49 protein-coding genes, 1 tRNA gene, 1 other RNA gene and 2 pseudogenes (1 of these 53 running past the window's edge) are annotated in these 56,624 nt (G+C 72.5%); 36 read left to right on the top strand and 17 right to left on the bottom strand.

All coding sequences use genetic code 11. From position 1 onward, the window contains the following. Positions 1-71: 71 nt before the first annotated feature. The 3 genes from lysS to MLV88_RS08605 all read right to left on the bottom strand — a co-directional run bounded on the left by lysS (position 72) and on the right by MLV88_RS08605 (position 4,582). A complete protein-coding gene (gene lysS, locus MLV88_RS08595) occupies positions 72-1,634 on the bottom strand; it encodes a lysine--tRNA ligase (RefSeq protein ID WP_242357023.1) in 1,563 nt (520 codons plus the stop codon). 125 nt (positions 1,635-1,759) lie between these two features. Beyond that, positions 1,760-3,358, bottom strand: a complete 1,599-nt coding sequence (locus MLV88_RS08600; protein ID WP_242341507.1) for a glycoside hydrolase family 57 protein — start codon at positions 3,356-3,358, stop codon at positions 1,760-1,762. After that, positions 3,359-4,582, bottom strand: a complete 1,224-nt coding sequence (locus MLV88_RS08605; protein ID WP_243337289.1) for a DUF4912 domain-containing protein — start codon at positions 4,580-4,582, stop codon at positions 3,359-3,361. Between the two features lie 160 nt (positions 4,583-4,742). Here MLV88_RS08605 and MLV88_RS08610 point away from each other — a divergent pair, with 160 nt between their 5' ends. The 5 genes from MLV88_RS08610 to MLV88_RS08630 all read left to right on the top strand — a co-directional run bounded on the left by MLV88_RS08610 (position 4,743) and on the right by MLV88_RS08630 (position 11,287). Beyond that, positions 4,743-6,683, top strand: a complete 1,941-nt coding sequence (locus MLV88_RS08610; protein ID WP_277956894.1) for a serine/threonine-protein kinase — start codon at positions 4,743-4,745, stop codon at positions 6,681-6,683. Between the two features lie 85 nt (positions 6,684-6,768). Then, a complete protein-coding gene (locus tag MLV88_RS08615; protein WP_242355192.1) occupies positions 6,769-8,193 on the top strand; it encodes a BamA/TamA family outer membrane protein in 1,425 nt (474 codons plus the stop codon). Between the two features lie 29 nt (positions 8,194-8,222). After that, positions 8,223-8,876 carry a hypothetical protein gene (locus MLV88_RS08620; RefSeq protein ID WP_242338014.1) on the top strand — a complete coding sequence of 218 codons (654 nt, stop codon included), beginning with the start codon at positions 8,223-8,225 and terminating at the stop codon, positions 8,874-8,876. Continuing rightward, positions 8,873-10,399, top strand: coding sequence for a sensor histidine kinase (locus tag MLV88_RS08625; RefSeq protein WP_242338012.1), 1,527 nt, complete (start codon positions 8,873-8,875; stop codon positions 10,397-10,399). The genes MLV88_RS08620 and MLV88_RS08625 overlap by 4 nt, the downstream gene beginning before the upstream one ends. A 123-nt stretch (positions 10,400-10,522) precedes the next feature. Next, the gene (locus MLV88_RS08630; RefSeq protein ID WP_243337291.1) at positions 10,523-11,287 is read left to right on the top strand and encodes an SDR family oxidoreductase; all 765 of its coding nucleotides are present in this window, start codon (positions 10,523-10,525) and stop codon (positions 11,285-11,287) included. A gap of 70 nt (positions 11,288-11,357) precedes the next feature. Here the strand turns inward: MLV88_RS08630 and MLV88_RS08635 are convergent, their stop codons facing one another. Both MLV88_RS08635 and MLV88_RS08640 read right to left on the bottom strand, forming a co-directional pair. Then, a complete protein-coding gene (locus tag MLV88_RS08635) occupies positions 11,358-12,257 on the bottom strand; it encodes an RNA polymerase factor sigma-32 (protein WP_242338008.1) in 900 nt (299 codons plus the stop codon). A gap of 339 nt (positions 12,258-12,596) precedes the next feature. Further along, on the bottom strand, positions 12,597-13,712 hold the full coding sequence (locus tag MLV88_RS08640; RefSeq protein ID WP_242338006.1) for a glycosyltransferase family 4 protein: 1,116 nt from the start codon (positions 13,710-13,712) through the stop codon (positions 12,597-12,599). A 241-nt stretch (positions 13,713-13,953) separates the two neighbouring features. On the opposite strand from MLV88_RS08640, the gene glgX reads away from it, so the two are divergent. From glgX to MLV88_RS08685, 9 genes are all read left to right on the top strand, one after another. Continuing rightward, entirely contained in the window at positions 13,954-16,089 is a 2,136-nt protein-coding gene (gene glgX, locus MLV88_RS08645) for a glycogen debranching protein GlgX (protein WP_243337293.1), read from the top strand. A gap of 79 nt (positions 16,090-16,168) precedes the next feature. Then, positions 16,169-17,593, top strand: a complete 1,425-nt coding sequence (locus MLV88_RS08650) for a sigma-54-dependent transcriptional regulator (protein ID WP_242355196.1) — start codon at positions 16,169-16,171, stop codon at positions 17,591-17,593. Further along, positions 17,590-20,646 (top strand): bifunctional [glutamate--ammonia ligase]-adenylyl-L-tyrosine phosphorylase/[glutamate--ammonia-ligase] adenylyltransferase, encoded by a 3,057-nt coding sequence (gene glnE / locus MLV88_RS08655; RefSeq protein WP_242371306.1) that lies wholly within the window; start codon positions 17,590-17,592, stop codon positions 20,644-20,646. The genes MLV88_RS08650 and glnE overlap by 4 nt, the downstream gene beginning before the upstream one ends. Positions 20,647-20,714: 68 nt before the next feature. Continuing rightward, the gene (locus MLV88_RS08660; RefSeq protein ID WP_242355200.1) at positions 20,715-22,142 is read left to right on the top strand and encodes a patatin-like phospholipase family protein; all 1,428 of its coding nucleotides are present in this window, start codon (positions 20,715-20,717) and stop codon (positions 22,140-22,142) included. 98 nt (positions 22,143-22,240) lie between these two features. Beyond that, entirely contained in the window at positions 22,241-23,155 is a 915-nt protein-coding gene (locus tag MLV88_RS08665) for a branched-chain amino acid transaminase (RefSeq protein WP_242337996.1), read from the top strand. 419 nt (positions 23,156-23,574) lie between these two features. Then, the gene (locus MLV88_RS08670) at positions 23,575-24,336 is read left to right on the top strand and encodes a Fic family protein (protein ID WP_242337994.1); all 762 of its coding nucleotides are present in this window, start codon (positions 23,575-23,577) and stop codon (positions 24,334-24,336) included. 232 nt (positions 24,337-24,568) lie between these two features. Then, positions 24,569-25,399: a deoxyribonuclease IV gene (locus MLV88_RS08675; protein ID WP_242371308.1), complete on the top strand. Its 831-nt coding sequence runs from the start codon at positions 24,569-24,571 to the stop codon at positions 25,397-25,399. Further along, positions 25,396-26,523, top strand: a complete 1,128-nt coding sequence (locus MLV88_RS08680; protein WP_242355204.1) for a DHH family phosphoesterase — start codon at positions 25,396-25,398, stop codon at positions 26,521-26,523. The genes MLV88_RS08675 and MLV88_RS08680 overlap by 4 nt, the downstream gene beginning before the upstream one ends. Next, positions 26,520-27,662, top strand: a complete 1,143-nt coding sequence (locus MLV88_RS08685; RefSeq protein ID WP_242355206.1) for a cysteine desulfurase family protein — start codon at positions 26,520-26,522, stop codon at positions 27,660-27,662. Before MLV88_RS08680 ends, MLV88_RS08685 begins: the two co-directional genes overlap by 4 nt. Positions 27,663-27,743: 81 nt before the next feature. Here the strand turns inward: MLV88_RS08685 and MLV88_RS08690 are convergent, their stop codons facing one another. Next, positions 27,744-28,655 carry a serine/threonine-protein kinase gene (locus MLV88_RS08690; RefSeq protein WP_242355208.1) on the bottom strand — a complete coding sequence of 304 codons (912 nt, stop codon included), beginning with the start codon at positions 28,653-28,655 and terminating at the stop codon, positions 27,744-27,746. Between the two features lie 193 nt (positions 28,656-28,848). On the opposite strand from MLV88_RS08690, the gene ssrS reads away from it, so the two are divergent. The 4 genes from ssrS (at position 28,849) to tyrS (ending at position 31,751) form a co-directional block, all read left to right on the top strand. Beyond that, positions 28,849-29,042: non-coding RNA, 6S RNA (gene ssrS / locus MLV88_RS08695), on the top strand. Positions 29,043-29,046: 4 nt separating this feature from the next. Then, entirely contained in the window at positions 29,047-29,667 is a 621-nt protein-coding gene (locus MLV88_RS08700; protein WP_242355210.1) for a 5-formyltetrahydrofolate cyclo-ligase, read from the top strand. 35 nt (positions 29,668-29,702) lie between these two features. After that, positions 29,703-30,497: a TIGR00282 family metallophosphoesterase gene (locus MLV88_RS08705; protein WP_242338020.1), complete on the top strand. Its 795-nt coding sequence runs from the start codon at positions 29,703-29,705 to the stop codon at positions 30,495-30,497. 3 nt (positions 30,498-30,500) lie between these two features. Further along, complete coding sequence (gene tyrS / locus MLV88_RS08710) at positions 30,501-31,751, top strand: tyrosine--tRNA ligase (RefSeq protein WP_242360303.1); 1,251 nt, start codon at positions 30,501-30,503, stop codon at positions 31,749-31,751. A 319-nt stretch (positions 31,752-32,070) separates the two neighbouring features. Here the strand turns inward: tyrS and MLV88_RS08715 are convergent. Next, positions 32,071-32,667 (bottom strand): annotated as a pseudogene (locus MLV88_RS08715) (SAM-dependent methyltransferase); the annotation flags it as partial. 68 nt (positions 32,668-32,735) lie between these two features. Between MLV88_RS08715 and MLV88_RS08720 the strand changes: the two are divergent. From MLV88_RS08720 to MLV88_RS08740, 5 genes are all read left to right on the top strand, one after another. Continuing rightward, complete coding sequence (locus MLV88_RS08720; protein ID WP_242355216.1) at positions 32,736-33,116, top strand: hypothetical protein; 381 nt, start codon at positions 32,736-32,738, stop codon at positions 33,114-33,116. Positions 33,117-33,256: 140 nt separating this feature from the next. After that, positions 33,257-33,445 carry a YfhL family 4Fe-4S dicluster ferredoxin gene (locus MLV88_RS08725; RefSeq protein ID WP_242337976.1) on the top strand — a complete coding sequence of 63 codons (189 nt, stop codon included), beginning with the start codon at positions 33,257-33,259 and terminating at the stop codon, positions 33,443-33,445. A gap of 150 nt (positions 33,446-33,595) precedes the next feature. Further along, positions 33,596-33,931, top strand: a complete 336-nt coding sequence (locus MLV88_RS08730; protein ID WP_308197060.1) for a YfhL family 4Fe-4S dicluster ferredoxin — start codon at positions 33,596-33,598, stop codon at positions 33,929-33,931. Between the two features lie 91 nt (positions 33,932-34,022). Beyond that, entirely contained in the window at positions 34,023-35,675 is a 1,653-nt protein-coding gene (locus MLV88_RS08735) for a thiamine pyrophosphate-binding protein (protein WP_242355218.1), read from the top strand. Between the two features lie 67 nt (positions 35,676-35,742). Continuing rightward, a complete protein-coding gene (locus tag MLV88_RS08740; protein WP_242337971.1) occupies positions 35,743-36,300 on the top strand; it encodes a hydrolase in 558 nt (185 codons plus the stop codon). A 126-nt stretch (positions 36,301-36,426) separates the two neighbouring features. On the opposite strand, the gene MLV88_RS08745 is transcribed toward MLV88_RS08740, so the two are convergent. Beyond that, positions 36,427-37,023 (bottom strand): histidine kinase, encoded by a 597-nt coding sequence (locus MLV88_RS08745; RefSeq protein WP_242360304.1) that lies wholly within the window; start codon positions 37,021-37,023, stop codon positions 36,427-36,429. Positions 37,024-37,511: 488 nt separating this feature from the next. Here MLV88_RS08745 and MLV88_RS08750 point away from each other — a divergent pair, with 488 nt between their 5' ends. Together MLV88_RS08750 and MLV88_RS08755 are read left to right on the top strand one after the other, a co-directional pair. Then, positions 37,512-38,006 carry a flavin reductase family protein gene (locus MLV88_RS08750; RefSeq protein ID WP_242360305.1) on the top strand — a complete coding sequence of 165 codons (495 nt, stop codon included), beginning with the start codon at positions 37,512-37,514 and terminating at the stop codon, positions 38,004-38,006. A gap of 216 nt (positions 38,007-38,222) precedes the next feature. Further along, positions 38,223-38,296 (top strand) — tRNA-Pro (locus MLV88_RS08755). Between the two features lie 360 nt (positions 38,297-38,656). On the opposite strand, the gene MLV88_RS08760 is transcribed toward MLV88_RS08755, so the two are convergent. After that, positions 38,657-39,166, bottom strand: a complete 510-nt coding sequence (locus MLV88_RS08760; RefSeq protein WP_242360306.1) for a putative zinc-binding protein — start codon at positions 39,164-39,166, stop codon at positions 38,657-38,659. Between the two features lie 591 nt (positions 39,167-39,757). Between MLV88_RS08760 and MLV88_RS08765 the strand changes: the two genes are divergently transcribed. After that, a complete protein-coding gene (locus MLV88_RS08765; RefSeq protein WP_242360307.1) occupies positions 39,758-40,153 on the top strand; it encodes a hypothetical protein in 396 nt (131 codons plus the stop codon). Between the two features lie 51 nt (positions 40,154-40,204). Next, positions 40,205-40,759 carry a hypothetical protein gene (locus tag MLV88_RS08770; RefSeq protein ID WP_242360308.1) on the top strand — a complete coding sequence of 185 codons (555 nt, stop codon included), beginning with the start codon at positions 40,205-40,207 and terminating at the stop codon, positions 40,757-40,759. Positions 40,760-41,545: 786 nt separating this feature from the next. Here the strand turns inward: MLV88_RS08770 and MLV88_RS08775 are convergent. Then, on the bottom strand, positions 41,546-41,911 hold the full coding sequence (locus tag MLV88_RS08775) for an OsmC family protein (RefSeq protein ID WP_242360309.1): 366 nt from the start codon (positions 41,909-41,911) through the stop codon (positions 41,546-41,548). A 100-nt stretch (positions 41,912-42,011) separates the two neighbouring features. Here MLV88_RS08775 and MLV88_RS08780 point away from each other — a divergent pair. From MLV88_RS08780 to MLV88_RS08800, 5 genes and pseudogenes are all read left to right on the top strand, one after another. Then, positions 42,012-42,131, top strand: a pseudogene (locus MLV88_RS08780) (transposase domain-containing protein); the annotation flags it as partial. Positions 42,132-42,191: 60 nt separating this feature from the next. Next, entirely contained in the window at positions 42,192-42,407 is a 216-nt protein-coding gene (locus MLV88_RS08785; RefSeq protein ID WP_242360310.1) for a hypothetical protein, read from the top strand. Positions 42,408-42,880: 473 nt separating this feature from the next. Next, complete coding sequence (locus tag MLV88_RS08790; RefSeq protein WP_242360311.1) at positions 42,881-43,387, top strand: DUF4395 family protein; 507 nt, start codon at positions 42,881-42,883, stop codon at positions 43,385-43,387. A 2-nt stretch (positions 43,388-43,389) separates the two neighbouring features. Beyond that, positions 43,390-43,809, top strand: coding sequence for a thioredoxin family protein (locus MLV88_RS08795; protein ID WP_242360312.1), 420 nt, complete (start codon positions 43,390-43,392; stop codon positions 43,807-43,809). A 261-nt stretch (positions 43,810-44,070) separates the two neighbouring features. Then, positions 44,071-45,006 carry a hypothetical protein gene (locus tag MLV88_RS08800; RefSeq protein WP_243337296.1) on the top strand — a complete coding sequence of 312 codons (936 nt, stop codon included), beginning with the start codon at positions 44,071-44,073 and terminating at the stop codon, positions 45,004-45,006. A gap of 48 nt (positions 45,007-45,054) precedes the next feature. Here MLV88_RS08800 and MLV88_RS08805 read toward each other — a convergent pair whose 3' ends face one another. Together MLV88_RS08805 and MLV88_RS08810 are read right to left on the bottom strand one after the other, a co-directional pair. Beyond that, a complete protein-coding gene (locus MLV88_RS08805) occupies positions 45,055-45,741 on the bottom strand; it encodes a Crp/Fnr family transcriptional regulator (protein WP_242360314.1) in 687 nt (228 codons plus the stop codon). Between the two features lie 152 nt (positions 45,742-45,893). Further along, the gene (locus tag MLV88_RS08810; RefSeq protein WP_243337298.1) at positions 45,894-49,733 is read right to left on the bottom strand and encodes a translocation/assembly module TamB domain-containing protein; all 3,840 of its coding nucleotides are present in this window, start codon (positions 49,731-49,733) and stop codon (positions 45,894-45,896) included. An 81-nt stretch (positions 49,734-49,814) separates the two neighbouring features. Between MLV88_RS08810 and MLV88_RS08815 the strand changes: the two genes are divergently transcribed. Both MLV88_RS08815 and MLV88_RS08820 read left to right on the top strand, forming a co-directional pair. Beyond that, positions 49,815-50,072, top strand: coding sequence for a hypothetical protein (locus tag MLV88_RS08815; protein ID WP_243337300.1), 258 nt, complete (start codon positions 49,815-49,817; stop codon positions 50,070-50,072). 29 nt (positions 50,073-50,101) lie between these two features. Continuing rightward, positions 50,102-50,485: a hypothetical protein gene (locus tag MLV88_RS08820; RefSeq protein ID WP_243337302.1), complete on the top strand. Its 384-nt coding sequence runs from the start codon at positions 50,102-50,104 to the stop codon at positions 50,483-50,485. Between the two features lie 120 nt (positions 50,486-50,605). On the opposite strand, the gene MLV88_RS08825 is transcribed toward MLV88_RS08820, so the two are convergent. Beyond that, positions 50,606-52,633, bottom strand: coding sequence for an autotransporter assembly complex protein TamA (locus tag MLV88_RS08825; RefSeq protein ID WP_242336694.1), 2,028 nt, complete (start codon positions 52,631-52,633; stop codon positions 50,606-50,608). Positions 52,634-52,831: 198 nt separating this feature from the next. Between MLV88_RS08825 and MLV88_RS08830 the strand changes: the two genes are divergently transcribed. Then, positions 52,832-54,094 (top strand): M20 family metallopeptidase, encoded by a 1,263-nt coding sequence (locus MLV88_RS08830; protein ID WP_243337311.1) that lies wholly within the window; start codon positions 52,832-52,834, stop codon positions 54,092-54,094. A gap of 49 nt (positions 54,095-54,143) precedes the next feature. Here MLV88_RS08830 and tesB read toward each other — a convergent pair whose 3' ends face one another. The 4 genes from tesB to MLV88_RS08850 form a co-directional block, all read right to left on the bottom strand. Beyond that, a complete protein-coding gene (gene tesB / locus MLV88_RS08835) occupies positions 54,144-55,025 on the bottom strand; it encodes an acyl-CoA thioesterase II (RefSeq protein WP_243337313.1) in 882 nt (293 codons plus the stop codon). Between the two features lie 62 nt (positions 55,026-55,087). Continuing rightward, entirely contained in the window at positions 55,088-55,516 is a 429-nt protein-coding gene (locus MLV88_RS08840; protein ID WP_243337315.1) for a GFA family protein, read from the bottom strand. Positions 55,517-55,546: 30 nt separating this feature from the next. Continuing rightward, positions 55,547-55,741: a hypothetical protein gene (locus MLV88_RS08845; protein WP_242336702.1), complete on the bottom strand. Its 195-nt coding sequence runs from the start codon at positions 55,739-55,741 to the stop codon at positions 55,547-55,549. A 189-nt stretch (positions 55,742-55,930) separates the two neighbouring features. Beyond that, complete coding sequence (locus MLV88_RS08850) at positions 55,931-56,230, bottom strand: AtpZ/AtpI family protein (protein ID WP_243337318.1); 300 nt, start codon at positions 56,228-56,230, stop codon at positions 55,931-55,933. Between the two features lie 255 nt (positions 56,231-56,485). Here MLV88_RS08850 and MLV88_RS08855 point away from each other — a divergent pair, with 255 nt between their 5' ends. Then, positions 56,486-56,624: the 5' end (the start) of a chemotaxis protein CheB gene (locus MLV88_RS08855; RefSeq protein WP_243337320.1), read on the top strand. Its footprint extends 3,596 nt past the window's final position; only the first 139 of its 3,735 coding nucleotides appear in the window; its start codon is at positions 56,486-56,488; its stop codon lies beyond the right edge, outside the window.

Raw genomic sequence — 56,624 nt, forward strand, 5'->3', positions numbered from 1 at the left:
CGCCGCCCTCGGCGGACCTCGGGGGCCCGCCGCCGGCGGCCACGCGCTCGTGCATCCGCTCCTCGCTCACGTCAGTCCCGGGTCTTGAGCAGCGGGAACAGGATGACGTCGCGGATCGAGGCGGAGTCGGTGAGGATCATCGTCACCCGATCGATCCCGATGCCCTCGCCCGCGGTCGGCGGCATGCCGTGCTCGAGGGCGCGCACGAAGTCCTCGTCGTACGGCATCGCCTCCTCGTCGCCCGAGGCGCGCGCCTTCACCTGCGCCTCGAAGCGCGCGCGCTGGTCGGCAGGATCGTTGAGCTCGGAGAAGGCGTTCGCGCACTCCATGCCGCCCGCGAACAGCTCGAAGCGGTCGACGAGGCGCGGATCGGCGTCGCGCCTGCGCGAGAGCGGGCTCGTCTCGAGGGGGAAGTCGACCACGAACGCGGGCCGGTCCTTCGGGAGCTGGGGCTCGCCGAACACCTCGAAGGCCGCGGCGATCGCCTCGCCCGGGGACCGCTTCGCGGCCTGCTCGAGCTTCCAGGCGTCCTCCGACTCGTTCTCGCGCGCCGCCGCGCGCGCGAGCGCCTCGGCGAGCCCGCGGCCGGCGAGCGCGTCCTCGACCGAGAGCCCGAGGGCACGGGCGCCCACCTCGACGAGCGAGACGCGGGGGTACGGCGGGGTGAAGTCGATGGGCTGCCCCTGGAACGTCACCACCGGCGCGCCGGCGACCTCGAGGGCGAGCGCGTGGAAGAGCGCCTCGGTGAGCTTCATGAGGTCTTCCGCGGTCGCGTACGCCTCGTAGAACTCGATCGTGGTGAACTCGGGGTTGTGGCGGCGGTCGATCCCCTCGTTCCGCCAGATGCGGCCGATCTCGTAGACGCGATCGAAGCCGCCCACCACGAGCCGCTTCAGGTGCAGCTCGGTCGCGATGCGGAGCTTGAGGGAGAGGTCGAGCGCGTTGTGGTGCGTCTCGAACGGCCGGGCCGCCGCGCCGCCCGCCTCCTCCGGCTTGTGCAGGGTCGGCGTCTCGACCTCGAGGTAGCCGCGCCCGTCGAGGAAGCGCCGGATGGTCGAGACCGTCCGGGCGCGCTTCACGAAGGTGTCGCGCACGCCGGGGGTGGCGATGAGATCGAGGTAGCGCTGCCGGTAGCGCTGCTCGACGTCGCTGAGCCCGTGCCACTTCTCGGGCAGCGGCCGCATCGACTTCGTGAGGATGGTGAAGGCGGTCGCCTCGAGCGTGAGCTCGCCGGTCTTGGTGCGCGTGGCGGCGCCCTGGGCGGCGACGATGTCGCCGATGTCGAGGAGCTTGTAGATCTCGAAGTCCCGCTCGGAGACCCGATCCTTCTTGATCCACACCTGGAGCTCGCCGGCGGCGTCGCGGATCTTGAGGAAGGCGGCCTTGCCGAAGGGGCGGACCGCGAGGACGCGCCCGGCGATCGACCAGGCGCCGGGGTCCTTCGCGATCTCGTCGGCCGGCGCGTCGCCGTACCTGTCGCGCAGGTCCTTCGAGAGGTGCTCCGGGCGGTGCCCGTTGCCGTAGGGGTTCACGCCGAGGGCGCGCAGCGCCTCGGCCTTCTTCGCGCGATGCGCGAGGATCTCGCGCTCGGTCGCGCCGAGGTCGTCGCCGCGGGGGGGGTTGGGATCTCGCATGTCTCGGTTTCGACGGGGAAAAGCGTGCGGCGAGGCTAGTCGGGCTCGCCCGCCCCGTCAACGCGAGAACATCCGCGCGCCGCGCGGCGGATCGAGCGGGCGGCCAGCCGAACCGGCTCGCGCTCCTACCGCGGTGCGTACAAGCGGTAGTCGATCTCCGGGAAGATGTTGTCCTTCGTCTCGGCGTGGGCGAGCCACTCCGGGTCGATCTGCCCGGCCCGGAGCTGGTCATGCAGCCGCGTGAACCGGAGCACGTGCTCCTTCGTCCGGCGGATGGCGTAGTCCACCATCGTCCCGGTCTTCATGATGAAGGCCCAGTCCGAGGACTGGGCGAGGAGCAGCTCCCGCGCGGCCTGGTCGAGGGCGCGCCGCTCGAGGTCGCTCGGCTCCCGGTAGTCGCGGGCGAGCGCGATCATGCGCTCCGCCGCCTTGTGCAGGTGGCGGTAGATCCAGTCGTTCGAGCCGTCGAGCCAGACGCCGGCGTAGCCGCCCGCGCCCCAGGAGCAGAGCGGCGGCGTCGCGAGCTGCTGCTCGGGGTTCTCCCGGAGGTAGTCGCCGGGCGTGGCGAGCTTGAAGATGCGCTGGTCGAAGGCGATCTTCCGGATGAGGAAGTCGATGAAGAGCGGCCCCTCGTACCACCAGTGGCCGTAGAGCTCCGCGTCGTACGGCGAGACGACGATCGGCCTCACCCCGTCCATGCGCGAGGCGAGGTGCTCGATCTGCCGCTCGCGGTTGTACATGAAGTTGCCCGCGTGCTGCGCCGCCCGCTCCCGCGCGCGCGCCGGGTCGTAGGGCTCCTTGTGCGCGGTCTTGCCCGTGATGCGGAAGTACTTGATGCCGACGTTCTTCCGCTGCCCGGTCGGCTGGATGTACGGCTTCACGTACTCGTACTCGAGGTCCCACCCGACGTCGCGGTAGAACTCCCGGTAGTCCGGGTCGCCCGGGTAGCCGGACTCGGAGCTCCACACCTGCATCGACGACTCGGCGTCCCGCCCGAACGCGGCCGGCCCGGTGGGCGTGAAGATCGGCGCGTAGACGCCGTAGCGCGGCCGCGGCGTCGCGTCGGTGATGCCGTGCGTGTCGACGAAGAAGTAGCGGATGTTCTCCTCGGCGAGGAACGCGTCCGCGCCGGGGAAGTAGCCGCACTCCGGCAGCCAGATGCCCACCGGATCCTTGCCGAAGTGGCGGCGGTGGTGGCGCGCGGCGACCGCGATCTGCGCGCGCACCGCCTCCGGGTACGGCTGCATGAGCGGCAGGAAGCCGTGGGTCGCGCCGCAGGTGACGATCTCGAGCCGCCCCGCCTCCTCGAGGCGGCGGAACGCGCCCACGAGGTCCCGGCGGTAGCGGTCGTTGAAGAGCTGGCGCAGCTCGCGGAACTCGCGCTGGTGGTGGAGGGCGAGGCCGTGGAAGGTGCCGTCGTTGCGGGTGCGGTGGACCTCCTTGTCCGCGAGCTCGCAGAGCGTGTCGAGCCGCCGCGCGTAGCGGGACATGAGCAGCTCGTCCCGGAGCATCGCGACGAGCGGCGGCGTCATGGTCATCGAGATGCGGAACGGGATCCCCTCGTCCGTCGCGCGGTCGAAGACCCTCAGGAGCGGCAGGTACGTCTCGCTGATCGCCTCGTAGAGCCAGTCCTCCTCGAGGAACTCGTCGTACTCCGGGTGGCGGACGAACGGGAGGTGCGCGTGGAGGTGGAGGGCGACGTAGCCGAGGACGTCCTGGGCCATCTAGGCGCCCTCCCCGGCTCCGAACCCTCCGAACGGCGAGGTCGGCGACGACACGCCCGGAGAGGTCGGCCGTCCGCCCACGCCGCCCGCGCTGCCTCCGGTGCGGGCGGCGAAGCGCGACCAGTCGCTGAGGCGCGCGAGGAGCGCCCGCGCCTCCTCCGAGAACGGTCCGCCCGCGTGGCCGGGGCCGAGGAGCCGCCCGAGCGGGATCTCCCACGGGATGCGGATGAAGCGGTCGTCGATCACCGGCGAGGGGCCGAGCGGCGGCAGCATCATCTCGTTCGAGCCGCGTCCGAGCTGCCGGTCCTGCCCGCCGCGATCGACGGCGTGGATCTCGGCCCGGTACACGCGGCCGGGCTCGAGGTCGTGCACGTAGAAGCCGGTCGCCTCGAGCGCGAAGTCCAGCGTGCGCACCGGCTCCCAGCCGCCGCCGCTCCGCGCGAAGATCCGGAGCTCCGCCCGCGGGTGGTCGAGCCCGGCGAACGCCCCCTGCGCGGTGCCCTGCGAGAAGTCCCAGTAGAGGAAGAGCGTCCGCGGATCGCGCGGGAGCGCGACGAACGCGTCGTCCCCGTAGCCCCAGGGCAGCTCGCCGAGGTTCTCCTCGTACGGCGCGCCCCCCGCGCCCTCGGGGGCGCCCTCGCCCTCCTCGACGGCGCGGAAAGCCTCCGGCGCGTCCGAGGTCGTCTCGGTCATGGGGCGCGGGGCCTCGCGCACCGCCTCCTCCCCGCGCACCCGCGCGACGAAGTAGCCCTCCGGGTCCGGCGCGGCCTCGCCCGGCTTGCCGTTGCCCACCTTCTTGCGGCGCGCCCGCGCCGCCGAGACGCTCGCCGCGACCCCGGCCACCGCGCCGGCCGCCGCGCCCGCCACCGCCGCAGCCACCTTGGCCGCCCGGCGCGTGCGGGGCGCCTTGGCGGCCTCGCGGACGCCCTCCGCGACCTCGGCCGCCGCCGACTTGCCCGCCCGCGCGGCGGCCCGGGCGCCTGCGCCGGCCGCCTTGCCCGCCTCCTTCGCGGCGCGGACGGCCTTGCCCGTCGCCGACGCGGCGCGGCTCGCGGCGGTGCGGGCCTTGCCGCGCGCGGTCTTCACCGCGCGGCCCGTCTTCTTCTCCGCGGCCTCGAGCGCCGCGACCAGCTCGCCCTTGGTCTTCCTGGACTGGCCCGGACCCAGCACCTTCCGGGCGAGCTCGCGCAAGCTCTCGACGGTCATCTTCCTGAAGTCGGCCATGGCAGTGTTCGAGAGAAATCCGGGTTGGCCGCGGTCCGCAAGGGGTTTCCCGGGTCGGCAGCGCGCGGGCGGCGGCGTTCGCGTCGCGTGTCCCCCCTGCGCGGGGCTGGGCCGGCCGTCCGCCTCTGCTACGCTCGAATCTCGCAACGGTGGGGGCCTCATGCACCGTCGGGCAACGTCGACCACGAGGGGACTCGAGCCGTGCGCGAGGTGCGGCGGCGCGCACCCCGCGGATGCGTCCTGCTCGTCTCCCCTGCCGACGCTCGCCTTCGGCGGTGGATCCGGCCCGGCGCGGGCGCCCGCGGCGCAGGTCGCGGCGGTCGATCCGCTCCTGGGGACGCAGGTTGGCAGCTTTAGGATCTCGAGGCTCCTCGGCCGCGGCGGGATGGGCACCGTGTACCTCGCCGAGCATCCCGTGATCGGCAGCCGCGTCGCGGTGAAGTTCCTGCACGAGGCGATGTCGGCGGACGCGCAGGTCGTCTCGCGCTTCTACGACGAGGCGCGGGCGGTGAACCTCATCGGGCACGAGAACATCGTCGGCATCTACGACCTCTCGGTGCTCCCGCCGGGTCGCTTCTACTACGTGATGGAGCTCCTCGACGGCGAGACGCTCGCCGAGCGGGTCCGCGGAGGTCCGCTCGACCCCGCGACCGCCCTCGACGTCCTCCTGCAGCTCTGCGACGCGCTCCAGTGCGCGCACGAGCGGGGCGTCGTCCACCGCGACCTGAAGCCCGAGAACGTCTTCCTCGTGAACCGCCGCGGCCGCCGGAACTTCGTCAAGCTCGTCGACTTCGGCATCGCGAAGCTGCGCGGCGCCCGCGTCGCCGGCCGCACCGAGGCGGGGTTGATCGTCGGGACCCCCGAGTACATGGCGCCCGAGCAGTGCGAGGACGGTCCGATCGACGCGCGGACGGACGTCTATGCGCTGGGCGTCATCGCCTTCGAGCTCGCCACCGGGCGTCTCCCCTTCGCGGGGAGGAGCCTCGCGGCGCTCCTCCTCGCGCACCTCGAGGCGGTCCCCCCCCGCCCATCCGAGCTCGCCCCGGTCGCCCCGGCGCTCGAGCGGGCCATCCTCCGCGCCCTCGAGAAGGACCCCGATGCTCGCTTCGCGGACATGGCCACGTTCGCCGCCGCGCTCCGCGAGGCGCGCGCGGAGCTCCCGGCTCGCACGCCCTCCCCGGCTCCCGCCGCGGGCGCGGCACCGGTCCCGCGCGGTGCGGACGCCGCCCGGGAGGCCGCCGTCGAGGCGGAGGTGTGCGCCGGAGGCGCCCCCCCGGTGCGCCTCGCCGTCCGCGAGCTCACCCGGAGCGGCGCCTTCCTCCGCGGCGACGCGGCGCTCCCGCCGCTCCTCTCGCGGCTCCGGCTCACCCTCGCGCACCCCTCGCTGCGCGCGCCGCTCGGGCTGTCCGCCGAGGTGGTGCGCCACGTGTCCGCCGCCGAGGCCGCCGCCTGGCGGATGGACCCCGGCTTCGCGGTGCAGTTCGTGGACCTCGCGCCCGCGGACCGCGCCGCGCTCGCGACGCTCGCCGACACCCAGCGCCGCGCGACCCCGCCGCCGGCGGCGGGTCCCACGGGGGAGCCGCTCCTGCGCGCCCTCGAGGCCCGCGCCTCCGCGAGCCACTACGCGTTCCTCGCCGTGCCGCTCGACGCGGAGTTCGCCGACGTGCGGCGCGCCGCCCGGGGGCTGCGGGAGTCGCTCGAGGCGCTCCGGCTCCGGCCGCTCGCGGCCGATCACCCGGCCCGGGCGACCGCGCTCCTCGTACGCCTCGAGGCGGCGCAGGCGGCGCTCGCGACCCCCGCGGCCCGCCTCGCCCACGACGCCGAGCGCGGCAACGCCCTCGGCGTCTCGCGCTGCCTCGCCGCGGGCGTCCCCCGCGCCCTGCTCGAGTCGCGGCGGGCGGAGCTCCTCCGGGCGGCGCCCGCGCGCGGCGCCGAGGCGAGCCGCCAGCGCGCGCGCGCCGAGGTCGCCCGCAAGCTCGGGAACGCGGCCGCCGCCCTCGCAGCGTACGAGGCCGCGCTCGCGGCGGATCCACTCGACGTGGAGACCCTCGAGGCCTGCCTCGCCCTCCGCCGCGGGCCGAATGGCCCCGCCGCCCGCTGAGGGAGGCCCCCGCCGCGGGCTGAATAGACGATCCGAGCGCAGCGTCCAGGTCAGCGGGCCGCTCTTCGCCTACAATCGCCCGCCGATGACCGCGCTCGTCCCCGCCCTGCTGGCGCTCGCCCTCGGGCAGGCCGCCGCTGCCCCGGCCGCGCCGGAGCCCCCGCCGATCGCCGCCCCGGCGGTCGACGCGCCCGAGCCCGACCTCTCGCCCCTCCCGCGGCGCTACACCATCGAGCGGGTGGTCGTCTCCGGGCTGCACCACGCGCGCGAGCCGGAGGTGCGCCGCCACCTGCTCGTCACGGAGGGCGACCTGCTCGACGAGGAGCGCGTGCTCCTGTCGCGGCTGCGGCTCCTCCAGCTCGGCTGGTTCTCCAAGGTCGAGACGCGGGTCGAGCGCGGGAGCGAGCGCGGCCTCGTGGTGCTCGTGGTCGAGGTGGTCGAGCGGAACACGCTCCTCGTCACGGATCTCGTCCTGGGGTCGACGGGGCCGCAGCCCATCTACGGCGGCCTCGGCCTCTCGCAGCAGAACTTCCTCGGCCGGGGCTTCGGCCTCTCGGGCGCGTTCGTCTACGGCGGCTCGCCCGCGGGCCGGCCGCAGGATCCCGGCCGCTTCGCGGTGCGAGGCAGCTTCTTCGCGCCCGACCTGCCGCTCGCCCGCCGCGGGGCGCGGGGCGAGCGCGGCCTCGTCCTCGGCGCGACCGTCCTCTTCGTGCGCGGGGAGGAGCTCGCCTGCGGCGACCCGGACTGCGACGCCTTCTCGGACGACTTCGGCGCGGCGCCGCGGCTCCGCTACCAGCGCGCCTCGTTCGAGGGCACCATCGGCATCCGCCCCGGCGCCTTCGAGCGGCTCCTCGCGAGCTACCGGTACGAGGCCCTCCGGGAGCTCTCCGCCGGGGGCACGCCGGCCGCGCCCGAGAACCTGCCGGCGCTCCGGCCCGGCCGCTCGCGCCTCTCGGCGCTGACGGGGACCTACGAGATCGACACGCGCGACGACTTCTTCCTGCCGCGCGAGGGCCTCCGCGGCCTCGCCCAGGTGACGTTCGGCTCGCGCGTGCTCGGCGGCGACTACGAGTACAGCCGCTACCTCCTCCAGCTCGAGACGGCGTTCGGGCTCCTCGACCTCCCCCTCCGCCTCCAGGCGACGCTGGGCGCCGCGCAGGGCGGCGCGCCGTTCTTCGAGCGCTTCTACCCGGCGGACCTCGCCTACTTCGCCGTGGGTCCCGCCCTGGCGCGCTCGCTCGAGCTCAACTTCTCGACCGACTCGCGCTACGACGCGTTCGTCGCCATGGGCGGCCTCGAGTACGCCGTGCCGCTCTGGCAGCGGCAGGCCTTCTTCCGGCGCGGCTACCTCGCGCTCGGCGCGCGCGGCGTCTACTCCTCCCAGGTGCTCGGCGGCGCGCGGACCCGCTTCTCCCGCACCCCCGTCTCGGCCGAGCTCGCGCTCCGCCTCGACACGCCCGTCGGCGTCTTCAACGCGTCGCTCGGCTACGCGGTGGACAACCTGCTGTGACGCGCGCTCCCCGCAGGACCGGCCGCGCCGTGCGCCACCTCCTCGCCGCCCTCGGCGCCGCGGCCGCGCTGGGCGCCGTGGCCGCCGGCCCGCCCGAGCCGCTCGCCGCCCGGGTCGCTCCGCGCGCCGGCCGCGTCGAGGCGAGCCTCGATCTCTCCGCCGCGTTCCCGGCCGCGACCGAGCGCGACTTCGGCAACGGGCTCACGAACGTCGTCGCGATCTACGTCTCGGTCGTGCCCGACGGGTCCCGCGCGCCGGCCGCGCTCTACGGGCGGGTCGTGGAGATCCTCTTCGACGTCTGGGAGGAGACGTACGCGGTGACGGTGAAGGACCCGCGCGCGCCCCAGGGCGTGCACTACGTGCTGCCGGACTTCGCGGCGCTGCGCCGGTTCCTCTCCGAGGCGCGCGGCGTCGACCTGGGTCCGGTGCAGGCGCTGCCCGGGGCGCCCTACCACCTCGAGGCGCGCGTCGAGGTGAACCCCGTCTCGCGCGAGCAGCTCCAGCGCACGCGCGAGTACATCGCGAACCCCGCCGCCGGCACCCGCACCTCGGGCGGGACGCGCAGCGTGCTCGGCGCCGTCGCGAGCTTCCTCCTGCGCGAGCCCGATCCCGGCAGCGACGTGCACCTCTTCCGCTCGCGCTCGTTCGCGCCGGGCGCCGCGGCGTCGGGGGCGGGGCGGTGAGCGGCGCGCCCTCCCTCGTCCGCCGCGCGGCCGGCGCGCTCCGCGTCTCCCGGTTCGAGGCGAAGATCGCGGTCGCCCTCGTGGTCTCGGCGACGCTGCCGCTCCTCGGCGCGCTCCTCCTCGCCGGGAAGCTCGCCGAGGAGAACCTCGCGCTCGGCCTCGACCCCCGCGTGGTGGAGCGGCTCGAGGCGGTGCCCGCGCTGTACGGCGACCTCTTCCAGGCCCGCAAGCAGCTCTACGCCGAGCAGGCGCGCGCGCTCGCGCGCGGGCTCCCCAGGGACCGCGGGCGGACGCACGCGTATCTCGAGTCGGCGCTCGCGAAGACGCCGCGGCTCCGGCGCGTGTCGCTCCACGCCGCGGACGGCGCGGTCGTCGCCGAGGCCGAGACGCAGGCGGAGAACCCCGAGGGCGAGTGGCGGGAGGCGCCGGCGCGGGTGGCGCTCCCCGGCGGCGGACGCCTCGACTGCACGTTCGCCATCGAGGCGCGCTACTTCGCCGAGCTCGGCGAGGCGCGCGAGGTGGGCGAGCTCGTCCAGGGCGTGGACGCGCTCCGCTCGGAGATCCGGCGCAGCTACGTGCGCGCCTTCGCGCTCCTCCTCGTCGCGTGGGCGGCGGGGGCGGCCGCGATCGGCATCCTGCTCGCGCGCCGCACCACCCGGCGGGTCACGCGGCTCGTCGGGGCGGTCCGCCAGCTCGCCTCGGGCGACCTCTCGGTCCAGGTCGATCCCGGGCGGGCGAACGACGAGGTCGCCGGCCTCGCCCGCGCGTTCAACGCCATGGTCCGCGAGGTGCGGGAGAGCCGCGACCGGATCGTCTACCTCGAGAAGATCTCGGGCTGGCAGGACGTCGCGCGCCGGCTCGCCCACGAGATCAAGAACCCGCTGACGCCGATGAAGCTCGCGTTCCAGCAGCTCGAGGCGCGCTGGAAGGCAACCCGGGTCCGGGACCCCGACTTCGGCAAGCTGCTCGGCGAGGCGGGCGAGATCGTGCGCGAGGAGATCGGCACGCTGCAGCGGCTCGTGGACGAGTTCTCGGCGTTCGCGAAGCTCCCGGAGGTGCGGTCCGAGCCGTCGGAGCTCGGCGCGTTCGTGAAGGAGTTCCTCCGCACGAGCAAGCAGCTCGGGGCGGCCGCCGAGCTGTCCGTCGTGAAGGCGAGCGGCCCCTGCCCGGTCGCGCTCGACCGCCAGCTCATGCGCCGGGTGCTCACGAACCTCTGCCAGAACGCGATCGACGCGGCGCGCCCGGCGCGCGCCCGGATCCACCTCGGCATCGCGCGCACGCGCGAGCGCGCCGTGCTCACCGTCGCGGACGAGGGGCCCGGCATCGACCGGGACCTCTGGGACCGGATCTTCGATCCGTACTTCACGACGAAGGGGGTCGGCGGGACCGGCCTCGGCCTCGCGATCGTGAAGAAGATCGTCCTCCAGCACGGCGGCGAGATCCAGGTCGGCGATCGCCCGGGCGGCGGCGCGTCCTTCACCATCGCCCTGCCGCTCGCGCCCGAGGCGCAGCGGGCCGCCTGACGGTCCGCGGCGGGCCCGGGCCCGGCGTCGCCCCCCGCGGGCGGCGCGGAGCCCGGCCGGGCCCGGGTCCCCGCTGCGACGGCGGGTTCAGCTCGAGCGCGCAACGCTGTAGCATCCGCCGCCATGGCATACGATCTCGACGGCAAGGTCGCGCTCGTCACGGGCGCGACGGCGGGGTTCGGAGCGGCGTGCGCGGAGGCGCTCCTCCGCGCGGGCGCGCGGGTGGTCGCGACGGGGCGGCGCGAGGACCGGCTCGAGGCGCTCGCCGCCAGGGGCGGCGGCCGGGTCCACCCGCTCGTGCTCGACGTGCGCGACCGGGGCGCGGTCGAGGGGGCGATCTCCGGCCTCCCCGCGGGGTTCGCGGCGATCGACGTGCTCGTGAACAACGCGGGGCTGGCGCTCGGGCTCGAGCCCGCCCAGCGCGCGTCCCTCGACGAGTGGGAGACGATGATCGCGACGAACTGCACCGGCCTCGTGACGGTGACGCGCGCGGTGCTGCCCGGGATGGTCGAGCGGAACCGCGGGCACGTCGTGAACCTCGGCTCCGTCGCGGGGAGCTACCCGTACCCGGGCGGCAACGTCTACGGCGCGACGAAGGCGTTCGTGCGGCAGTTCTCGCTCAACCTGCGCGCCGACCTCCTCGGCACGGCCATCCGGGTGACGTCGATCGAGCCCGGGATGGCAGAGACTGAGTTCTCGCTCGTGCGGTTCAGCGGCGACGCCGAGCGCGCGAAGAAGGTCTACGAGGGCGTGACCCCGCTCTCGGGCGAGGACGTGGCGGACGCGATCGTCTGGTGCGTGACGCGTCCAGCCCACGTGAACGTGAACGCCCTCGAGCTCATGCCCGTGCAGCAGGCGTTCGCGCCGTTCGCGGTGAGCCGCAAGTGAGCCTCGCCGAGACGCGCGGCGCCGCCGACCCGTGGGGGGCGGCGGCGCCGTCGAGGCCTCGGTCGCCGCGCTACTCCGTCGCCTCGGCCCCCATGGTCGCGGGGTAGCCGATCTCGTCGGCGAGCGGCTGCAGCTCGCGGCGGAGCTTCTCCAGCGCGCGGATCTCGAGCTGGCGCGCGCGCTCGCGCGAGAAGCCGAAGTGCTGGCCGAGATCTCGCAGCGTCTCCTTGCCGTCGCCCATGATGCGGGCCTCGACGATGTGGCGCTCGCGCGGGTCGAGGCGGCCCATCGCCTCGCTCACGCGCCGGTTGACGATCGCGTCCTCCTCGACGCGGGCGAGCTCCTCGTCCTGCGGATCCGCGTCGGCCGGGGTGAACTCGAGGTGCGTGCTCGTCCCGTCGGCGACCGGGGCGTCGAGCGAGAGATCGCGCCCCTCCATCCGCTGCTGCATCTCGATGACGTCGCTCGCCCGGACGCGGAGCTTCTTCGCGACGAGGTTCACGTCGATGCCCTCGGACTCGAGCCCGGCGCCCGGCGTCACGCGCTCGATCTCGTGGCGGGTGCGGGCGAGCGAGAAGAAGAGCTTCCGCTGCGCCTGCGTGGTCCCGATCTTCACGAGCGACCAGGACTTCAGGATGTGGTTCTGGATGTACGCCCGGATCCACCACACCGCGTACGAGATGAGCCGGATCTCCTTGTCCGGATCGAACTTCTGCACCGCCTTCATGAGGCCGATGTTGCCCTCCTGGATGAGGTCGGCCATCCGCAGCCCGTAGGAGCGGTACTCGAAGGCCACCTTGACGACGAAGCGGAGGTTCGCCTCCACGAGCCGGTGGGCGGCGCGCGTCTTCCCCTCGTCCCGGTACTCGCGGGCCAGGCGACGCTCCTCTTCCACGGTGAGGAGCGCGACCTTGTTGATCTCGCGGAGGTACTGGTCGAGGGTGCTGCTCGCGCCGGTCGTTCGATTCATCGTTCCTGCCTCCTGGTGGCCTCGTGGTGATGTCGCGTCAGAGCCATCGAGCAATGGGCGTGCCGCGGGGGGAGGTCCCCTGTTTCTGGCGCAAAACCGGGGGGTGCCGCGCCGCCGGAGCGGACGCAGACTGTAAGAACGAACGCAGTCGCCCGGTTCGAGATCGGTAAGCGCGACAGGAGCGGCCATCCGCGGGCGCGAGGCCTCGCCGGTCATGGCGGCGCTCGCTCGTGCGCTCGTGCTCCAGGGAGCCAGAGCCCGCAGAAACGACGGCCAGCGCCCGTGCGCCGGAGCGCCCGGCGAGCGGGCGAGCGACCGGTCTCGCGCAGCGGACGAACCTCATGGAGGGGTTCCGAGGGCAGCAGCGCGGCCGGTGAGCGTGCGGTACAGCTCGAGCGTCCGGTCCGCCATCCGCTTCGGGCTGAACCGGCGCGCGCGCGCCCGCGCGCGGCCGGCGAGGAGCGCGCGCCGTCCGGGATCGGCCGCGAGCGCGCCGATGGCCGCGGCGAGGGCGTCGTCCTCGCCCGGCGTGACGAACGCGGCCGCGCCCGCCCAGCTCTCGCGGAGGCTGGGAATGTCTCCGAGGACGAGCGCGCAGCCCGCGAGCGCCGCCTCGAGGACCGAGAGCCCGAACGGCTCGTACCGCGCCGGGTGCGCGAAGATGGCCGCCTCTCCCATCCATCGGGCGAGCTCCTCCTCCGGCAGGTGGCCGAGGAGCTTCGCGCCGCCACCGGCCTCCGGCACGCGGGGCGCCCGGGTCGCGCGCGCGGGCTCCTCGGTCTCGCCGGCGATCGCGACGCGCCAGGGGAGCCGGAGCCGCGGCGCGATGCGCACCAGCGCCGCCGCGTTCTTCGCCTCGTCCCACAGCCGTCCGGCGCCGAGGACCAGCTCCGCCTTCGCTCGCGGGCGGAAGCGCGCGGGGTCGCGGCCGCCGGGGATGACGGTCGGGCGCGGGATCGGGCCGTAGTGGCGGACGAGCGCCTCGGCCATCGCCGCGCTCGGCGCCGCGACCGCGTCGGCGCCGCGCAGCCCGGCGGCCACGACGTCGCGGTAGTGGTTCCACTCCGGAGGCGCGACCTCGTGCCGGACCGCCTCGAACCACGACAGCACGCAGGAGTGCCCCATGACGAGCTTCGGCGCGCGGAACGGGAGCGCCCCGTGCGCGAACGCGTTGGAGTGGACGACGTCGGGGCGCTCGCGCGCCTCGAGCTCGAGGAGCCAGCGGCCCGCGGCGCCGACGTCCTCCCAGGGGTCCTCCATCCACTCGAGCCGAAAGGCGCGCTCCTCGTGCACGAGGCCCGGGATGCCCGCGAGAGCCCGTCGCTGGTCGGGCGTGAGCAGGCGCCCTTCGGTGGCGAGCACCACGGCGACGCCCCGGGCGGCGAGCGCGCGCGAGAGCTCGACCGCGTAGGTGAACACGCCCCCGAGGGCGTCCGCGACGAGGAGGACCTTCATCGGCGCCCTGAGATCCGGTCGAGCACGACCTGCACTTCGACGATGCGTTCCATCTCCGGATCGTAGCGGCCGCCCTCCGCGAGCGCCCCGACGAGATGCGAGCTCGGGTTCGAGTACTACGCCATCGGCCGGCCGCGGTCCCGCGCCGGCGCGCGCCCCCGCCGGTCGGGCAGTTGCCCGATGGCCGTCCGTCCGGCGCGGGAGCAGCTTGAGGGAGGCCCGGACATGGAGCGGGCCCCCCATGGCGGACGAGACGCTCTGGCCCGGACGGCCCCACCCCCTCGGCGCGACCTGCGACGACGAGGGCACGAACTTCGCGGTGTACGCGCGCGAGGCGGACGCGGTGGACCTCTGCCTCTTCGATCCCGCCGATCCCGCGCGCGAGCTGCGCCGGGTGCGGCTCACCGAGCGGACGGGGCACGTCTGGCACGGCTACCTGCCCGGCGTGAAGGCGGGGGCGCTGTACGGCTACCGCGCCCACGGCCCGTACGAGCCCGAGGTGGGCCTCCGCTACGACGGCGCGAAGCTGCTCGTGGATCCCTACGCCCGCGCGATCTCGGGCGAGGTCGATCTGGCGGGTCCGATCTTCGCCTACCGGCCCGACGCGCCCGAGCAGGACCTCGCCATGGACGACCGCGACAGCGCAGCGGCGGTCCCGCGCTCCGTCGTCGTGGGCGGGGGCTTCGACTGGGGCGACGATCGTCCGCCGCGCACCCCGCTGCACCGGAGCCTCATCTACGAGGTGCACGTGAAGGGCTTCACGGCGCGTCACCCCGAGGTCCCGCCCGAGCTGCGAGGCACCTACGCCGGGTTCGGCTCGCCGCCCGCCGTCGCCCACCTGCAGCGGCTCGGCGTGACCGCGGTCGAGCTGTTGCCGGTCCACGAGTACCTCGACGACCCCTTCCTGCACGCGAAGGGCCTCACGAACTACTGGGGCTACTCCACCCTCGGCTTCTTCGCGCCGGAGCAGCGGTACGCCCGCGGCAGCCGCGGCGAGCAGGTGACCGAGTTCCGCGAGATGGTGAAGGCGCTGCACGCCGCGGGGATCGAGGTGATCCTCGACGTCGTCTACAACCACACCTGCGAGGGGAACCACCTCGGCCCGACGCTCTCGCTGAAGGGGCTCGACAACCGCAGCTACTACCGGCTCGTCGACGAGTCGCCCCGCCATTACTGGGACGCGACCGGCTGCGGGAACTCGCTCGACACGACGAACCCGCAGACGCTGAAGCTCGTGATGGACTCGCTCCGCTACTGGGTCGAGGAGATGCACGTCGACGGCTTCCGCTTCGACCTCGCCGTCACGCTCGCCCGCGATCCCGAGCTCTTCGACGAGGCGTCGCGCTTCCTCGTCGCCGTCCACCAGGATCCGGTGCTCGAGCGGGTGAAGCTCATCTCCGAGCCGTGGGACCTCGGCCCGGACGGCTACAAGGTGGGCGCGTTCCCGGTGCGCTGGTCGGAGTGGAACGGCAAGTACCGCGACGTCGTGCGCCGCTTCTGGAAGGGGGACGAGGAGCTCGCGAGCGAGATGGGCTACCGCCTGACCGGCTCCGCCGACCTCTACGAGGGGGCCGGCCGGAAGATCTACGCGAGCGTGAACTTCGTCACCGCCCACGACGGCTTCACGCTGCGCGACCTCGTCAGCTTCGACCACAAGCACAACGAGGCGAACCTCGAGGAGAACCGCGACGGCGCCGACGACAACCACTCCTGGAACTGCGGGGCGGAGGGCGAGACGGACGACCCCGCCATCCTCGCCCTGCGCGACCGGCAGATGCGGAACCTCATGGCGACCCTGCTCGTTTCGCAGGGCGTCCCCATGATCGCCGCCGGCGACGAGATGGGGAAGACGCAGGGGGGCAACAACAACGCGTACTGCCACGACGACGAGCTCTCCTGGCTCGACTGGAGCCTCGACGAGCGCCGCCGCGCCTTCCTCGCCTTCGTGCGCAGGATGGTCAAGCTGCGGATGGAGCAGCCGGTGCTGCAGCGGCGGCGGTTCTTCCGCGGCGGCCACCCGTGGGACTCGTCGCTCAAGGACCTCGCCTGGTTCCGCCCCGACGGCTCCGAGATGACGGAGGAGGACTGGCAGAAGCCGTTCGCGAGGTCGGTCGCCTTCCTCCTCGGCGGCGACCAGATCGCGACGCCGGACGAGCGGGGCGAGCGGATCATGGGCGACTCCCTGCTCGTCCTCCTCAACGCCTGGCACGAGCCCGTCACCTACGTCCTGCCCGACGTGGACTGGGGGCAGGAGTGGCAGGTGCTCGTGGACACCGCCGGCGCGTCCGAGGAGAAGCACGAGCACGTGAAGGCGCGTGGCGCCGTGCCGGTCGAGGCGCGCTCCCTCGTGATCCTCTCCCGCCCGGCCGATCGCTGACGCGGCGCGCGGGGAAGGCGCTCCCGCCCGGCGGCCGATTCGCGCGGCCGCCCCGGCCCGGCCTTATAATCCCCGCCCCATGGACGCGACGAAGCCGACCGTGCTCGTGGTGGACGACGAGCGCAACATCCGCCGCACGCTGCGCATGGTCCTCGAGGCGGAGGGCTACGCGGTCTCGGAGGCCGAGAGCGCGGAGGACGCGCTCAAGATCCTCGAGGGGGAGCCGGTCGATCTCGGCATCTTCGACATCCGCCTGCCCGGCATGGACGGGCTCGCCCTGCTCTCCCGCGCGCGCGAGCTGTGGCGGGACCTGCCGGTGGTGGTCATCAGCGGCCACGCCGACACGAGCGACGTGGTGGACGCGGTGAAGCGCGGCGCGACCGACTTCTTCTCGAAGCCGGTCGACCGCGACCGCGTGCTCGTCTCGGTGAAGAACGCGCTCGCCCGGCGCTCGCTGGAGGAGAAGGTCCAGGTCCTCGCCTCCCGGGAGCGGAAGTTCCAGGACGAGATGCTCGGCGAGAGCCCGGCCATGCGGCGGCTGCGCGAGGACATCGCCAAGGTCGCCCCGACGAGCGGCCGGGTGCTCGTCCTCGGCGAGTCCGGCACGGGCAAGGAGCTGGTCGCCGCGGAGATCCACCGACAGTCGAAGCGGGCGCAGGGGCCGTTCGTCAAGGTCAACTGCGCGGCCATCCCCTCCGAGCTCATCGAGAGCGAGCTCTTCGGCCACGAGAAGGGCAGCTTCTCCGGGGCGGCGGCGCGGCGGCGCGGCCAGTTCGAGGTCGCCCACGGCGGGACCTTGTTCCTCGACGAGATCGGCGACATGAGCCTGTCGGCGCAGGCGAAGGTGCTGCGCGCCCTCCAGACCGGCGAGATCGTGCGGGTCGGCAGCGAGCGCGCCCTCACCGTGGACGTCCGCGTCATCGCCGCGACGAACAAGGATCTCGAGGCGGAGGTGCGCGAGGGGACGTTCCGCGAGGACCTGTTCTTCCGCCTGAACGTGGTGCCGCTCGTCTCGCCGCCGCTGCGCGACCGGCTCGAGGACGTGCCGCTCCTCGCCGAGCGGTTCTTCCAGCTCGCCGCGCGCGAGAACGGCACGCGCCCCAAGGCGATCGACCCCGAGGTGTACGACCGCCTGCGCGCCTACCGCTGGCCCGGCAACGTGCGCGAGCTCCGCAACGTCTGCGAGCGGATGGTGATCATGAGCGGCGACCGGATCACCGCCGCGGACGTGCCCGAGGCGGTCGGGCCGCGCCAGGCCGCCGCGCCCGCCGCCGGCGCGTCGGACCTGTCGCGCTACGGCGAGGTCCCGCTCCGCGAGCTCCGCGACCTCGTCGAGCGCGACTACATCCTGAAGAAGCTCGAGGAGCACGACTGGAACATCACGCAGGCCGCGCAGGCGCTCGGCGTCGAGCGCACGAACCTGCACAAGAAGATCAAGCAGCACGGGCTCTCGCGCGCGGGGCGGGGCGCGCCCCTGCCCGACCCGGACGGCGACGAGGGGTGACCCGCCCCATGCGCCCGGCCCACGCCATCCCCGGCCTCCCCCCCGCGGCGCCCCGGGCGCCCGAGTCGGAGGAGCGCCTCGCGCGCCTCGGGCGCCGCGCGCCGGACCGGCTCGACGAGGTGCTCGCGCTGTGCCGGCTCGCCGCCGATCCCGACCTCGCCCTCGCCGGCGTCGAGCGCTACGTGGACGGCGCGGGCGAGCTGCCCGCGGAGCGGGATCTGCTCGAGGCCCTCGTCCTCCTCGCCGGCTCGTCGCGCATGGTCCCGGCGCTCCTCGCGCGGGACCCGCGCCTCCTCCGCCGCGCCGCGCGCTCGCCGTTCCTCGGCCGCGAGCGCTCCGAGGCCGATCTGCGCCGGCTCCTCGCCCGCGCCGTGCGGAGGCTCGATCCGGACGACGTCGCGGGCCTCCTGCGCCTGCTCCGCGCGCTGCGCGCGCGCGAGATCGTCCGCATCGCCCTGCGCGATCTCCGGCGCGCCCGGGTCAAGGAGGTCACCGCGGAGCTCGCCTCGCTCGCGACCGCCTGCCTGGACGCGGCGATCCGGTTCCACGACCGGCGCCTGCGCGCGCGGCACGGGGCGCCCGCGGGGCTCGAGGACCGCGAGCCGGGCGCGGGCTTCTGCGCGATCGCCATGGGGAAGCTCGGCGCGCGCGAGCTCAACTTCTCCTCCGACGTGGACCTCGTCTACGTCTACGACCGGGACGGGCAGACGGGCGGCGAGCGGCCGGTGACGCACTTCGCCTACTTCGCGAAGCTCGCCGAGCTCGTGACCGAGGCGATCGCGAAGCCCACCGAGGACGGGTTCGTCTTCCGGGTGGACCTGAACCTCAGGCCCGACGGGCAGAACGGCCCCATCGTCAACAGCGTCCGCGCCGCGGAGCTCTACTACCAGTCGTTCGGCCGCACCTGGGAGCGCAACGCGCTCGTGAAGGCGCGCCCGGCGGCGGGCGATCTCGCGGTGGGGGACGAGCTCTTGCGCCAGCTCGAGCCGTTCGTGTGGCGGCGCAGCCTCGATCTCGACGTGCTCGCCGAGATCCAGGCGATGAAGGCGCGCATCGACGCGCGGGCCGGCGCGGAGGGGAAGGACGACCTGAAGCTCGGCAAGGGCGGCATCCGCGAGGCCGAGTTCTTCGTCTCCGCGCTCCAGCTGCTCCACGGCGGCCGGCCGGACGGGAAGGCGCTGCGCGAGCGCGCGGTCCTGCCCGCCCTCGATCGCCTCCTCTTCGCCGGCGTCGTGCCCGCGAAGGACGGCGACGTGCTCGCGGACGCGTACCTGTTCCTGCGCCGCGCCGAGCACCGCGTCCAGATGGTGGAGGGCGCCCAGACGCACCGGCTCCCGGCCGCGGGCGAGCGGCTCGGCCTCGCGCGCGGGATGGGCTACGCGACGGAGGAGGCGTTCGAGGCCGCCCTCGCGGCGCACCGCGAGCGGGTGGCGAAGCTCTTCGGCGGGCTCCTCGGGGCGGCGGCCGAGGAGGCGCCGCTCGACCCGGAGCTGGCGCTCCTCGCCGATCCCGACGTCGAGGCGGCGCGCCGGGCAGAGATCGCGTCGCGGCGCGGCCTCGTGGACCCCGATCGCGTCCTCGCCGCGATCGACGCCATGGCCCGGCGGCGCACGCCCTTCTCGCCCCACGGCGATCCCGCCGCTGCGGTCGCGCTCCTCTCCGACGCGCTCGGCACGCCCGATCCCGACCAGGCGCTCTCCCACCTCGCCGACTTCGCCGCCGCGCTCTCGAACCCCGAGCCGTACTTCCGCATGCTCGCCCAGCACCGGCGCGTCTCGCGGCTCCTGCTCGCGCTCTTCGGCACCTCCGACTTCCTGTCGAAGCGCTTCCTGCGCCACCCGGAGCTCATCGACATGCTGCTCCGGCAGGATCAGGTCCTGCTCGAGAAGGACGCGGCCCGCTTCCGCACCGACCTCGAGGAGCGGCTCGCCGCGCTCCCGTCCGACCTCGAGGCGGACGACCTCCTGGAGCGCCAGCTCGGCGAGCTCCGGCGCTTCAAGAACGAGGAGGTCCTGCGCATCGCGATCCACGACATCGCGGGCACGATCGACCTGCCCTCCATCGCGCGCCAGCTCTCGGACCTCGCCGAGGTCTGCCTCGAGCGCTGCCTGGAGCTCGCCGAGGGCGAGGCGCGCGCGAAGGGGATGCTGCCGCCCTCGCGGCTCTGCGTCGTCGGCATGGGCAAGCTCGGCGGGCGCGAGCTCGGCTACCACTCCGACCTCGACCTCGTGTTCCTCTACCGCGGCGGCGGCGGCGAGCACCACACCGCCTACGCCCGGCTCGCGCAGCGCTTCATGTCCTTCCTGCAGATGCCTCTCCGCGAGGGGCGCCTCTTCGCCATCGACACGCGGCTCCGCCCGTCCGGCAACCAGGGCGCGCTCGTCATCGGCACGGAGGGGTTCACGCGCTACCACATGGGCGAGGCGCTCCCGGGCGGCGGCGCGCGCGACGGCGCCGCCGGCGGGGTGCGCAGCCAGCTCTGGGAGCGGCAGGCGCTCCTCCGCGCGCGGCACGTGGCGGGCGATCCCGCGCCGTTCGCCGAGATCGAGGCCCAGGTGATCGTGCCGGCCGTGTACGGGCCCCGCGAGGATCGCGCCCAGCTCGCCGCCGAGATCCGTCGCATGCGGGAGCGGATGGAGAGCGAGCTCGCCAAGGAGGCCTCGCGAGGCAAGAACCCGAAGACCGGACACGGCGGCCTCGTGGACGTGGAGTTCGCCGCGCAGTTCCTCCAGCTCGCCCACGGCAACGCGCACCCCGAGATCCGCACCGGCTCCACGCCGGTCGCCCTCGAGCGGCTCCGGGCCGCGGGGCTGTTGCGCGAGGCGGAGTTCGAGGCGCTCGCGCGCGGCTACGAGTTCCTGCGAAGGGTCGAGCTCCGGCTCCGGATCGTCCACGACTTCGCGATCGACCACCTCCCCGAGAGCGGCCCGCCGCTCCACCAGCTCGCGCGCCGGCTCGGGTACTACGGCCCCGCGCCCGGCGACCGGTTCCTCGCGGACTACGCGCGCACCACCGGCGCGGTCCGCCAGGCGTTCGACGCCGTGGTGCGCTGACGGGGCCTGGGTAGGCCGTCCCGGCGGTTTTCGTCGCCGGAGGGGACTCGTCTACAATCCCCGCCGCCTTGCCCTCCGACGACGCCCTCGACGCGCTGCACCAGGACCTCCGGCCCTTCTGCGAGGCGGAGGCCGCGCTCGTCCGCGACGTGGTGTCGAGCTCGCCCTGGCTCTCCGAGCCGGACGAGGCCGCGCTCCGCTACGCGCTCAACCTGGCCCGCACCACGCTCGTCCGCGCTCCCGACGGCGGGGACGTGGACCTCTCCGGCCTCCTCGCGCCGTTCCGCGAGGACGTCCGGGCGCTCGCGCTGCCCGCCCTGCTCGGCAAGGGCGGCATCGACCGCGCCGCGGTCGCCCGCGTCGTCCCCGGCCTCTCGCTGCACGCGCGCGCCTGGCGCGGCCGCGCCGCGGCGGCCTTCGCCGGGCGGCTGCCGCCCGAGGCCATCGACCGCGAGGTCTGCGAGAAGGCGCTCGTGCTCGTGGCGGGCGGCGGGGGCGGCGTCGCCTGGTCCTATCTCGGCGCCTTCGCCCTCCTCGAGCAGTACGGCCTCGTGCCGCGGCTCCTCGCCGGCACGAGCATGGGCGCGGTGCTCCTCCTCTTCCGCGCGCGCCGCCTGCGGTGGCACCCGACGGACGTGGACGAGGCGATGCGCTCGCTCTCGTTCCGCTCGATCTTCCGCTTCCTCCAGACCGGCTCGCGCTACGGCCTGCCCGCGGCGATGCGGCTCTACCTGCGCGCCGCCATCGGCGAGTTCCTGCGCGGCCCCGACGGCCACCCGCTCACGCTCGGCCAGCTCGCCGTCCCGCTCGTGGTCGCGGTCACCGGCATCCGCAACGGCGCCCTCCCGCGCGACCCGAGCTACTACGAGCACCTCCTCGACCTGCACGGCCGCGAGGCCCGCCCGCACGTCGTGAAGCGGATGATGGCGGAGGTCTTCGAGGCGGTCGGAGAGCTCATCGTGCAGCGCGACCGCTTCGCCCGCCTCTACCTCGGCGGCGACGACGGGACCCGCTCGTTCGACGCCATCGACGCGGTCGGCTTCTCCTCCGCGCTGCCGGGCGTCATCCACTACGACGTGCTGCGCGACGACGAGCGCATGCACCGGCTCCTCGCGGAGCTCTTCGAGCGCCACGACCTGTTCCGGCTGGTCGACGGCGGGCTCGTGGACAACCTCCCCGCGCGCGAGGCGTGGGCCACCGTGCAGCGCGGCGCCATCGGCGCGCGGAACGCGTTCGTGCTGGCGCTCGAGGGCTTCGGGCCGAAGCTCACCCAGCCGCTCTGGTTCGGCCTCGAGCAGCTCGCCGCCCAGAACGTCGCGCGCAACCGGCCCTTCGTGCACCACCACCGCTCGTTCGCGCAGGTGCTCTCGCCGGTGGAGGTCGTGCCCTCCGAGCGCGCGCTCCAGCGGGCCATCCAGGCGGGCAAGGCCGAGCTCCACCCGGACATGCCGTTCATCGCGCGCATGTGCCGGCCCTTCCCCCCGCTCGCCGTCTGAGGGCTGCCCCCGCCGCGCGCGCCCGCCCCGGCCCTTGAAACGCCCCCCGCCGTCGGGCATGTTCGACCCCCACCACCACAGAAAGCGGGAAGGCCGGCATGATCAAGGCGGACAAGATCTGGCTCGACGGAAAGCTCGTCGCCTTCGAGGACGCGAAGGTCCACGCCCTCACCCACGCCCTGCACTACGGCATGGGCGTCTTCGAGGGCATCCGCGCGTATCGCGGCGCGGACGGTCGCCCGGCCGTGTTCCGGCTGCACGAGCACGTGCAGCGGCTCTTCGACTCCGCGCACATCGTGCTGATGGAGATCCCCTACTCGGTCGAGCAGGTCGAGCAGGCCTGCATCGAGACGCTCAAGGCGAACAAGCTCGACGCCGGCTACCTCCGGCCGCTCGCGTTCTTCGGCGCGGGGGCCATGGGCGTCGGCGCGGTGAACCCGGTCCAGGTCATGGTCGCCGCCTGGCCCTGGGGCGCCTACCTCTCCGAGGAGGGCCTGAAGCGCGGCATCCGCGCCAAGGTCTCCTCCTTCACGCGCATGCACGTCAACGTGAACCTGGTCCGCGCCAAGATCTCGGGCCAGTACGTGAACTCGTTCCTCGCCACCCGCGAGGCGGCCCTGAGCGGCTTCGACGAGGCGATCCTGCTCGACACCGAGGGGTACGTGGCCGAGGGCGCGGGCGAGAACATCTTCATCGTGAAGAACGGCGTGCTGCAGACGCCGCCGCTCTCGTCGCCGGTCCTCGCCGGCATCACCCGCGACTCGATCCTCCGCATCGCGCGCGACCTCGGGATCCCGGTGCGCGAGGAGAAGTTCACTCGCGACACCATGTACCTCGCCGACGAGCTCTTCATGACCGGCACGGCCGCCGAGGTGACCCCGGTGCGCGAGGTGGACGGCCGCCGCATCGGCAGGGGCGAGCCGGGGCCGGTCGTGAAGAAGGTCCAGGAGACCTTCTTCCGGGCCGTGCGGGGCGAGGAGCCGCGCTACCGGGAGTGGCTCACGGCGTACTGACCCTCCGCCTCGAAGGGCGCCATCGTCGCGAGACGAGCCCGCTCCGACGCCGCCGCGCTCCCGCCGGCGGCGTCTCCCTTTCTGGGACCAGCGCGCCCGTGGGAGGCGCAGGCTGCCCCAAGAGGGTCATCACATCGGGACGCCCGGCTCCTCCACGTAACCAGTCGAATTATGAACGTTCTCTTTGCTCGGCCCGACGTGGTCCGGGCGGCCGTGCGAGCGCGCGGAACAAAACCGGCCGAGAGCCCGTTCCAACCGCCGAGGTCGATGTTGGGTTGACGATGGGCGAAGCCTTCGGCTAGATTGCGCGCGGCTTCCGGTCAGGATGACCTGAAAATCACCCCACAATACATGCACTTGAGGCTGGTCACCGGGCAAGGCTCCCGCGAAGACCGCCGGGGCTCGAGGAGCACGAAAAAATGCGGACCCGATACGTCGACATCGACGATCGCATGGAGGATCTCGGCGACCGGATGCAGAGCGCACCCGAGGTCGGCGCGGATTTCCTCCAGAAGTACGAGCTGTCGTGGCTGTACCACGAGAACGCGCTCGAGGGCGTCGTCTACACGCCCCAGGAGCTCGCGGCCGCGCTCGCCAACCAGCCGCTCGCGGACGCGACGTTCGTCACCGCCCTCTCGGCGCTGCGGAACCACAAGACCGCCCTCGACCTCGTCCGCGAGGAGGCGAAGGCCAAGCGACCCAAGCTCACCGTCGCGCTCGTGAAGCGGCTCTACGAGACGCTGTGCGGCGGGCCGGAGAAGACGCCGCCCGACTTCCGGAAGGACATGCCCCTTCACCGGGCGTACTTCCACGAGATCGCGCAGCCGGCCAAGATCCCGGCCGGTCTCGAGAAGGTCCTCGAGGCGACGGAGACGGCGGAGTTCCGTCACCTGCACCCGATCCAGCAGGTCGCGCGGCTGCAGCACGGCTTCATGCAGGTGTTCCCGTACACCGACCAGTCCGGCCGCATCGCCCGGCTGCTCGCGAACCTCCTGTTCCTGCACGCCGGCTACCCGCTCCTGCTCATCGTCCACTCCACCGATCGGCAGCGGTACTACGACTCGCTGCGCTTCGCGGAGACGGTGCTGCGGGACCTCACCGTGGAGGCGCTCGACAACGCGCTCGAGCAGGCCGAGAAGTTCTTCGCGGCGAACGTCCGGGCCAAGAAGGCTGCCCGCTAGCCGCTCCGGACCTCGTTCCGGCAGTTCTGCGCCCGGTCGGGGAGTCCCCCGACCGGGTGTATCGTTTCACTCTCGGGAGGAGCTCGGAGGAGATCGGCGCGGCGGGCCTGCCCTGGGACAGGCGCCCGCAGTGCGGCCAAGGGTGCGCATCGTTTGAGCTTTTCGTCCCGGTCGGGACGATCGGGGCGAGCATGGCGAGGCCACGCCCGCCTATTGTATAGATGCGCGCCCAATGTACCTCGGAGCCCACGAAGGCATCGCAGGCGGAGTGTCGACCGCTTTCTCCCGCGCCGAAGCGGACGGCGCGGCCTGCCTGCAGATCTTCACGCGCAACGCGCGTGGGTGGGCGGCGAAGCCGCTCGAGGACGACGACGTCGCCCGTTTCAAGGGCGAGGCCAGGCGGACGAAGCTCCCCACCGCCGCCCACTCCTCCTACCTCATCAACTGCGCGGCGCAGGACCCCGAGATCCGGAACAAGAGCTGGGAGGGCCTCGCCGACGAGCTCGGCCGCTGTGCCCAGCTCGGGATCCCCCACCTCATCTTCCACCCCGGCAGCCACGGCGTGGAGACCGAGGGGTTAAAGCTCGTCGCGGAGGCCATCGAGCGCGCGCTCGACGCGGTCCCGGGGAAGACGCGCCTGCTCGTCGAGACCACCGCCGGCCAGGGGACCAGCCTGGGCTGGCGGTTCGAGCACCTCGCCGCCATCCGCGCAGCGATCCCCGCCGCCCCGCGCAGGCGCGTCGGCGTCTGCGTGGACACCTGCCACCTCTTCGCGGCGGGCTACGACCTCACGACCGAGGCCGGCTACGCGCAGACGTTCGAGGAGCTCGACCGGGTGGTCGGCCTCGCGCACGTGCGAGCGTTCCACCTGAACGACTCGAAGAAGCCGCTCGGGTGCCGGGTCGATCGGCACGAGCACATCGGGGAGGGAGCGATGGGTCTCGCTCCGTTTCGCCTCCTCGTCAACGACGCCCGGTTCGCGGAGCTGCCCGGGTTCGTGGAGACCGAGTCTCGCTGGAAGGAGAACATCGAGGTCCTCCGCGGCCTCGTCCGTCGCCGATGAAGTCTCCCCATCCCATGCGCCAACCGAACGAAGAGCCGACTCGATCACGTGCGCGGCCGCCCGTGCGCTCCGCCAGGATGGCGCTCTACCCGCGCCACGTGGCGAGCACGAAGGCGAAGCTCGACCGCCTCATCGAGTACGCCCGCTCGCACAAGCGCGCGCTGATCCTCACGCACGACAACCCGGACCCCGACTCCATCGCGGCCGGCGTCGCGCTCGCCCACCTCCTCGACAAGCTCGCCGGGGTCGAGGCGATCGTCGCCTACGGCGGCATCGTCGGCCGCGCGGAGAACCGCGCCCTCGTCCGCGTGCTGAAGCTCCCGGTCGTGCCGGTCTCGCGCGTCGTGTTCGACGAGTACGACCTCATCTGCATGGTCGACACCCAGCCGGAGCAGGGAAACCACTCGCTGCCGGCGCGCCACTTCCCCGACGTCGTCATCGACCACCACCCGGAGCGGCCCGACTCGCACCTCGCCCCCATCGCCGACGTCGGCGGCCCGCTCGGCGCGACCTCCACCGTGCTCGCCGAGTACTTCCGCGCGAGCGGGCTCGAGATGCCGGCGCCCGTCGCGACGGCCCTCTTCTACGGGATCAAGGCGGACACGCGCGACCTCGGCCGGCAGACCACGGACATCGACGTCGACGCCTACCTCTGGCTCTTCCCGATGGTGGACAAGGAGGCGCTCGGCGAGATCGAGCACCCCCGGCTCCCCGAGGACTACTTCCGCCTCTACCACGTGGCGATCGAGAAGGCGCACGTCTACGAGGACGAGGTCGTGATCTGCGACCTCGGCGAGATCTACACGCCCGACATGGTCGCGGAGATCGCCGAGCGGTTCATGTACCTCGAGGGCATGCGCTGGTCGCTCGCCTTCGCGGAGTACGAGGACCAGCTCTACTTCTCGGTCCGGACGGGCGACCGGCGCATGAACGCGGGCCGGCTCATCCGCGAGGTCATCGAGGCGAAGGGCGGCTCGGCGGGCGGCCACGGGACCATGGCCGGCGCGCGGCTGCCGATGAAGGGCCTCTCCGGCGCGGCGAAGAAGCGCCTCCGCGAGGACGTCGTCCGGAGCTTCCTCGACGCTTTCGGGGTGAGCGCGCGGAAGGTCCGCAACCTGGTTTGATCTACCTCGACCACAACGCCATCACCCCCATGCGCCCCGAGGCGATCGCGGCGGTCCGCGCGGCGCTCGAGGTGTTCGGGAACCCGAGCTCGGTGCACGCCGCCGGCCGCGCCGCCCGCGACGTCCTCGACCGCGCCCGCGGCCAGGTGGCGGCCGCCCTCGGGGCGGCGCCCGCCGACCTCGTCTTCACGAGCGGCGCGACCGAGTCCGCCGCGCTCGCCATCCGCGGCGTGCTCGCCCGCGCGCCCGCCGGACGCCGCCGCCTCGTCGTCACCGCGGTCGAGCACCCCTGCGTGCTCTCGCTCGCCCGCGCGCTCGAGCGGACCGGCACGCCGCTCACGGTCGTGCCGGTGGACCGCCGCGGGCTCGTCGACCCGGAGCGGTTCCGCGCCGCGCTCGGCGCGGACGTGGCCCTCGCCTGCGCGATGCGCGCGAACAACGAGACCGGCGTCCTCCTCCCCGTCCCGGACCTCGCCCACGCGGCGCGCGAGGCGGGGGTGCTCTTCTTCTGCGACGCGGTCCAGGCGATCGGCAAGATCCCGCTCGACGTGCGGACGCTCGGCGCGGATCTCGTGGCGCTCACCGGCCAGAAGTTCGGCGGGCCGCGCGGAGCGGGCGCGCTGTGGGTGACCCCCGGCCTGCCGCTCGCGCCGCTCTCCGGCGGCGAGCAGGAGCGCGGCCTCCGCCCCGGGACGGAGAACCTCCCCGGCATCGCCGGGCTCGGCGCGGCCATCGAGGCCGCCTGCGCGGCGCGCGAGGAGGAGGCCGCCGGGATCGGAGCCCTCCGCGACCGCCTCGAGGCGGGGCTGCTCACCGCCGTGCCGCGCGCGCGCGTGAACGGGGCGGACGCGCCGCGGCTGCCGGGCACCGCCTCGGTGACGTTCCAGGGCTGCGACGCCGAGGCGCTCCTCATGGCGATGGACGTGGAGGGCCTGTGCGCGAGCGCCGGCTCGGCCTGTCACTCGGGCTCGACCACGCCGTCGGGCGTGCTCCTCGCGCTCGGGCTCTCGGAGGCGGAGGCGCGGAGCACGATCCGCTTCTCGCTGGGCTGGACCACCACCGCCGCGGACGTGGACGCCGCGCTGCGCACGGTCCCGCCGCTCGTCGAGCGCGTCCGCGCGGCGATCCCGGCGGCCTGACGCGTTCCCGCTGGGTTGCCTGCGGCGACGCGGCCGCGCCGCGCGGTCCAGCGACGCCGTGAGGATTCCCGGGGCGTCGCGTCAGGCGCCGAACAACCCCCGCACCACCGCCGCGATGGCGAGGTCCGTCCCGATCGCCTTGTCGTAGCGTAGCGCGAGCTCGCCGGCGACCTCGGCCGCGCTCCGCCAGCGCTCGGCGGGATCCGGGGCGAGGCAGCGCAGCACGAGGGCGTCGAGCTCGAAGGGCAGCTCCGGCCGCACCTCCGACGGCGCGCGCAGCCGGCCCGCGAGGATCCGCTGGCCGACCTCGTTCACGTCCCGCCCCGGGAACGCCCGCTCGTTCGTGAGCAGCTCGAAGATCACCGCGCCGAGCGCGAACACGTCGGTCCGCGGCGCGGGCGCCCCGCCGCGGATGAGCTCCGGGGCGAGGTAGTGCACCTTCCCCATCGCGCCGGACGTGCGTCCGCTCGCCCCGGCGGCGCGCGCGACGCCGAAGTCCCCGAGCTTCACCGCGCCGAGGCGCGAGACGAACACGTTCGACGGGGAGACGTCGCAGTGGATGACCCCCAGCGGAGCGCCCTGCTCGTCGAGGCCCTCGTGCGCGTGGGCGAGCGCGCCGGCGACCACGTGCCCCACGTAGCAGCCGAAGTCGACGGGGAGGAGGATCCGCCGCGCCGCGCAGCGGCCGAGCACGTCGCGGAGGTTTCGCCCGTCCACGTACTCCATGGCGATGAACGGCGAGCCGCCGGCGACGCCGGTCTCGAGGACCTCCACGATGGCGGGGTGGCGGAGCCGGCGCGTGACCGCGGCCTCCTCGGCGAGGAGCGCGACCTGCTCCGGATCGCGCGCCAGCTCGGGGAGGAGCCGCTTCAGCGCCACCGTGCGTCCGGCGTGCGGGCCTCGCAGGGCGATCGCGCGGAAGACCTCGGCCATGCCGCCCCGGCCGACGAGCGCCTCGAGCGTGTAGCCCGCGATCTCCGGCAGGCCGCTCACGCGCGGCCTCCGCCGGCGAGCGGCGCCGCGCCGGGGGTGGCGCTACCGAGCGTACGAAGGGGTGCCCGCACGGGGGGATTCTACCCGTGGAGGCTGACGTCACCGCTTGACAGTGCCGCCGCGGCCGCCTACGATCTGATTTGTAAAAACGCTGCGTGTTCCGCGGTGTTAGCTCTTTTTTCTTGATCTAGATCTGCCCCTGCCGAGCTCGTGCTTGGGCCCCGCGTCGTTTGGGCCGACTTTGTGCCAAAGCGGAGCGCCCGCCCTCGTCCATGAGCAAGCTCCCAAGCAGCGAGGGAGAAGCCTACGGACGCTGGTGCACCGGGTGCCCCACCTGTGAAATACAGGTCCAAGCAACCGGGCCACACGGCTCTACGCGGGGGCTCTTTTTTTGCCCGCGGAGGCGGCGCTGAGCGGGACGCGCGAGATCGAGGCGAGCGAGGAGAAGCGCGCCCTCCGCGCGGCTCTCGTCGCCGCCCGCCGCGCCCTCCCCGCCGCCGAGCGCCTCGAGAAGTCCCGAGCCATCGCAGCGCGCCTCGACGAGGTCCCCGTCTTCCGCTCGGCGCGCACGCTCGCCGTGTACTCCGCGCTGGGCGGCGAGGTCGACACGGCCGTCATCGCCGCCCGCGCGCTCGCCCGCGGCGCCTTGCTCGTCTTCCCTCGCGTCGTGCCCGGCGACCGCCGCCTCGCCTTCGGGCGCTGCGCTCCGGACGCGCTCGCGTGCGGGCCCCTCGGCGCGCTGGAGCCGCCCGCGGACGCGCCGGAGGTCCCGCGCGACGCGGTGGACGCGGTCCTGCTGCCCGGGGTCGCGTTCTCGGCGGACGGTCACCGGCTCGGCCGAGGCGGCGGCTACTACGACGCCACCCTCGAGGCGATGCCGCGCGCGGCGCGCATCGGCCTCGGCTTCGAGCTCCAGGTCGTGCCCGCGCTGCCGTTCGAGGCGCACGACGCGCGCCTCGACGCGCTCGTCACCGAGGCGCGCACGCTCCTGTTCCGCCGAGAATCCCGTTGACGCGGGCCCCTCCCGCTTGCGACACCTCGAAGACCTTGAAGGTCCTCTTCCTCGGAGACGTCTTCGGAAAGCCCGGCCGCCAGGCCGTGCAGCGGCTCGTCCCACGCCTCATCGCGCGGGAGGGGATCGACCTCGTCATCGCGAACGCGGAGAACTCGGCGTCGGGCATCGGGGTCACGCCCGACACCGCCGAGGAGCTCCTCGCCGCCGAGGTGGATCTCCTCACGAGCGGCAATCACATCTGGTCCAAGCGCGAGATCGTGCCGTACCTCGAGCGCCCGGACGCCCGCCTGCTCCGCCCCGCGAACTACCCGCCGGGCACGCCGGGCCGGGGCCGCGGCGTCGCGCGCACGCCCGACGGCCGCCGGCTGGGCGTCGTGAACCTCGAGGGCCGCGTGTTCATGCGGTCGCTCGAGGATCCGTTCCGGGTCGCCGAGGAGCAGATCGCCGCGCTGCGGGCCGAGGGCGTGAAGGCGATCCTCGTCGACATGCACTGCGAGGCAACGAGCGAGAAGAACGCGATGGGCCACTTCCTCGACGGCAGGGTGTCGGCGGTGCTCGGCACGCACACGCACGTGCAGACCGCCGACGCGCGCGTCCTCGCCGGCGGCACCGCCTTCGTCACGGACGTCGGCATGTGCGGGCCGTGGGACTCGGTCATCGGCGTGAAGAAGGAGCTCGTGGTCGAGCGCTTCCTCACGGCGCGCCCCGTGCCGTTCGAGCCCGCGAAGCGCGAGGTTTGGCTCCAGGGCGCCATCGTGGACATCGACGAAGAGACCGGCCGCGCGCGCGCGATCGCGCGCGTGCAGGAGAGGCTCGAGGAGACCTAGGCGATGGACCCGAAAGCGAAGCTCAGGAGCGCGACGCCGGACGAGCAGTTCCAGGAGGTCACCCGGGCGTCGGTGGACCTGCACCTCGAGAAGGACCTCCGCGCGCGGCTCCAGAAGGCCTACGACACCGGCGTGCCGCTGCGGGTGAAGGCGGGGTTCGACCCGACCGCGCCCGACCTGCACCTCGGCCACACGGTGCTCCTCTCCCGGATGCGCCGCTTCCAGCAGTTCGGCCACACGGTCATCTTCCTCATCGGCGACTTCACCGGGCTCATCGGCGATCCGACCGGCCGCAACAGCACGCGGCCGCCGCTCACGCCCGAGCAGCTCGCGGAGAACGCCGAGACCTACAAGAAGCAGGTCTTCCGGATCCTCGATCCCGCCGTGACCGAGGTCCGCTACAACTCCGAGTGGCTCGGCAAGATGGGCTTCGCCGACGTCATCCGCCTCGCGTCGCGCTACACCGTCGCGCGCATGCTCGAGCGCGACGACTTCAAGAAGCGCTACACGGGCAACGTCCCCATCAGCGTGCACGAGTTCCTCTACCCCCTCGCGCAGGCGTACGACTCGGTCGCGCTCGCGGCGGACGTCGAGCTCGGCTCGTCCGACCAGCTCTTCAACCTGCTCGTCGGCCGCGCCATCATGCCGGACTACAAGCTCGCGCCGCAGGTGGTGCTCACCGGCCCGATCCTCGAGGGGCTCGACGCGAAGCTCGACGCGGACTCCGGCCGCATCGTCGGCAGCAAGATGTCCAAGTCGCTCGGCAACTACGTGGGAGTGGCCGAAGCGCCGGAGGAGCAGTTCGGCAAGCTCATGAGCGTCACCGACGACCTCATGTGGCGCTACTACGAGCTCCTCTCCGACCGCTCGAGCAACGAGATCGCGGATCTCCGGGCCGGGCACCCGAAGGACGCCAAGATCGCGCTCGCGAAGGAGATCGTCACCCGCTTCCACGACGCGGACGCGGCGCGGCGGGCGGAGGCGCACTTCGCGCAGGTGCACGCGCGGCGCGAGGTGCCGGACGAGGTCGAGGAGCGAGCGGTGGCGCTCGACGGCCAGCCGAGCCTCCCGCTCGCGCGACTGCTCGCGGACGCGAAGGTGGTCGCCTCCGGGAGCGAGGCGCGCCGGCTCATCGCCCAGGGCGGCGTGTCGGTGAACGGCGAGCGCGTGTCGGACGACAAGGCCACGCTCGGCGCGGGCGAGTGGCTCGTGAAGGTGGGCAAGCGCCGCTTCGTCCGGCTGAAGCTCGCCTAGACGACAGTTCGTGATTCGCGATCACCTTCGGTGACCGAACTCAACGCGCGCGGGCCTTCGTCTTCTTCGCGCGGGACTTCGCGGCGGGCGCAGCGGGTCGCTTCGGGCGCGGCTTGGGGCTCGCCTTCTGGCGCGGCTTTCCGGACGGCTTCGGCTTCGCGGCGGCGCGCGGGGGCGGGGGCCGGGGCGGTGTAGCGGCCGGGGCCGCGGTCGCGGACGCGCTCGGGGTCGCTGTCGAGGTCGGGGCCGCGGTCGGGGTCGCGGCCGGGGCCGAAGTCGCGGCCGGGGTCGCGGTCTCGACGGTCCTCGCTCCGCCGGAGCGCCGTAGGCCCTTGCCGAGCACGTAGACCTCGTAGCTCGACTCGCGCACCGCCTCGGGGCGGATGACGTGAACCTCGTCGAACCGCGCCTGCAGCTCCTTCTTGAGCGCGGGGAACTCGCCGCCCATGAAGACCTTCGCGACGAACGCGCCGCCGGGCGCGAGCGTCCGCTCCGCGACGGAGAGCGCCATCCGCACGAGCTCGAGCGACCGGGCCTCGTCGGTGATCTTCACGCCGATGGTCTTCGGCGCCATGTCGCTCGTGACGAGCTGGAACGGGCCGGCGTGGAGGGAGCGGATCGCGTCGAGCGCGCCGGGCGAGAGCAGGTCCACGATGGCGGTCTTCACCCAGACCTTGCCGAGGCGGCGGATGGGCTCGAGATCCACGCCCACCGCGACGCCGGTCTCGCCCACCTCGTCGGCCAGGATCTGGAGGAACCCGCCGGGCGCCGCGCCGAGGTCGAGGACCGCCTGGCCCTTCCTCAGGAGGCGGTGGCGCCGGAGGATCTCGTCGATCTTGAAGGCGGAGCGCGCGCGCAGCCCTTCCTTCTTCGCCTTGCGGTAGTAAAAATCCTTCGGATCGTAGGGCTTGGCCATGTGCTCGATTTGCCGCCCCGGGGCGGCGGCGGGTATCCTGCGCGCTCTCGCAGAGCAGTCAAGCCGACATGTCCCGGACCAAGACCGCCCTGCTCTGCGCCGTCGCCCTCACCGGGCTCGCCGCCACCGTCCGCTCCTCCCTCCGCGTGCGGGGCCTCGAGACGGAGCTCCAGTCCGCGCGCGTCGCCGGGCAGGCAGAGGGCGCCTCCTTCGTCGAGACGCTGCGGGGGGAGCACGCCGAGCGCCAGCGGCTCGCCTTCGACCGCCGCCGCGACCTCGCCCTGGCGCTCGCCGCGGCCCGCCGCGACCGCCTCCTCGGAGCCCTCGCGATCGCAGGCGCCGCGCTCGTCCTGGGCGCCGGGCGCGTGCTCTCGGGGCTCGCCGCGGAGGTCGAGGAGGACCGCCGGCACGTCCGGGCGAACGCGGAACGGGGACCGAATCGGTCCTGACCGATGGCAAATGTCGATTGGAAAGGTCTGGATTTTCCCCAGGAAATTCGCGGGCCCACGCTTGACTCGACGAAGGCGCGCGGGCATAAAGCCTCTGCAACCCACCGCCCTGCCAACGGCGAAACGAGAGGATCGAAGAGATGGCCCTGAAGATCACGGAAGAGTGCATCAACTGCGGCGCGTGCGAGCCCGAGTGCCCGAACACCGCCATCACGCAGGGCGATGACCTCTACATCATCGAGGCTGCGAAGTGCACGGAGTGCAAGGGCCAGAACGACGCCCCGGCGTGTGCCGCGGTCTGCCCGGTCGACTGCTGCGTCGCCGCGTAAGCGGACCTAGACGGCGGTGACCCCGCGCCGGCCCGTCCCCAGGGGACGCGCCGGCGCTTCGCTTTTGGCTGGACGGCCCGGGCGGGGCGCCAGGACCCTCGGGACGCTTGGAGTATCCTGGCGCGCGCCGGGCGGCGAGCTTCCCGGCGAATCGCGGCCCGCGCGCCGCACCAGGAGCAGAGCATGGCGACGAAGATCACGGACGAGTGCATCAACTGCGGCGCGTGCGAGCCCGAGTGCCCGAACGGCGCGATCACCCAGGGCGACGACATCTACGTCATCGATCCGAGCCTCTGCACCGAGTGCGTCGGCTTCCACGGTGAGGAGGCCTGCGCGGCGGTCTGCCCGGTGGACTGCTGCATCCCGGACGAGGAGAAGGCCGAGACCGAGGAGCAGCTCTACGCGCGCCTCGCGACGGTCCACCCGGACAAGCAGTTCCCGCCGCTCGCCGAGCTCACCTCGGCGCTGTCGCGCTTCCGCAAGTAGCCCGGCCTGGTCGGCCCGGAGTCCCGCACGCCCTGCTCGCCTCGCTGCGTGCGGGGCGTCGTCGTCCCGGGGGAATCCCCGAGGAGGCCCGATGGAGACGCTCACCGGTGGTCGGCTCGTCGCCCGCATGCTGCGCAAGGAGGGCGTCTCGACCGCCTTCACGCTCTCGGGCCTGCACGTCGCGCCCATCTACGCGGGCTGCGTGGACGAGGGCATCCGGCTCGTGGACACCCGCCACGAGCAGGCCGCCGCGCACGCCGCCGACGCCTGGGCGCGGCTCACGCGCGGCGTGGGCGTGGCCATCGTCACCGCCGGCCCGGGCGTCACCGACGCGGTCACCGGCGTCGCGAACGCCTGGGCGGCGAACGTGCCGCTCGTGCTCCTCGGCGGCGCCGCGCCGACGTTCAACCAGGGGCGCGGCTCGCTGCAGGAGATGCCGCAGGTCCAGCTCTTCGCCGGCATCACCAAGTGGGCGGACCGCGTCCCCTCCGCGGACCTCGTGCCGAGCTTCCTCGCGAAGGCGTTCCGCGTGGCGCGCGCCGGCCGGCCGGGCCCGGTGTTCCTGGAGCTCCCCTGGGACGTGCTCTCGAACGGCGCCGACGAGGCGCTCGCCGAGGCGCAGACCCTGTACCGTACCGACGCGCGCATGCCCGGCGATCCGCGGAAGCTCGACGCCGCGCTGGCGCTCCTCGCCCGCGCCGAGCGGCCGGTGCTGCTCGGCGGGTCGTCGGTCTGGTGGGACGACGGCGTGGACGCGCTCGCGCGGCTCGCCACGCGGAGCGGGATCCCGGTCTACCTGAACGGCATGGGCCGCGGCTGCCTCCCGCCGGACCACCCGTCGGCGTTCCAGCTCTCTCGCAAGGAGGCGCTCGCGCAGGCGGACGTGGTCGTCGTGGTGGGCACGCCGCTCGACTTCCGCCTCGGCTACGGCACCGAGCCCACCTTCGCGCCCGGCGCGCGCGTCGTGCAGGTGGACGTCGAGGGCGGGGAGATCGGCCGGAACCGGCCGGTGGAGGTGGGGATCGTCGGCGACGCGCGGAGCGTGCTCGAGGCGCTCGAGGCGGGCGTGAAGCTCACGCCGGCGGCGGCGGAGTGGCGGGCGTTCCTGCGCGAGAAGGAGACGGCCCGCGCGGAGAAGCAGCGCGCGTTCGAGGAGAGCGACCAGCGGCCCATCCATCATTTCCGCCTGGCGAAGGCGCTCGACCGGGTGGCCTCGCGCGCGGGCGACGTGACGTTCGTGGGCGACGGGGGGAACGTGGTGGCGGTCGCGGCCAAGGTGCTGAAGGTTCGCAAGCCCGGGCGCTGGCTCGACCCGGGCCCGCTCGGCTGCCTCGGCGTCGGCGCGCCGTTCGCGATCGCCGCGAAGCTGCTCGCGCCCGAGCGGCCGGTGTGCGTCGTCCAGGGCGACGGCGCGTTCGGCCTGAACGGCTTCGACTTCGAGACCGCGGTGAGGTTCGGGCTGCCGATGGTGGTGGTCGTCGGGAACGACGCCGCCTGGGGGCAGATCCTCGTCCCGCAGCGCGGCCTCTATGGCGACGACCACGCGGTCGCGACGAAGCTCGCGCCCACCCGATACGATCGAGTCGTCGAGGCGTTCGGCGGCAAGGGCGAGCACGTCGAGGACCCGGCCGACCTCGAGCCCGCCCTCGAGCGCGCGTTCGCGTCGGGGACGGTCTACTGCGTGGACGTGGCGATCGACCCGGAGGCGGCGGCGGCGAGCGGGGCGGCGGGGTACGCGATCTGAGCGACCGATCAGGATCGCGAAAAGGCGGGGCGGGGGCGCAGCCCCCGTTCGAACTGGAGGTGACGCGATGGGACGCAAGGTGAAGCTGGATCGCACCACGGCGGCGGTGCTGGTGGTGGACGTGCAGGAGCGGCTCACGCCGGCGATGCCGGAGGAGACGCTCGAGCGGCTCGTGAAGTACGCGCGCGCCACGATCGGCGCCGCGAAGGAGCTCGGGCTGCCGATCCTCGCGACCGAGCAGTATCCGAAGGGGCTCGGCCGGACGATCCCGGAGCTCCGCGAGCTCCTCCCTTCCCCGCCCCTCGAGAAGACCCGCTTCTCCTGCGGCGCCGACCCCGGCTTCGCCGCGGCGCTCGAGCAGACCGGGCGGCGGCAGGTCATCGTCGTCGGGATGGAGACGCACGTCTGCGTGTTCCAGACGACGCGCGATCTCGTGGCGATGGGCTACGAGGTCCACGTCTGCGCGGACGCGGTGTCGAGCCGGACCGAGGAGCACCGCCGCGTGGGCCTCGAGCTCTGCCGCGAGGTCGGCGCGATCGTGACCACCGCGGAGACCGCTATCTTCGACCTCCTGCACGAGGCCGCGACCCCCGAGTTCCGGAAGGTGGCGCCGCTCGTGAAGTAGCGGCGGCGGACGACCTGCCCGCTCGCGCCGAGCCTGTCGGCGGGCGAGCGGGAGGAAGTCGGCGGGAGCCGGTCGTCCCTGGGCTCCTGCCTGCCGGGGCGCGGCAGGCGGAGCGGTTCCGACCGCCTACTCGAGCTCGAGGGCGTCTTCCTCGGCGCGCACCGCGCGCGCGGAGGAGCGCGGCAGGGTCGCGACGTAGCAGGTGCCGGCGCGGGTGCGGACGCGCGCGAGCCGTCCGCGGTGCTGCAGCACGATCTTCCGTGCGACGACGAGGCGGAGCGTGCCGACGGTGTCGTCGGCCCCGTCGGGGCGGACGCCTTCCTCGAAGTAGGTGACGAAGCGGTCGCCGCGCGCGAGCGGGCGCGGGAACTGGACGCGGAAGACCACCTCGTCCTCGTACTCCCGCCAGCGCAGCGACACCGGTCCGGCGCCGGCGGAGCGCTTGATGGCGTCCTCGAGGAGGATCGTGATCGCGTACGCGACGCGTCTCGCGTCCCATTCGCCGGAACCTTCGCGATCCGGATCCGGCGCGTACTCGACGTCGTCCGCCAGCGCCCGGACCTCCGCCAGCGCGGCGGGGCAGAGCTCGGCCAGGCTGGTGTGCGTCCACTCGAGCGGGAACTCTCCCTCCACGCCCGGCGTCCGGGCGGCAGGGCGCTCGATCGGCTCCCGGGGAGTCTCCCTGGAAGGCATCTGATCCATGTGGTTCGTCTCGATCGACACGTTTTCCTCGCTGCGCCGTTGGGCGTGAATCGCCGAGGTGCTGGCGTGTATGGAACGGGCGCCGGATGTCCGGAAATTCCTGCGCCCCTTCTCGCCTCGTCGGCCCTCGGCGGCCGAGGAGCCGAGCGATCGCTCGTGCTCGGCGCCCGGGCATCTCGCGAAATGCGAGGGCTGCGAGAGCGCGCGGAGCTCGAGCGCGAGTGGAAAGTCTGCCCATCGTGCGGTCAGCAGGCGCGCCTCACGCCCTCCGTCGAGCGCGCCGCGCGGTGGAACGCTCGGCGGCGGACCGCTTCGCGGCGCGACCCGCTGCCGGCCTTCCCCGCCCGGACGCGCGCCGGCCAGATTCACGGTGCGTGCTGGACGTCCACGCCCGCGCCCCTTGCGCGACGCGCCCGCTCCTCGGCGATGCCCCGCGGTCGGGGCCCGCCCCGAGGGAACTCGGCGCCATCCTCGATCCCGGGGCAGGATTCGCGGCCGGAGAGACCCCCATGCCCACGCGCGCTGAGAAGATGCCTTTCGAGGAGGTCCTGAAGCGGTTCCCCTTGCCGGTGAGCGTCGTCACCGTCGGCCGGGGAGGCGCGGAGAACGCGCTCAGCGTGTCGTGGGCGTGCCCCGTCTCGTTCGACCCGCCGCACGTCCTCATCGCGGTGGACCGGCAGCACTACTCGATCGACTTCCTCGTCTCGACGAAGAACTTCGCCGTGAACATCCTCAAGGCCGACCAGCGGCGGATGGCCGGCCACTTCGCGCGGCAGAGCTTCACGGGCGAGGACAAGCTCGACGCGGTGCGCACGCACGAGGGCGTCACCGGAGCGGCGCTCTTCGACGACGCGCTCGCCTGGCTCGACTGCGAGCTCGTGCGGACGCTCGAGGTGGGCGATCACCTGCTCTGCATCGGCCGCGTCGTGGACGCGCGCGTGCTCGCCGAAGGCCCCGCCCTCCTCACCACCGATGGCGTGCAGTACGGGAAGGCGCGCCCCTGAGCCGCGCAGCCGGCGGCCCGGCTTGGTCCTCGCCGCAGCGCTCGGCGCGGGCGCGCGGAAGGCCTGGTTCCCCGCGGGCGCGGGCATCCCGGACCCGGACAGCGCCCCGCCTTCGTCGGCCGGGATTCGGGGCGGAGCGGCCGACCCGCCGAACGGCACCGTTCCCCCGTTGACCGTCTCGGGTCGCGGTGCTACGTATCCGCTCCCCGCAGTTCCCGGGGCGTAGCGCAGCCTGGTAGCGCACTTGCTTGGGGTGCAAGTGGTCGCTGGTTCAAATCCAGTCGCCCCGACTTAGAAGCCCCCGGATGCACTCGCGAAAGCGGCGCTCCGGGGGCTTCGTCTTACGGCTTGGTGCGCGCTGACAGCAAGGGAGCAGCAACCGGACCTAAAAGCCGCTGTCCGGCGTTCTCCGGGCACCACCTCCGCCAGTACGAGCACCGGCCTCTCCGAGTTGGTCAATGGTGAGATTGGGGCGCCGGCTGGGGCGCGCTCTCCGCCTCGACGCCATCCGGCGCGGGCGCAGTCGGAGCCGGCCGCGCTGCCGCGGCGGCGCGTCCGTTCGAGTGTGAGCCGTGGCCCGCGTTCATCGCCGCGTGGCCAGCGAGCATGAGGGCCGCGCAAACGGCCATTCCGATCAGCCACATCGTCGATCACTCCTTCCGCGAACGGTCGCCGGCGAGTTCACCCGACTGCTTCAGCGTGGCGATGATCTTGTCGGCCACCTGGCGCGCCACTGCTTTCAGCTCCTGCTCGGGCACGGCGTCCATCGAGAAGAGATCGCCGTACTTCCTGTGGAAGGGCAGCGCGTCGATCTCGACGACCTTCTCCTCTCCGATCAGGCCCTTCAGGGCGCGCCCGTGGCACTGCAGGAAGCAGCCGTCGATCATGACGACCTTCTCCGCGCCCTTAACCCACGACGCCATCGCGGAGTGAGGCACGAAGAAGGCCTCGCCATGGCACGCGCGTGCGAGGGTCGGCTCCGCCTTCGCGACGAGGTTGGCTGCGAGCCTCGCGATCTCCCCGCGGACGCAGGGTCCTTCGCAGGAGAGCACGGGGATCTTCTTCTCCTCGAGCTGCTGCTTCGCGTACGTCTCGCCGACCGGGCAGAAGCCCTTCACACCCTGCACGTCCAGCGAGAAGTCCGGTGTCTTGCCTTCCATCTGGTCCACCTGCCTCGAGCGATCTCGAGGCGGATCGTGTTCGTCTCCTCCCGCAGACGAACCGCGAACCTGAAAGGATACGGGAGCCGCTCACCCAGGCGTTCGGGGAGACGAGGTCGTCGACCTTGGGCGCGCAGGTGAGAATGCCGAGCTCGACCTCCAGCGCGGCGACGCCCGGCGCCGCTGCAGCGACTGCGTAATCGCCAGCTCGCGTCCTTCTTCTCTCCCGCGGGCGCGTCGATATCGAAGCCCTGCTCCATCTGAAACGCCGGGACCTCGGCCTTCGGGATGCCCACCCGCTTCGCGGGCACTCCCGCGACGGCGTGTGCGGCGCCACGGGGTCGAGCACGACGCTGCCCGCTCCTACCATCGAGCCGTCACCGATGACGATGGGTCGATGCGCGGCGAGGCTTCGCAGCTTCGCCACGTCCACGTTCATCGCGAGCCGCGACCCAAAGTCATAGCCCATCGCGAGCCTGCGCTGCGAATGGTGTCGCGCGCTGCCATCGTTCGGAGACGGCGCCGCGTCATGAACTTCGATTCCGCCATGGGTGACGGTGATCGGATAGAGTGGGGCCGGGGAGGGTTGCCGTGTCCGGTCCCGAACAGCCGAATGCTTGTCGCGATGACGAACCGGGTGACGCGAGTCCCATAGATCGCATTCTGACCGGCCCGGGCCAGCTGCTGCTGGCTGTGACGCTCGTCGGCGCCGCAGTTGCGGCAGCTCTGTGGTTTCGAGCGACCGCGCTGGACCCGGAGACCGCTGACATGTCCCGGGCGATCTGGGCGTTCCCCCGGATCGGCGTCACGCTCGGTTTCTTCATCGCCTCAGCAGCGACCCTCGAACGGATCGGCGTACCGATCTACCGCACGGGCCGGGAAGACGGCGAAGACCGCGGTGAGCCTTGGCGTGTCTGGTTGGGCGTGCTGGGCATGTCGGGAGCATTGTTCCTGCTCGCCAGCTTGCTCCTGGGTTGGGATGGATAAGCCCTGGTCCTTGGCCCCGCCTGCGACGCAACCCGTGGCCTGGCGAGGCGCATGTCCAAGCATCGAGGTCGCGCGGTCACCGAAACGATTCCCGGGGGCATCCGGATCACCGTGGCGGTCCGGAAGAACTGGCCGATGCTTCTCTTCCTTCCCGTGTGGCTCGCTGGCTGGGCATTCGGCGAGATCACAGTGATCGGCACGCTCGCGGGAGCCCCCGAGATCTCCAACTCGCCCAGACCGATCGGGTTTCTCGTGGTCTGGCTCAGCGCCTGGACGTTTGGCGGCGCCCTCGCCATCGCCGCTTTCCTGTGGAACGCGTTCGGGCGCGAGACGCTCGAGATCAGCGGCCGGACCCTGAGGATCCGCCAGCACGCGCTCGGGATCGGTCGCACGCGTGAGTACCCTCTCGATCAGGTCCGGGCACTTCGCGTCGCGGCCGCGCCGCTCCAGCCCTTCTCGTTCGCGGGGAGCATGAGGTACTGGGGATTCGGGAACGGAGTCGTCGCGTTCGACCATGGCGGCCGCACGATCCGGATCTTCACCGTCGACGAGGACGAGGCGTCCTCGATCGTTGAATCGCTCAAGCCGCGTCTGGGGCCCGCCTGAACAGCGTCCACGCGCACCGCGCGCCCATCATCACGACCCGAACACCGGGCCCCGCCGCGGGCCGTTACCGATCTTCCTGGCACGTCTCGACAAGTATTCCCGCAGGCTCGATACACCCGGTATGCTCGTTCCTGTGGCACGCGCGAGACAGATCCTGCTGGTCGTAGGCATCTGCGTTGCCGCGATCGGAGCAATGGCGCTGCCATTTCCCCGCGCAAGTCCGAAGGCCCTCACCCAGAGCTTCTTCGAGAGAGTCGCGATGACGGGCGCGTTCACTCGGCCAGGCCTCATCCTGCTTGGCGTTGGTCTCGGCTGTCTCGCGCTTGCTGCGTTGATGCCTTCGGGTCGGCAGTAACCCCTGGCCAATGCGGTGTCCTGCCTCCCTGCCGACGCGCCAAGAGGTACGTAGAGTCGGGCGGGTGAGGGCGCCTCCGCCGCCAGTCAGCCGGGACCGAGAGGTGGACGCGCTTCGGGAGGACATCGGAGAGGCCGTGGAGCGACGGCGCCGTCTCGTGCGAGAACGCCCGCCTGCTTCGACCAGAGCCAGACCTCGGCGAGCTCCTCGTGCTCGCCGGGCGGACAGTGAACGATGCGGTAGATACCGCGCCGCACGCGGCTTTCGATAAGCGGGCAGGCTCGACCTCGGCGACTTCATGTCTTTCGAGGTCAGGGTAGACACGCGCCACCCCGACACACCGGGCCCGGCGTCGCGCAGCTGCAACGCTATGCAACGGCGTAGCGGACCAGCACCTCGGGGATCGCGACCGCGACCGCGCCATACAGCGGTCAGAGCCGCTTGAAGCCTGCTACGAGCACGGCGGCCTGCGAGTCGTCCACGCCTCCCAGCGTGAAGTCCATGGCGACGGAGTTGAGCGTCCTCACGTCGCTGCGCGGCTGCTTGGCTCGGTCAAGGACCCCGTGCATCTTCACGCCCACAGTCCGCAGCGGCATGTTTTCCTTCCGGGCAAGCGCCTGAATCAGTTCGACCCCGCAGGCCGCGACGGCGGAGAGCGAGACCTCTACGGGCGTCACCTCTTCGCCGGGCGCGCCGTTTATCACCGGGCCGTCGATGATGAAGTGGTGGTCCCGGATGCCGCACAAGACGCGGCCGAACACGTCGGTCGAGCGAGCCGTAACGTCGTACTCGCTCACCGCCTGCGCTGGAGTCGCCATGGGCAGGGGGAAAGTCTCGCCCCACTCCTGATGCACGGTTCTTCCGGGTGGCCTCCTCGGCAGGAGTGCCGAGAAGATCGCGGTGATTGCGACTTGCGAGGCGAATGGAGTGAACCCCGTCGAGTACCTCGGCGACGTGCTCATACGCGTGCAGACCCACCCGGATTCGCGGATCGACGACCTGCTGCCGCACGACTGAACGCCGCGACTCGAGCGCCTTCTTGAGCTCCGCGCGCTACGCCTTCAACTTCGCGATCAATTGCCCATCACGCTCGCGCCCGCGCTCGACCAGGCCCGCGAGGCCGCCGGCGACCGGGACGTCCGCATCGCGGGCGGATTCCGGAGCCGAACAGCACGGGCGAGAGAGGACGTGAACGCCGGCCTGATCGACGAGTTCTCGCTCGCGCAGGATCGTTGCGCCGCGTCTTCTTCGCGGGCGCACGCGCTGGCGAACGACGGTTGCATCTACAACTGAGGTTGTAGGTACCACTTCGGCGTGCCGCAAGCCGATCTCCGCGACGCCCGCGCGATCCCGATTCGCTGCCGGCCGAACGATGACTCGAGCGGAACATCTCCGCATGGTCGACCTCGGCGAGCAGGCGTGGCCGGAGGAGGCGCCGTTCCACACGCCGGTCTTCGTCGTGACGACGAGAAGCGTGACCCCTGGGAGCGGCCGGGCGGGACCACCTTCCACTTCGTCAAAGACGGCATCGGTCTTTGACAGGGACCCTGGCGATCGTGCCAGCGCCCGCACGTGCCGGCGCTACACCGCGGCGCTTCCACCAGACTCGACGGTCGTTGACCGCGCTCAACGTGCGCTCGTTCTTCCGCACCGACCGGCGCCCCAGGCGGCACCTACCGGCGCGCACGCTTCGCGATCGGCCGGCAAGGCGGAGGCGGTCTCCGCCACCGGGCGCATCGGAGGTCGCACGACGCGGGAGTGGAACGATGGACCGGAACGCCGACGCAAGCAGTCGCTGGCTCGACCAGAGCGAGATCCGAACGCAGCAGGCCCTGGGGCCGCTGGTGCTGGTGGGGGCCTACGTCATCGACGACTGGCGGCTGGTGGCGCTGCAGGGCGGGTTCCTGCTGCTGACGGCGCTGCACGACGCCCTGGGGCCCTACGCCCTCCTGTACCGATGGGTGCTGAGGCCCCTCGGTCTCGTGGCGCCCGATCTGCGCGTGGACAATCCGGAGCCCCACCGCTTCGCCGCCGCCTTCGGATTCTCGGTGCTCGCCGTCGCCGCCTTCCTGCTCGCGAAGGGGCACGCGACCGCGGGGTGGATGCTCGCCTTGACCGTGGCGATCCTCGGCGGGATCGCCTTCTTCGGCTGGTGCGCCGGCTGCTTCACGTACTACGTGCTCCATCGCCTCGGCGCGCGCGGGTTCTTCGGTCGCGCTCCGATCGGCGCGGCCTTCCCCGGTATCCGTCCGCCCCGGAGCGGAGGGCGGTGAGCATGGGGACGATCGCGGAGCGGGGCCTCCATGCCGTGGCGATCCTGCTCACGCTGGCGCTCGCGGCCGCGGCGCTGAAGCGGTGGCAGAAGCTCAGGGCGAGCCGGGCGCGTCCCCTCGCCGGGCTCGAGCCGGGGAAGGTGTCGATCGTCTACTTCCACTCCCCATCCTGCGCGGTGTGCCGGACCACCCAGAGGCCCATCCTCGAGAGGCTGCTCGCCCGCGAGGGCGGAGACCGGCTGCACCTGATCTCGATCGACGTGAGCGAGAGGGGGGAGGTCGCGCGCGCGTGGGGCGTGAGCACGGTGCCCAGCACCTACGTGATCGGCTCGAGCGGCGAGGTGGAACACGTGAACAACGGCCTCGCCAGCGAGCCGACGTTGCGGCGCCAGGTGTCCTCCCAGGACGGGCATCGGAGGTGATCTTGGCGCGGCGCGGGTGTCCCCCGGAGGCGAAGCGTTGACTGCAGTCAACGGGCGGCTGCTCGAGGGAACCGGCGGCCGGCGGGTAGGGTCGAACGTGCGCAACCGCTCGGGTCGCATCGTCACTCGTGCTCGCGGGGAGCTCGACTCGGGCACCACGGCTTCACTGGAGGCAGAAAGATCATGAAACACGACGACGAGGTGAACACGCCCGGAGGACACGCGGCGGGAATGCCCGGAGGTATGGAAGGTGCGGCCGGGATGAAGGCCATGCTCGAGGCCATGCCCGGGGGCATCAAGTCGCCGTCCGGGCATTACTGGTGCGCGATGTGCAAGAAGATGTTCGAGATGGAAGACGCCGTGTGCCCGTACATGCCCAGCATGTGCGTCAACACGCCGATCGCCATCGAGACGCTGCCGCCGGGCTCCACCGCGTTCTACGAGCGGATCGGGCTGTTCTACCCGAAGCTCGCGCAGGCCCTGCTCGCCTCCGCGGTCGCTCGCGCGGCCAGCCCGGAAGACCTCGGCATCGCGTTCGCGGACAACTTCCTCGCCGATCTCGCGGAGTGGAACGTGCAGTACCGGGCCAGCCCGCTGGAGACGATCAAGTCGTACCTCATCTACACGTCCGGATTCGACGTGGCCACCCGCAGCACCGAGACCGGTCTGACGTTCCTGCTCCTCGACGCACAGCGCCTCTGGGGACGGGAGATGCCGGACAAGAAGCGCAGCCGGAGCGCCCTGCTGGCCGGCGCCGAGCGCGTGGCGCGGGCGCTCGAGCTCGATGTCCGCATGGACCTGCACTTCATGGACGTCAGCGCGGGACCCATGGGCCGGTACTTCTGCGCGCAGTGCAACATGTTCTTCGAGTACGGGCAGCAGCAGGCGCAGGTGACCTGCCCGTTCATGTCGCAGAAGTGCAAGTTCCGGCCGAAGCCCCTGCCCGAGGCGCTCGCGTCGGGCGATCCCCGCGGCGCCACCTTCGACCTCGGGATCCTCGCCCGGATCTACGAGGTGTCCCCGAAGCTGCACCGGCGAAACTTGAAGAGCGCCATCGGTTCCCGCCCTGCGAGCGGCCGTGCGCCATTCACAGCCGCGGTCGCCGCCGAGCTTCTCGAGCGCGAGCTGCAGACCTGGAGCTTCGACGTGAACGACGCCGGCGGGCTGGCCAAGCTGCGCGAGCAGCTCGGGCTGTAGGGAACCCCCGTCCCCGCCGGCGCCGGCCGAGCCGCGGGATGCGCCACGTCAGCCTGGCGCACCCGCGGCCTTGCGGAGCGCGCCGGCGTCCAGGACCTGGAGCTTGCGCGGGCCGAGCCGGTGAAGCACCCCGGCCTCGACGAGCTTCGTGAGCGCGCGGGAGAGGCTCTCCGGCACGACCCCGATGACGGCCGCGAACTCCCGCGCGCGCACCGGCAGCTCGACCACGACGAGCGGACCCGCGTCCGGACCGTCCGGAAGCAGGGCCGCGAGCGCCGCCGCGACGCGCGGCAGCACCTCGGGGACCGACGACCGCTCGATGCGGTCGAACGCCTCCCGGACCCGGGTCGCGAGGAGCTTCACAACCGCGAGCGCGACCTGCGGGTCGCGCTCGAACGCGCTCCGCAGATCGCTCCGGGACACCACGAGACCCGTCGCTTCCTCCAGGGCCTGGGCGCCTGCGGGGTACGGCCGGCCGTCGAGGAGCGGCATGAACCCGAACACGTCTCCGGGGCCGAAGAGATAGATCGTGACCGCGCTCCCAGTCGGCAGGGCGCGGAAGATCTTCACGCGCCCGGACTCGAGCGCGACGAGCATCCCGGAGTCGTCGCCCTCGCGCCAGAGGAGGCTCCCGGCCTCGAACGTGCGGCGGTGCGCGTACGGCGCGAGCAGCGCGCAGATCTCCCGCGCGAGACGCTTGCGCTCTTCCGATGGGGCGAGGGGACGTGTGGGCATCGGGCCGGGAACTCCAGCAGGTCGGTTCTACACCCAACGCTCGCCGCAGCGCGTTCGGCGTTCGCGGTCCGGAGGCCCCGTCGCGAGCACCGGGATCGCAATCGGTATGGACCGGGGCCCCCCGACAGCGGCCCCGAGCGATCCCTTTCCGATCAGTATTCCTTCTGCCAGTTCACGCTGGCCTCGCCCGCGCGGGCGTCCCCGTAGCTGCCGTTGACGTTCCAGCGCTTCGAGAGCTGATACTCGAGGTCCACCTGGTTGGAGTTCTCCCCGCGCAAGGGGTCCGCTCCGATCCTGCCGGTGAAGCCCACGTAGAAGCGGTCGTTGACGTAGGTGCCGGCCTCGAGCTTCGTGCCTGCGACGCCGCTGTCACCCGCCTCGATGGAGAGGACGTCGAGCGGGAGCTTGCTGGAGAGCGTCGTCTTGAGCTGGGAGGCCGCGAAGGAGCCCACGAGCGAGGCGGCCTCTCCCGAGGTCGACGTCTTCCCCGTCCCCCGGTGCAGAGACGTGTGGCCCGTCGCGAGCAGCGTGTAGATCTCCGTCTCCGGAAGCGGCGGCTCCGAGGTCGGCAGCAGCTGCAGCTTGCTGGGCTCGCCTCGCACGTCGAGGTGCACCGTCACCTGCTCGATCTCGTTCTTGTAGATGGCGGAGACGTTCAGGCCCGGCGCCATCGCCGGCCCCTTGAAGGACACCTTCGAGTCGCGCTGCAGGTCGAAGCGCCGCCCGAACACCTCGAGCCGCCCCCGGATCACGTTCAGGTCCCCGAAGAGCTTCGGCTCCGAGGCGTATTCGATGCGAAAGCCGTCGGAGAATCCGAGCTCCATGTTCACGTCGTTGCCCTTGACCCACAGGTTTCTCTGAGCATTCACGAGGACGGTGAGCTGCGTCCCCGCGCGCCCCGAGCCGGTCGATCCCGTCCCTGCTTCCCGCGAGGCAACCAGCCCCGTCTCGCCGCTCGCTCCCGCTGGCGCCTTGCGCTTCGTGCCACGGACCGGCTTCCCGTTCATCGTCAAGACGACGTCCAGAGGATCGTCCAGCTTCTGCAAGTCCTTTCGTTGCACGTCGGGGAGGACCACGTGCGCCTCGGGGATGTTGAGGTTCCTGATGGTCACGTCGGTGGGGGAGACGTTGCCGTCCGCCGTGCTCCGGAGCGACAGCGTCGCGGCGACCTGCCCCTGGGTCACCACGGGGAACTTGTCCAGAGCTGCCTCGGCGTGAAGCTTGAACGCCTTGCTGCCGGTCCGCGTGGCCTGCGCCGAGAGCTTCGCGGTGCCGCCTCCGGCCGTGGCGGACAGGTCCTGTAGCTCGATGCGGTCGTTGTCTCCCCTTGCCAGCAGGTGAACCTTCGTGAACTCGCCGTTCTCTCGGGTGAAGACGAGGCCATCCTTCCACTCGAGCCGTCCATTCACCGTCGGCGCGCCCATCGTCCCGCTCACGCGGGCATCCGCGTACACGAGCCCGCCCACCTTCTCCACGGCGCCGCTCAGGTTCGAGAGGAAGGCCGGGTCGAAGTCCTTCGCCCGGAGTGTCGCGACCACCGGCGCCGTATCGAGCCGCTCCGTCCGACCCACGGCGGGGTAGGAAAGGTCCACGTGTGCGGTGGCCGCGACGTGCAGCGCGCCACCGTTCTTCGACGTCAGCGACAGGTCGAGCATCTCCTTCGCATCCGCATAGTCCAGCGCGACCACCACCTGTCCGTCGGGTCCAGTCTCGGCGCCGAGCCCATCCACACGCATCCGAAGGGTCAGCCGCGGGTCGTGGAGGGTGCCGCTCAAGCCGAGCCGCCCCGTGAGCGTGCCGCGAACTCGAGGAGGGGCCTGCGCAGGGTCCTCGTTCGCCGGCTGAGCCGCGGCTTGAACCTCGGACAAGGAGAGCGGACCGAGGTTCGCTTCCAGTGAGAGCGGCGTCCCTGCCAGGCGGCTGCTGTCCTGTAGCTGTTTCGGATCGGCGCGGACGCGCGCCCTGGCCGTGAAGATGGACTTTCGCTCCCGCTCGGCCCGGACCTCGGCCTGAAGCTCGTCTCCGAGCTGGAGACGCAAGAGGGCATCGAGCGGCGTCACGCCCCGCGTCGCGAGGCCTCGCCCGCGAATGGAGACCTCACCGCGAGGAGTCCTGGCCGAGCCGGTCACGTGCACCCGCGCGCTCAGCGTGCCATCCAGCGGGCGGTCACTCACTCCGGCCTCGGCGAGGAGCTTCAGCGGAACCTCGCGGACGTCCGCCTCGAGCCGGACCTCGGCCGCCATGAGCGCGGTTAGCGTGGGCGGCTGGCGGATCAGCTGGCCGAGCGTGAACGGCGTCGCGAGCTCGATGAAGCTCTTCTCTCCCTCCATCCCCAGGTCCACGCGCAGCCCGAGCCGGCCGTCGTCTGCGCTCTTCGCGACGACGTCGAGCTCCGAGGCCGCGAGCTGCTTCACCCGCAGCCTGCGGCCCTCGAGCGCGACCTTCAGCCTGGGGTCGTCCGCCGTCCCTCTCAGCGAGACCTCCGCCGAGACGAGCCCGGAGATCGGCTTCTCGATACCGAGCTTCCGCAGCGATTCGTCGAGGCGCAGCTCGGCCATCCGGATGTCCACGTTCACGGGGACGTGCCGCCCCTCCTGAAGCGCCTTCACGGGGACGTCGAAGGCGCCGGTCAGCCTGATCCCTTCGCCATTTGCGGCGAGCGTTCCCTTCGCCTGGTCCTTGGCGTACGACGCATCCAGGTGAAGCTCGACGTCGTGATAGCTCTTGAAGCGCCCGCCCCGAAGGTCGACCCGCGCCTTCGCCTCCGGCTTCGAGCTCGGGCCGCTCACACGCGCCTCCAGATCCAGGACCCCGCCCACCGCGAGCGCAGGGTCGACGAGGGCCTTCGGGAGCCTCCCGAGATCGAGCGAGCGGAGATCGAGTGACGCGTCGAGCTTCGTTCCGCGCTTCAGCATCCTGAACGAGATGGCCTCCTGACCGGACCTCAAGGTCAACGGCGAGACCGAGAGCAAGCCGGCGCGAGACTCGAGCCGGACCGGCGCGACGAGGGACCACTGGGCCTCCGGGTAACCCAGCGACAGCGCCGTCAACGTCCCACCGCGCCCATCCCGGGAGAGCGTGGCCTGCGCACGGAGGCTCAGCTCCGCGTAGCCGTGCACGGCCGCGTCCAGCGTGAGGTCCTGGCGACGCCCCTCCACCGCGAGGTGCACCGCCCGGAACACCTTCCCGGGCGAGAGCGCCAGCCTCCTCGCGGCGAGGCGCGTCCTCACCCCGGTCGGCGCCTTCAAGTCCGGAACGTTCAGGTCGAGCGCGAGACCGGCCACCGTGCTCTTCTGATACGCGAGAAACGGAAAGCCGCCGTGCGCCGTGATCGATGGGTGCTCGACCGAACCCCCGATCGCGAAGCCCATTGATCCGCGGCCCTTCATGGAGCGCGCTCCGGGGCCGACGAGCTTGCCCAGCGTCCGGCCGAATGCCTCGAGGTCTCTGGCCACGAGCTTTCCACCCAAGGCCAGCCGCTCCTTTCGTCCTTGCCCTCTCGCCTCGATCCGCAGTCCGGGCACGTTGACCAGCAGCTCGGAGAGCTGCAGCTCGCCATCGTTCGCCGAAGCCAGCACGCGCACCGGACCCATGGTCTCCCCTGCCATCGACGAGGGGGGCACGGTCAGCTCCAGCCGGCCGGCCATATCCTCGAGAGAGGTTCCTCCCCCCGACGCGACCAGGTTCAGCGCCACGTCGGACGAGGGACCGCCGCGGAAGAGCTCGCTCAGATCCACGTGGCGAACCGTCACCGTCGCCTCGTGGAGGGTCTTCGCCACGAGGTCGAGCGTCACGTCCGCCCGCACCGTCGCCGAGGCGGCCCTGGCGTCGAGGCGGAGAGAGAGCGCATCGCCCTTCCGAACGGCCTTCGCCGAGAGCGAGGCGTCCGCGCGGAGCGGGTAGCCCGGAGAGAAGGCGTCGGCGATCTCCGGCGGGATGACGAGCGACTCGATCTGGACGTCCGCGGTGGTCTCGCTCTCGACGTGCGCCATGGCTACGAGCCTCGCGGTCCCGAGCTCGAGCCCGAGCCGCGCGTCCTTCCGTTCACCCGCGCCCGTGGCGTGGAGGCTCAGGTGAAAGGGACCCTCGAAGGGAGCCGCGACGCCGGCCGTGATCTCCAGCTGCGCGCGGAGCGCATCTCCAACGAGCGAGGCCGAGCCGCTTGCTCCCAGGTCGTCCAGGTGGACGTGACGGGACGCATCCGGGGAGCGCTGCACGACGTCGATGACGCCGTGGACGATCCGGAGGTCCTCCACCACGAAGCCCAGGCTGCCTTCTGGCTCTCCCCCTCGGGCTCGGGCGTCGGGTTCCGCGCCGCGATCGCCCGCTGAAGGTTGCTCCCGCGCTCATCCTGGCGGAGTTGAAGCTCCGGCCGGTCGAGGCGGACGAGCGTCACGTCGATGCGCTTGTGGACGAGCTCAGCAAGCCGGAGGCGAACCTCGAGCTCGGAGACCCGCGCGACGATCCCGCCATCCGGCTCGCGGAGCACCACCCCCTGGAGGATCAGGTGCCCGCCGCGAAGCGAGAGCTCTCGAACGGTGAGCGTGCCCTCGATGGCGGCGTTCGCCTGCTCGAGGACGATCCTTCGAAGCCGCTCTCCCCCTGCCGGCGTCGCGAGGTATGCGAGCGCGCCCAGCACGAGGACGAGCACGACGCCGACGAGCGACAGGGCCCCGATCCCCAGCCGCCACAGCCACCGGCGCCGCCGCGTGCTCCGTGGCTCGCCGCTCCTCGACGTCCCTGAGGCCAAGCTCCGCCCCTTCGCCCGAACAGAACCGTTCATTCATACGTTAGGGGCGCGGGGTCCCGGCCGGAACCGCGGCGAGCGCGTGGGGGCCAGCCCGGCCGGCGGGCGTGCGTCGCGCTAGAAGGCCTCTCCGATGGAGATGTGGATGACGCACGGGCCCTCGGGGGCTCCGGCGCTGGGTCCCCTTCCGATCCCGAAGCAGCTCGACCGCCTCGGGTAGCTGAGCGATGTACCGGGCGATTGAACCACCGCCAGCGGCGGGCCGATGTCCGGGCGGTAGCCGAGGTCCAGCCTGATCGGGCCGACGGGGGTCCGGTACCGGAGGCCACCACCGAAGGCGAGCAGCATGTCGTCGCGAAAGGCCCTGGCGCGAATGTGCTCGCGCGTGACGAAGCCCGCGTCGACGAACGCCGCCAGCACCAGGGCGCCGGTGAGACCGTAGCGAACCTCGAACGACGACTCGAACAGGCCGTTGCCGCCGATCGGTACGGTGTAGCCGGAGGTCGGGGACCCGGGCCGAGGAACGACGAACTGGGGAGAGAGCCTGCGGTTGTTGAAGCCGCGCATTCCGTTCCCGCCGGAGAAGAAGCGGGAGACGATGGGGCTCGCCGTGTCGCCCCCGCTGCTGGGGATGAGCGTCCCCACCTTCAGCCGCGCGGCGAACGTCAGCTTGTCGCGCTCGAGGAAGGACAGGTAGCCGCGGGCCTCGGGGATGATGCGGAAGTACGAGAAGCTGCCGCCCAGGATTCCGCCACCTTCCTGGAACGCCAGGGCGAGGTAGTAGCCGCGGTGGGGCTCCTGGCGGTCATCTCGCTCGTCCCACTCGACGAGCTCCTCCGCGTAGGAGAGGACGCAGTTCTCGGGGCAACCGAAGAGCAGCGTCGGTGCGCCGCCGGCCAGCTGGGCGGACCCGGACTCGAGCCGATACAGCTCGAGGTTGTAGGAGGTCGTGATGGACAGGTTGATCGTCGGCGCGTAGACCACGCCCGCCTTCGCGCGACCGCCGTAGTAGCGGTAGGCGGGCTCGATCCCCCGCTCCGCGGTGAGCTTGCCGTCGAGCTTCAGGTCGCGGAAGAAGAACCTGGGCTGCTCGAGCTCCGCGCCGAGGCTCCCCACCACGCCGCTCTGGGCGCCCGACGCGCTCGTCGCATAGAACGTCGGGATCCAGGCGTAGCCGACCACGGCGTCGAGCGTCAGCTTGCGCAGAGATCCCAGGAAGTCGCGGTCGACGTAGGTCGACTTCACGCGGGCCTCCTGGCTCGTCTGGTCCACCGCGATGCCGCCCCCGACACTGAGCGTGTGGAAGCGAGACTCCTGGGCGTCCACCTGCATCGGGACGGTGAGCGTCCCTGGGTCGGGCTCCCCGGGGCTCACCTTCACGGCCCCGAACACTCCCATCCTGAAGACGCGCGCCTCCGCGACGCTCTGCGCCTTCAAGGAGTACCAGTCGCCCGGCGTCGTGTCCGCCGCGGCCTGCTCGGTGACACGCCAGGGCGGGACACGCGAGGGCGTGTGCTCCCTCACGGACAGCGCGCCGAACCGGTATCGCGGACCGTGGTCGACGCTGACCCTGACATCGGCTGCGCGGGTGTCGAGGCCCACCTCGACCTCGCCCTGCACCGTGGCCGCGGCGTAGCCCTGCTCTCGAAGCGTGTGGAGGAGCTTCTCCTTCAGCCCCTCCCAGCGATCCACGATGAAGATCTGACCTGCCTCGAGCCCGACCTGGTCGCGCAGCAGCTTCCGGTCCTTCTCCGGGAGATCGTCGAGCCCCAGGAGGTCGACCGAGCGGATGCGCGTCGGCTCGCCCTCCTCGACCGTGGCGCGGACGTCCACCGCCTTGCGCCCGCGGGGCTTCACCTCGGTGGCGGTGACCTTCGCCTGGTAGTAGCCCTGCGCCCGATAGAACTTCTCGATGCGCCGGAGGTCCGTCTTCCACGCGCTCTCGTCGAAGTATTGCTTCTTGGAGAAGGGGACCCAGCTGTTCTCCGCGGTGAGGAGACGCTTCTTGATGTCCCCCTCCTCGAGTTTCCTCGCGCCCTCGATACGCACCGAGTGCACCTCCGGCCCCTCCCGCCTTCCCCCCGTCGCGCAGCCCATGGCCAGGACCACGGCCACCACCCGCCAGATCCGTCGTCGCTCGACCATCCACACAAGCTTTGTCGCGCACGGTCGCGCGCTCATGCCCCACTCCAGGACACCCGTTCTCGTTTCCGACTCGGATGGATTCGTTCGGCGAACCCGTGTTTTGACCGTGCAAACGCGCGCGCCGTGAGTGAAGAACGGACCTGTCCCGAAGGATCGGGACTCCGTGGCGACGCGGATGCGCGTCGGAAGGAGGAGCACGTGGCGCATGCGCTCGGCGCGAAGGGTGTGCTCACTCCGCTCGACGGCCTGCTCCCTGACCTGGAGCGGCTCTACACCGACCTCCACGCGCACCCCGAGCTCTCGATGCAGGAGACCCGGACGGCGGGCATCGCGGCGGAGCGGCTTCGCGCGGCGGGCTACGAGGTGACGGCGGGCCTCGGGAAGACCGGCGTGGTCGGCCTGCTGCGCAACGGCGACGGCCCCACCGTCATGCTGCGCGCCGACATGGACGCGCTGCCCGTCGAGGAGCTGACGGGGTTGCCCTACGCGAGCAAGGCCACGTCCACCGACCGCGACGGCAAGGTCGTCCCGGTGATGCACGCCTGCGGCCACGACGTGCACGTCGCCTGGCTGGCGGGCGCGGCCACCCTGTTCGGCCGCGCGCGCGAGGCGTGGCGGGGGACGCTGCTCGCGGTCTTCCAGCCGGCGGAGGAGATCGCCGCGGGCGCCCAGGCGATGATCGACGACGGGCTCTTCACCCGGTTTCCGAAGCCGGCCGTCGTCCTCGGGCAGCACGTCATGGTCGGCTCCGCGGGCGTCCTCGGCTGGCGCGCCGGCGTCATGACCTCCGCCGGCGACAGCCTCCAGATCCGGCTCTTCGGGCGCGGGGCCCACGGGTCGATGCCCCAGGCGAGCATCGACCCCGTGGTGATGGCGGCGGCGACCGTCCTCCGCCTCCAGACCATCGTCTCCCGGGAGCTCGCCGCGACCGAGGCCGCCGTCGTGACCATCGGCGCGCTGCAGGCGGGCACGAAGGAGAACGTCATCCCCGAGGACGCCGTCATCAAGCTGAACGTCCGCACCTTCGACGAGGGCGTCCGCGCTCGCGTGCTCGCCGCCATCGCGCGGATCGTGAACGCGGAGGCCGCGGCGTCCGGGGCGCCCCGGCCGCCGGAGCTCACGCCGCTCGACCGCTACGGAGCCGTCCGGAACGACCCGGAGGCGACGCGCCGCGTGGTCGCGTCGTTCCAGCGGACCTTCCCCGCCGAACGCGTGCGAGAGGTGGAGCCGACGTCGGCGAGCGAGGACTTCGGCTGCTTCGGCGCGGAGTGGCACGTGCCGTCGGTGTTCTGGTTCGTGGGTGGCACCGATCCCGAGGCGTACCGGCGGGCCCGGGACGCGGGCCGGTTGGGCGACCTTCCGACCAACCACAACCCGCGCTTCGCGCCGGTCCTGCACCCGACCCTGCGCACGGGCGTGGAGGCGGCGGTCGCCGCCGCGATGGCCTGGCTCTCGCCGTGAACACCGCGCTCGCGGCAGGGTTCTGAGTCAGGCGGCGACCCTGGCGCGGTCAGGCGGACCGTGCCGGGCCCGTGTCGCGCATCAGGATCTCCTGCGCCACGCTCGCGACGAGCAGCCCGCTGCGATCGAACACGAGCCCGCGCGCGAGCCCCCGCGCGGACTGCGCGGACGGAGAGTCCATTGTGTAGAGGAGCCACTCGTCGACGCGCGCCTGGCGATGAAACCAGAGCGCGTGGTCGAGCGAGGCGACGATCATCGACGGCTGCCACCAACTCCTGCCGTGTGGCCGCAGCGGCGCGCCCGCCAGCGTCGAGTCCGATGCGTACGCGAGGATGCACCGGTGCAGGTGGGGATCGTCTGGAAGGCGGTCGACGGCGCGGAACCAGGCGGCCTGGCGCGGCTCACCGTGGACGCGGCGGAGGGGGTTCTGCGGCTCGACGGGCCGGAACTCGATCGCCCCGGGAGTGCGCATCGCCTCGGCGGTCTGCGGCGGCACGGGGCCCGCGTCGGCGAGCCAGCGCTCGACCAGCTCGCTGTGGCTCGCGAGCGCCTCCGGCGGCGGCACCTCCGGCATGGACGTGGCGTGCTCGAGGCCGGGCTCCGGCTTCTGGAACGACGCGATCATGGAGAGGATGGGCCGCCCGTGCTGGATGGCCTGGACGCGTCGCGCGGAGAAGCTCCGCCCGTCGCGGATCCGATCCACCTGGTAGACGATGGGCGCGGTCACGTCGCCGGGCAGCAGGAAGTAGGCATGGAGCGAGTGCGGCGGGCGACCGTCCACGGTGCGCTCCGCCGCCACCAGCGCCTGGCTGATCACCTGTCCCCCGAAGACCCGGGGCGAGCCGAGGTGTCTCGACTCGCCCCGGAAGAGGTTCACCTCCAGCTGCTCCAGATCGAGCTGCCGGATGAGCGCGCTCAGCGACGGGTCCATTCGTCCTCTCCTTCCCCGGCGCCAAGCTTACTCGACACCGCGGGGATCGCGCCCGGAGAGGATCAGCGAGGCCTGCCTCGCACGACCGCGGGGGTCCACGCGCGCCGGCGGCGCCCGAGCCGCTCCTCCGCGGTCTCGCCGTCGTAGGCCACCGGCACGGGGCGCTGGGTGAACGCCTCCCGCGCCTCGAGCACGTTCGCGTTGAGGGTCGCGTAGGTGGCCCCCTCGATCGTGCTCACCGCCGCGACGTACACGCCGCACGTACGGCAGACGAGGAAGTCCGCGGTGCGCAGACCGAAGCGGTAGCGAGAGACCTCCCCGGCGTCGCGGATCCGCACCTCGAGCGAGCCCGCCGGGTCCGACACCGCGATCGAACCGTGCCGGCGGCAGAACGTACATCCGCACTCGCGCGGCGCGAGCGCCTCGGGCCGCTGCGACGTCTCGAACGTGACCTCGAGGTTGCCGCAGTGACATCGTCCTTCGAATCGCATGAGAAGCTCAGCGCGCGTGAAGCGCCCCCGTCACGCCGTCTTCTTCCGCGTCGACGTCCGCACCCTGCGCAGCGCCTCGTCCGTGAGCGCGGTCATCGCTCCCGCGGCGGCGGTCAACGTCGTGGTCGCCGCGTTGAGCAGCGCGCGCGCCAGCTCCAGGAGCGCACCCCTGACGGCCTTGAGCTCGTCGAGCGCCGTGGACTCTCGTTTCGTCCTGGTTGCCATGGATCGCCCTCCCCTCTGCCTGCATATATGCGGACGCCGCACCGGCAGACCGAGGCGTTCAGGGCTGACACGAAGGAGCCTGCCTCCCGGGCGCACGCGCGCCGGCGACCTACTCGACGAGGTGCAGGCGCCGATGGAGCACTGCGGCTGCGGGGCCCCATGACGGCGCTCGGCCTCGTCGACCTGGGCTCACGTCCGATGGTCGGCGCGCGTCGCTGCGGCGATCTTCGTGAAGAAGGCGGTGAACCCCACCCCGATGCCGATCACCGCCCCCACGACGAGCATCCACTGCACGGAGTGCCCCAGCCAGCGGTCGAGCCCATAGCCGAGGAGCGTGAAGACCGCGACGGAGGCGAGCAGCGTGCTCGACGCGGCCATGTACGGCTCGGCCTTCCGGTACCCCGCTGCGAGGCTCGAGAGCCCGCGCGCGGGGTCCGCCGCACCTCCACCGCCCGGCCCGCCGGTCGGGTCTCGCGCTCGCTGTGCCATTCGGTCTCTCCTCGACCGTCTCGACGTGGAGGTCAGCGGAGCGGTCCAGAGGCGGGAGTCGGACGCGGCTCGGCGCAGGGGCCGGATCGCCGAGCAGGACGTCAACGCTCGGTCGAGAGGAACGTAACGCCAGCGCGATTCCCGCGCGCGATTCCCCGAAACAGACGTCCGCACGGCCCATCTGACGGCCCTCGGGTCCATTACAGGGCTGGGGGCATCCGAACCTGCTACACAGCCGGTAGAGGACGGCGCCCCATGTCCGACCGCAGCTCCGTACCGCCCCATCCGAGCGACGAGCATGAAGCCGACTGGCGCGCCCGGGAAGGCGAGCGTCTCCTCATCGTGGGCGTCGGCGCCTCTGCGGGCGGCCTCGAGGCGTTCGAGCGTTTCCTCG

It is taken from the genome of Anaeromyxobacter soli (assembly GCF_022808855.1).
Lineage (GTDB): Bacteria > Myxococcota > Myxococcia > Myxococcales > Anaeromyxobacteraceae > Anaeromyxobacter > Anaeromyxobacter soli.

What these genes read in the sequence shown, in the direction of transcription:
- lysS (WP_242357023.1), bottom strand. Translation starts at nt 1,634, where the DNA reads ATGCGAGATCCCAACCCCCCCCGCGGCGACGACCTCGGCGCGACCGAG.
- MLV88_RS08600 (WP_242341507.1), bottom strand. Translation starts at nt 3,358, where the DNA reads ATGGCCCAGGACGTCCTCGGCTACGTCGCCCTCCACCTCCACGCGCAC.
- MLV88_RS08605 (WP_243337289.1), bottom strand. Translation starts at nt 4,582, where the DNA reads ATGGCCGACTTCAGGAAGATGACCGTCGAGAGCTTGCGCGAGCTCGCC.
- MLV88_RS08610 (WP_277956894.1), top strand. Translation starts at nt 4,743, where the DNA reads ATGCACCGTCGGGCAACGTCGACCACGAGGGGACTCGAGCCGTGCGCG.
- MLV88_RS08615 (WP_242355192.1), top strand. Translation starts at nt 6,769, where the DNA reads ATGACCGCGCTCGTCCCCGCCCTGCTGGCGCTCGCCCTCGGGCAGGCC.
- MLV88_RS08630 (WP_243337291.1), top strand. Translation starts at nt 10,523, where the DNA reads ATGGCATACGATCTCGACGGCAAGGTCGCGCTCGTCACGGGCGCGACG.
- MLV88_RS08635 (WP_242338008.1), bottom strand. Translation starts at nt 12,257, where the DNA reads ATGAATCGAACGACCGGCGCGAGCAGCACCCTCGACCAGTACCTCCGC.
- MLV88_RS08640 (WP_242338006.1), bottom strand. Translation starts at nt 13,712, where the DNA reads ATGAAGGTCCTCCTCGTCGCGGACGCCCTCGGGGGCGTGTTCACCTAC.
- glgX (WP_243337293.1), top strand. Translation starts at nt 13,954, where the DNA reads ATGGCGGACGAGACGCTCTGGCCCGGACGGCCCCACCCCCTCGGCGCG.
- MLV88_RS08650 (WP_242355196.1), top strand. Translation starts at nt 16,169, where the DNA reads ATGGACGCGACGAAGCCGACCGTGCTCGTGGTGGACGACGAGCGCAAC.
- MLV88_RS08665 (WP_242337996.1), top strand. Translation starts at nt 22,241, where the DNA reads ATGATCAAGGCGGACAAGATCTGGCTCGACGGAAAGCTCGTCGCCTTC.
- MLV88_RS08670 (WP_242337994.1), top strand. Translation starts at nt 23,575, where the DNA reads ATGCGGACCCGATACGTCGACATCGACGATCGCATGGAGGATCTCGGC.
- MLV88_RS08675 (WP_242371308.1), top strand. Translation starts at nt 24,569, where the DNA reads ATGTACCTCGGAGCCCACGAAGGCATCGCAGGCGGAGTGTCGACCGCT.
- MLV88_RS08680 (WP_242355204.1), top strand. Translation starts at nt 25,396, where the DNA reads ATGAAGTCTCCCCATCCCATGCGCCAACCGAACGAAGAGCCGACTCGA.
- tyrS (WP_242360303.1), top strand. Translation starts at nt 30,501, where the DNA reads ATGGACCCGAAAGCGAAGCTCAGGAGCGCGACGCCGGACGAGCAGTTC.
- MLV88_RS08720 (WP_242355216.1), top strand. Translation starts at nt 32,736, where the DNA reads ATGTCCCGGACCAAGACCGCCCTGCTCTGCGCCGTCGCCCTCACCGGG.
- MLV88_RS08725 (WP_242337976.1), top strand. Translation starts at nt 33,257, where the DNA reads ATGGCCCTGAAGATCACGGAAGAGTGCATCAACTGCGGCGCGTGCGAG.
- MLV88_RS08735 (WP_242355218.1), top strand. Translation starts at nt 34,023, where the DNA reads ATGGAGACGCTCACCGGTGGTCGGCTCGTCGCCCGCATGCTGCGCAAG.
- MLV88_RS08740 (WP_242337971.1), top strand. Translation starts at nt 35,743, where the DNA reads ATGGGACGCAAGGTGAAGCTGGATCGCACCACGGCGGCGGTGCTGGTG.
- MLV88_RS08750 (WP_242360305.1), top strand. Translation starts at nt 37,512, where the DNA reads ATGCCCACGCGCGCTGAGAAGATGCCTTTCGAGGAGGTCCTGAAGCGG.
- MLV88_RS08760 (WP_242360306.1), bottom strand. Translation starts at nt 39,166, where the DNA reads ATGGAAGGCAAGACACCGGACTTCTCGCTGGACGTGCAGGGTGTGAAG.
- MLV88_RS08770 (WP_242360308.1), top strand. Translation starts at nt 40,205, where the DNA reads ATGTCCAAGCATCGAGGTCGCGCGGTCACCGAAACGATTCCCGGGGGC.
- MLV88_RS08790 (WP_242360311.1), top strand. Translation starts at nt 42,881, where the DNA reads ATGGACCGGAACGCCGACGCAAGCAGTCGCTGGCTCGACCAGAGCGAG.
- MLV88_RS08795 (WP_242360312.1), top strand. Translation starts at nt 43,390, where the DNA reads ATGGGGACGATCGCGGAGCGGGGCCTCCATGCCGTGGCGATCCTGCTC.
- MLV88_RS08800 (WP_243337296.1), top strand. Translation starts at nt 44,071, where the DNA reads ATGAAGGCCATGCTCGAGGCCATGCCCGGGGGCATCAAGTCGCCGTCC.
- MLV88_RS08805 (WP_242360314.1), bottom strand. Translation starts at nt 45,741, where the DNA reads ATGCCCACACGTCCCCTCGCCCCATCGGAAGAGCGCAAGCGTCTCGCG.
- MLV88_RS08810 (WP_243337298.1), bottom strand. Translation starts at nt 49,733, where the DNA reads ATGGCGCACGTCGAGAGCGAGACCACCGCGGACGTCCAGATCGAGTCG.
- MLV88_RS08825 (WP_242336694.1), bottom strand. Translation starts at nt 52,633, where the DNA reads ATGGTCGAGCGACGACGGATCTGGCGGGTGGTGGCCGTGGTCCTGGCC.
- tesB (WP_243337313.1), bottom strand. Translation starts at nt 55,025, where the DNA reads ATGGACCCGTCGCTGAGCGCGCTCATCCGGCAGCTCGATCTGGAGCAG.
- MLV88_RS08840 (WP_243337315.1), bottom strand. Translation starts at nt 55,516, where the DNA reads ATGCGATTCGAAGGACGATGTCACTGCGGCAACCTCGAGGTCACGTTC.
- MLV88_RS08845 (WP_242336702.1), bottom strand. Translation starts at nt 55,741, where the DNA reads ATGGCAACCAGGACGAAACGAGAGTCCACGGCGCTCGACGAGCTCAAG.
- MLV88_RS08850 (WP_243337318.1), bottom strand. Translation starts at nt 56,230, where the DNA reads ATGGCACAGCGAGCGCGAGACCCGACCGGCGGGCCGGGCGGTGGAGGT.